Source organism: Corynebacterium sp. zg254, from assembly GCF_024701495.1.
In the GTDB taxonomy this organism is placed as follows: Bacteria; Actinomycetota; Actinomycetes; order Mycobacteriales; family Mycobacteriaceae; genus Corynebacterium; species Corynebacterium zhongnanshanii.
Genome location: NZ_WIAR01000002.1, coordinates 173,015 through 230,685 on the forward strand (window position 1 = coordinate 173,015; position 57,671 = coordinate 230,685).

A 57,671-nucleotide genomic window follows, 5' to 3' on the forward strand; every position below is an offset into this window, starting at 1 on the left:
AGCGACGCCGGCAAGAACTACAACGTGACCGCAGGCACCTTCAATTGGGATCTCCGTGACTCCTGGGTGCGGTACATCCATGGCCCCATCGCTCGTGGTCACTCCGCGGCCACCGGTGACATCACTACCAACGGTAGCGACCAGAGCTCTTCGTGGACCTTCAACTCCACCCGAGGTACGGTGAGCGGCCCGGACCAGGCAGAGTTTGCAGTGGATGGCACCCTGCACTTCCAGGGCCACCAGGACAAGAAGAGCGGCGACTACATCCTGGATAATAAATTCTCCAACTTCGTGCTGAAGGCCCACGGCACCACCCTGGAACTGGTCGCTGACGCAGATGCCCGCGAATACGTGGATACGCACACTGTTGGCAAGATGAACTCCACCAAGGCTGTGACATTGTCCACCTGGACACTCACGGAGCCGTTCACCGTGAGCGAAGGAACGGTAAACTTTGCCTCTGCTGGTAGAGGTCAATTTACGGAGGCGGGGCAGATTGCCTTCGGAGGCTTCTACAAAGACGACAATATTTACACGTCCCCTATCAGCGGCAGCTTCACTTTTGCCGCGGAGTGCCCGGCTCCTGCGGAACAGCCTGAGGAACCAAAGGTAGAGGAACCAAAGACCGAAGAGCCGAAGACTGAGGAAACCTCGAAGCCTGAGGAGCCAAAGACCGAGGAAACCTCGACGCCACAGGACCCAAAGGTCGAGGAGCCGAAGGTAGAGGAGACCAAGACGCCTGCGGATCCAAAGGTGGAGGATCCAAAGGTCGAGGAGCCTTCCAACCCGGAGCCTCCAAAGGTTGAGGAGCCCAAGACTCCTGCCGGCAGCGGAAACTTCTTCACCAGCCTGTTTGCCAAGTTCCACGGCGTGGCAGGAGTCCTGGTCGGTTTCCTGGGAACCTTGGGACTGATCGGACTGATCACCCATCTGCTGCTCCACACTCCGTGGCTCCACCGCTAATCACCCCCACCGCTCGTACGAGCAGCTAAAAGGGTTCAGCCCCGCTGGTCACCAGCGGGGCTGAACCCTTTCTTTGTGGGTGAAACGACACAGTGTGTGTCCTTTAACCGCAGATCCACTACTGGCAGTAAATCTTGCCCAGGTCCACGAACACCTTCTGGTTAAGGATGAAGGCAGTACCCGCGCTTGCTACCAGGGCGTCCTGTTCCTCGCCGCTCAAGATAGTCTGCAGTTTATCTAACGCCATGCGGTATGTGTCCTTGTAGGGCTTAAGCTTGCCGATGGCCGTGAAGTCATAGAAGCTCAAGGCCTCCTCGGGGATTCCCAGCAGGCTTTTCATCTTCGAGGCAACCACCTGTCCGCCCGACAGATCCCCGAGATACCGCACGTAGTGGTGTGCAATCATGGCGACCGTATCCCCACGCTCGGCAACCTCCTGCAGATGGGCAACGTATTCGGCGGTAGCGGGAAGCGGTTGTGCGTCAACGTTTCCCCCCAGCGCCGCCACGTCGTGGCGCAGGCGATCGGCGCGGTCCAAGCGCCGATCGGCCACATACTGCACGCAGGGGTCCTGGGTGAACGTGTCCAATGCGTGTTCCAGCGCCGTATAGAATTGCAGGCTCTGTTCCTGGAGGGCCACGAAAGCGTCCCTGTGCAGCTTTCCTTCCAACAAGTCCACGATGAACGTCGAGTTTTCTGCGCGAGTGTGGGCCTCAGCGGTTTCCTGCTTGAGCCGTTGAGCCAGCGAGCTGGTGTGTGATGTCTGTGTTGATTCCATATTTGCATCCTTCATGTGTTGTGTGTCTGTGCCGTATGTGAATGTCTTGGCGTGAACGTGTTGGCCGTGAACACGTAGTCCAAGCTGGCGCGATACGTGTGACGTGTGTGAGTCCTGTGGGCTGTGTGCGATGTCAGAACATGGGGCACGTACCCTGCGCCCGTTCCCGAGCCAACGCCAACGCCGCAGCCCGCGCGTCCTGGCTGCGTTGCCCGTGCGCCGCACGGATCCAGGGAACCCCATCGATGTAGGCCACATCAACCGGCCACCCGTACACGTCGCTGAGGTTCTCGGAGGTGCACACGTGCGCTGGCATGCCCTGGGCCACAACCTCCCCCTCCTTAAGGAGCACTACCCTATCGCAATGCCGCGCCGCGGTCTCCAGGTCATGGATCACCACCAGCACCGCTTTCCCGCTAGCCGCCATGTCGCGCACGTGCAGCATCGTTTTTTCACTGTGGCCAATGTCCATGGCCGCGGTGGGCTCGTCGAGAATCACCACATCCGAATCCTGAACAATGATCCGTGCCAGTGCCGCACGCGCACACTCACCACCGGACAGGGTGGTGATGTCACGGTCAGCGTGCTCTCCGAGCCCAACCTGCTCCAGAGCATGGGCCACACGCTGTTCATCATCTGAGTCTTTACCCCACGCGCTGCGCCCCATGGCGACCACGTCACGCACACTAAAGGAGAAGCTGACCTGGGTGTTTTGCATCATCACGGAGCGGATGCGAGCCGCCTCTTTATCGCTGTAGGACGAATACGCGCGCCCTTTGAGGAGGACACTTCCGGCGTCGGGTTCAATATCTCCCGAGAGCACCGACAACAGGGTGGATTTGCCGGCACCATTCGGCCCGATCAGCCCCACCACTTCGCCGGGCAGGACCTGCACGTCCACTCCCTTGAGCACCTCGTGCGTGCAGGCGCCGCCGACGGTCAGTCCCACGTTCGTGCAGCTGAGAATAGGTGTGATGGCCATTAGTGAGCACCTCCGTAACGCGCCAGGTTGCGGCGCAACAAGATGAAGAAGGTCGGTCCGCCCACCAGGGCCGTGAAGATCCCGATGGGCAGTTCTGCATAGGCGATGAGCGTGCGCGCCACGAGGTCAGACAGGGTGACCAGCACCGCGCCTCCCACCGCGGACAGCGGAACCAGCCACCGGTTCGAGGGGCCCAGAGCTTGGCGCAGGATGTGCGGCACAATCAAACCAACAAACCCGATGATGCCCGCGAAACTCACTGCCGCGGCCGCCAGCGCAGTGGACAAGCCCACCACCAGCGGGCGCATCACACCCACGCGAACGCCCGCATGCCGGGCGGCCTTCTCCCCAAGCGCCAGCACGTCGAGCCAGCGGGCAATCGCAATGGCGCCAGCAACGCATCCCACAATCGGGATGATGACGGTGGCGATGTGCTTCCACTGCGCACCGTTTAAGGAACCCATCTGCCAGAAGATGATCTCCTCACGGGCGCTAGTGGGGGCGAGGAAGACGAAGAAGCTGATGAGGGCGCCGGCAACAGCATTGACGGCGATGCCTGTGAGGATCAGCGTGAGGATGTGAACCTTGCCCTGCGATCGGGAGAGCCGGTACACCAGCAGCGTGGTGATGATTCCGGAGAGGAACGCGAAGAAGGGCACCGTCGCGGTTCCCAGGAAGGTCCAGCCGAAGACGATGGCTGCGGCCGCTCCCACGCCGGCGCCGCTGGTCACGCCGATCACTCCGGGTTCGGCCAAGGGGTTTCCCAGCAGGCCTTGCAGGATGGTGCCGGCAACGGCGAGCGCACTGCCCACCAGTAGGCCGAGGATCAGGCGCGGGACTCGGATGTTCCACAGCACGGAGTTGTGCGGCCCTGCCGAGTGTTCGTCATAGCTGCCTCCGGGGCCTGCGAGCACCTGCCTCCAGACCTCCCCTAGTGACATGGAAAATTGCCCGAGGGTGAGGTTGAGCACGATGGTTGCCACGCTGCCTAAGGCGAGCAGAGTGATGGTGATGATGCGCCGTTCGCGCAGGCGCTGCGCTGATGTTTTCTCCTGCCGTGTCTCCACTTAGGTAACACTACATTAGGATAGGCAAACTTTGGTAATGCGTGCTGTAGCTGCGTCCGTTCCTCTAGGCGAGCGCCGCCCGAATCGCCGCCGCAGTCGTCGCACAGGACGCCGAAATATCCTCATCTGGGTACGCGCGGCACACATCCGACCCATGCGCCATCACCATCAGCATCGCCGCGGACAGCTCCTCCGCGAACAGCTCTTCATCTTCCTCGCTGAATACGTTCGTCACCGCCGGAATGCTCACCCGATCCCGATCAACGGGCGCCGGACACGCCGACGCCGCAACCAACCGAACCACCGCCTGAGCCGCTATGCCCACCGTGTTGCGCTGCTCCATCAATTCATTAATCCGACGCCGGAACTGCAACATGGACGGCATCGTCACGTGATGCTCGCGCCAACGCGCGGTCGCGTGAGCGCGATCCAGCGCTGCCCCCAGCTGTTCCTGCTGCACGGCAATTGCCGCGTGGAATGCGTGCAGGCCCAGTTTGTCGCAGGCAGTGCCCAGCACTCGCAGGCCCTCCCAGTGCTGTTCAAGGTAGGCGGCGCGCCCGATGAACGGGAGCTGGTGCGCGATCATCCGCTGCCAGCATTGAGAACGCTGCAGCGCATCGGTGATAGTAGTGCGGGTGCTCTCCACCAACGGTGCCACATCAAGGTATGCGCGGTGGTCCTGATCCCAGTGATCCGCATTCATGGAACGTGTTCGCCTCCTTTTCTCAAGAAGTTAGCCTACCCTACCTTAAGGCGCTTGTGAAACTAATGCTCAAAATCAAGTCCCACGTCCTCGCCCCAGAACACTCGGTCCACCACCCGGCGCGCCTTACGGGTTGCCTTCAGGTAGCGATCCAGGAACTCCTGCGACTCCGTGGGTGACCACCCTGCGGCTGCAGCCACCGCGCGAAGATCATCACCGGCAGCGGGAAGTTGATCCTTCCGCTTGCCCTTCACCAGCACCAGCGCATTGCGGGCCTTCGTGGCCGTGATCCACGCCGTGCGCAGAATCTCCGCATCCGCCTGGGAGATAAACTCCGCATTCGCAAGCTCCGTCAACACCTCCAGCGTGGAGGTGTTGCGCAGAAGCTCGCACTCGGGGCCATGCATCATCGTGAGCAACTGGACCGTCCACTCCACATCGGTGAGGGCACCTCGCCCCAGCTTGGTGTGCATGTTCTTATCCGCACCCCGCGGCAAGCGCTCTGCATCCACGCGCGCCTTCATGCGGCGCACTTCCTGGACCGTCTTGTCTCCCACCCCGCCGGGCGGGTAGCGGAACTGGTCGATCATGTGCAGGAAGCGGATACCCAGATCCTTATCGCCCGCGATCCACGTGGCCCGCAGCAACGCCTGGTACTCCCAGACCTCACCCCACTCTTCGTAGTAGCGGCGATAGCTCTCCAACGTGCGCACCACCGCACCGCTGCGACCCTCGGGTCGCAGGTCCACGTCCACGTCCAACGGCGGATCCTGCGTTGGACGGCCCAAGCGCGTACGGACCTGGTCGACAATCCGGATGGCCCACCGGACGGCGTCGTTTTCCTCCACGCCCTCCACCGGCTCACACACAAACATCACATCGGCGTCGGAGCCATAGCCCAGCTCCGCACCACCCAGGCGGCCCATGCCGATCACGGAAATCCGGGCGGGCGCGTTCATGGCCTTGCGGTCCTCCCACGCCGTAATCTCCGCATGCAGGGCGGCCTCGAGCACTGCGTCCCACACCCAGGACAGGGACTGGCACACGCTCTCGATATCCATGAAGCCCAGCAGGTCGGCGATGGCAATGCGCGCCAGCTCCGCGCGGCGGAGGCTTCGCGCGCGCTCGATCGCCTTATCGGGATCGCTATAACGCCCCGCCGCCGCGACCAGGGAGTGCGTCACCACGGAAGGTTCACGGTCCATGAACTTCGGACCATTGGCACCATCGGAGAGCAGCTTGATGGAATCCAGGGAGTTCATCAACAAATCCGACGCATACGGCGACGTCCCCAGAATGTGCATGAGACGCTGGCCGACGATGCTCTCATCGCGCAGCAGCCGCAGGAACCACGGGCGGTCCTTCGCCTTTTCAGACAGCAGACGGTAGTTCAGCAAACCAGTATCCGGATCCACGGTTTCGGCCAACCAGCCGAGCAAGCTCGGCAGGATAATGACCTGGAGCTTCGCCTTGCGTGACGTGCCGGACGCCAGCGCAGTCAAGTGCTCGTAGGCACGATCCGGGTAGTAGAAGCCCAGCGCGTGGAACTGCCTGATCGCCGCGTCCTTCGACAAGCGCACCACATCCGCGTCCAATGCCGCCACCGAGGCCAGCAGCGGCCGATAGAACAGCTTCGTGTGCAGCTGCTTGACTTCGCGCGCCGTGCGGCGCACCTCCGCATCCAGCTGCTCCGCATGTGTGCGCTCCTGCTCCGGGCGACAGCCGGCGGTACGCGCCAACCACGTCCGTGTTGCCTCGTCATCCGCCGGCGGCAGCACATGCGTGCGCTTCAAGCGCTGCAGCTGCAGGCGGTGCTCCAGCAGGCGAAGGTATTCATAGTTCTTCACCAACGTCTGGCCGTCTTCACGGCCCACATAGCCACCATCCACCAGAGCCCGCAGGGCCTTCACTGTGGACAGAACACGCAGTTTCTCGTCCGTCCGTCCGTGCACCAGCTGCAGAAGCTGCACCGCGAACTCGACATCACGCAAGCCGCCCTGGCCCAGCTTCAACTCACGCTCACGCAGGTCCTCCGGCACGTTATCCAGCACACGCCGGCGCATCGCCTGCACGTCCGGAACGAAGTCTTCCCGTTCCGACGCCGTCCACACCTTCGGAGCCAACGCATCCACATAAGCCTGCCCCAGCTCCAGGTCCCCGGCCATCGGCCGGGCCTTCAGCTGCGCCTGGAACTCCCACGTGTGTGCCCACCGGTCGTAGTACTTCACGTGAGAATCCAGCGTGCGCACCAGGGCACCGGCCTTGCCCTCCGGGCGCAGGGCCGCATCCACCTCGAAAAACAGACGGCTGCCGATATTGATGAACTCTCCTGCCCAGCGAGTGGCCTTCGCGTCGGCAGGCTCTGCCACGAAGATCACGTCCACGTCGGAGATGTAATTCAACTCCTGCGCACCGCACTTGCCCATCGCGAGCACCGCCAGGTGCCCCGGAACCTCCTGCGTCTCCTCCGACCCGGCGCGGCCAAACACGGTCGCGCACGCCACCGCCAACGCGGCCGTCAGCGCGGCATCGGCCGCATCCGACAACAGACCAGAGACCACCTCAAACTCCAGAGGCTCAGAACTCTCCTGGCCGCGGTGCACCGTCGTGCTCGCCACATCCAAGGACGCAATGCGCGCCAACAGCGTGCGGTACTGCGTCCGCAGCGCTTCATCGGCCTCAGGCCCCACCACGCCGGCGCGGTACACCAGCTCTCCGGCTTCGGGAACGTGCTGGGCGTCCACAACCCCCAGCATCAGATCCATCATCTCATCGCGTGTAGGAAGATCCTTCGCCAAGCGAACCCACTGATCCGGATTCGCAACAATGTGATCTCCCAACATGGTGGAGGAACCAAACAACGCAAAGAGCCGAGCACGATACTCCGCATTCTCCACCAGCATCCGGTGCAGTGTGGCGAGTGTGGCGTCGGGGATCTCACCACACGCCTCACCTCCCGCGCCCTGACTGAGGTCCTCACCACGTGACTGCGCATCCTCCAGCGCGGCACACAAGCGGACCACGTTATTGAGGGTCAGGTCGGGGTCGCCCGTGGCGGCCAGCGCCCACAGGATCGGCACATGCTCTTCGTCAGTCCACCCCAGATCAATGAGGTCCTGCTGAGCATGCGCACCGCTGAGCCCCAGCACGCGGTGAGACGGAATTGTTGAGCGGGAGGAGCGTGGTCGAGTCATTAGAACGCCAAATTATTCCGAAGTTCCCAGGCAGTGATTTGAGTCTGGTAGTCGTTCCACTCACTCCACTTATTGCGCAAGAAGAACTCAAACACGTGCTCGCCCAATGCGTCGGCCACCAGTTCAGACTTTTCCATTTCCCGCAGGGCGTAATCCAAATCGGTTGGCAAATCTTTGAAACCGGACGCGATACGCTCGCGACGCGTCATCAGATTCACGTCCTCTTCCGCAGGATTCGGCAGCTCATAACCATCCCGGATGCCCTTCAATCCCGCGGCCATCAACACCGCGTAGGTCAAATACGGGTTGCATGCGGAATCCGGTGAACGGACCTCAATGCGGCGGGAGGCCGCCTTGCCCTTGTTGTACATCGGCACACGAATGAGCGCCGACCGGTTCGACGCACCCCACGCAGCCGACCGCGGAGCCTCATCTCCCGAGGTAATGCGCTTGTAGGAATTAACCCACTGGTTCGTGATCGCCGTCATCTCCGGGGCGTGGTGGAGAATACCCGCCATAAAGGACTTCGCCGTAGGAGACAGATCCAGCTCATCATCAGGATCGTGGAACGCATTATCGTCGCCCTCAAACAACGACATATGCGTATGCATCGCCGAACCCGCGTAATTCTTAAACGGCTTCGGCATAAACGTTGCACGCACCCCACCCTGACGCGCAACCTGCTTAATCAAATAACGGAAACTCATGATGTTGTCCGCCATCGTCAACGCATCGGCAAAACGAAGATCAATCTCCTGCTGGCCCGGCGCCGTCTCATGGTGAGAAAACTCCACCGAAATGCCCATCCGCTCCAGCGCAGAAATAGCATTCGCGCGGAAGCCCGGGGCCTCATCCGTCACGGCCTGATCGAAGTAGCCACCGAAGTCCGTCGGCACCGGCTCCTGGCCGTCCGTATCAATGCTGCGCACCAAGAAAAACTCAATCTCAGGATGCACATAACACGTGAACCCCTGATCTGCTGCCGCCTTCATCTGACGGCGCAACACCTGCCGCGGATCCGCCCACGACGGCTCACCATCCGGCGTGACAATGTCACAGAACATCCGCGCCGAAAGCTGCCCATCGGCAGCCTCCGAAAACGGCAAGATCTGGAACGTGGAAGGATCCGGCAACGCGATCGTGTCCGATTCCGCCACACGGGAAAAGCCCTCAATCGCAGAACCGTCGAAGCCAATGCCCTCCTCAAAAGCCCCCTCAAGCTCCGCGGGCACCAACGCCACAGACTTCAAATAACCCTGGATATCAGTAAACCAGAGGCGCACGAAACGAATGTCGCGTTCCTCCAACGTGCGAAGAACATATTCCTGTTGGCGATTCATGAACCCCATACTAGTGGAAAGGTCACACACCACGCGTGGCACAATGAACACTATGACTTCTGCCCACAACAGCTCCCAGACTTCATCGCACGACGTACCCCAGGGCTACATGGTCCCCACCAAGCAAATCCGCCTGTCAGACCTCCAAGCCCGCAAAGGCCCAGACAGCACCCCGTTTGCCATGGTCACGGCCTACGACTACTCCACCGCCGTAGCCTTCGCAGAAGCCGGAATTGAGATGATCCTGGTGGGCGACTCCGCCGCCAACGTAGTCTTTGGCTACACCGCCACCCAGCAAGTCTCTATGGACGAAATGTGCTACCTCGCCGCGGCGGTTGTCCGAGGAGCGGGCAACGCCTTCGTTGTTGTGGACCTTCCCTTCGGCACATACGAGGCCTCGGACGAGCAGGCTGTGGCGTCGGCAGCAGAAATCATGCGTCGCAGCGGCGGGCACTGCGTGAAGATCGAAGGTGGCGAGCGTATCGCCCCACGCATCAAGGCGCTGAAAAACGCCGGCATCCCCGTCTGCGCGCACATCGGGTTCACCCCGCAGTCCGTCAACGCACTCAGCGGATTCAAGGTTCAAGGGCGCGGCGCGGGAGCAGAACAGCTCAAGGCGGACATGCGCGCCGTTGCGGAAGCCGGTGCGGACTTCGTGGTCATGGAAATGGTGCCCGCCGCCATTGCCCAGGAGATCACGGAAGAATGCCCCGTCCCTACTATCGGCATCGGCGCCGGCCCACACTGCGACGGCCAAGTGCTGGTGTGGCACGACATGGTCGCATTCCCCGCCGGCGGACACCGCCCGAAGTTCGCCAAGCAATGGGGCAACGTGGGAGCCACAATGACCCAAGCCGCCGCCGACTACAAGCGCGAAGTGGCCGAGGGAACCTTCCCGGCGGAGGAGCACTGCTTCTAGCGCTGGGCTCTGTGAAGGCTAGTCTTCGTCGTCGTAGTCGTCGGCCTGCTCGTTGCGCTTGCGCGCGATCTCCAGCGCGTTCTGTGCTTCCTCCTTGGAGGAATACGGCCCCATGCGGTTTTCCCAACCGCTGGCCTTATCTTGGCTGACCTGTCCCGTTGCGCTATCAAACCACCATTGTTCAGACATGGTTGATAGTCTACGCGAACGCCGAAAAGCCTGGGGTGCTTCATCGGCCGAGGTGTGTAAGCGGCCGAGACAATCTGTGAGCCGGATTCTGTCATACGCCGCCACCACGAATGGCCCGTGCGGCGCGAGGTGATCATCCATCTGGACCAACCATCGCTGGTGGCCTCAAGCGGTCTACCTGGTTCTTCAATCAGACGGGCCGCCCTAGAACCGGGCAGCACTGCCGCACACTGCTTCAGTGGCAGATATGGGGTAATGCTGCCTCTTGACCTTGCTCCCAGTGGGGTTTACCGAGCCATCCCAGTCACCTGGAATGCTGGTGCGCTCTTACCGCACCTTTTCACCCTTACCAGTATCACTGGCGGTACTTTTCTGTGGCACTAGCCCGCAGGTCGCCCTGGGTTGCTGTTAGCAACCACCGTGCCCTATGGAGTCCGGACTTTCCTCCGCGCGCGGCGTGTGCAATGACTTGCCCGTTCCGCGCGCCGCGATCACCCGATTGTCTCAGCCGATCTACACCCTACCGCAGATGATGAACATCGTTGAGACGGCGAAGCATAGGGGTAGTGTCCTTCCCCCGCATCCACTCCGCGATGGACAAGGAACCATCATCCAGATAGATGCGCGAACTGGCAGTGCGGACCGATCCCAGCACCCACCCGATCAGCCGGGCCAAGGCATCCGGGTGTCCTATTAATGCGATGGTCTTGCCGGGCAGCTTCTCCTCGATGCTTCCCATCGCCGCCTCGATCTTTGCGCTGGACTTCCGCTCCAAGTCCGCGCACTCCTTCAGCTGAGGAGCTTCGCTGCGGAGGCTAGAGTGCTGCGCGAACCGCCCCATCTGATCCGTCATCTCCTGCGCAGCATTCCTGGCAGACTTCCCCACCGGATACACCGCATCCACTCCCCCACGGGAAGCCAGATACTCCACGGAACGCTGCGCACGAGGCGTCAAACCACCCGCAGGTGGCTCCTTGGTAGTCGTGCCGCAGGCTACGAACACAAACCGGGTACGGGACACGGGCGTGGCCTGAACGTCTCGTTCGTCTCGTGATGTTTCCTGCGATGTAACTTCTGTGTTCTGCGGTGCGGTCTCGGCATCATGCCGCTCTGTCTTTGAGGCCTGTGGTTGAGCATCTGCACCCTGCTCAGACACCACATCCTGGCTGAACCACTGCCCGGACTCCCCATCATCCATCGCCCGATTCGCCAACTCATCAGCCCGCTTATTTTGCGCGCGTGGAACCCACGTAAAACTCACCGACGCCAACTGCCCCTGCAGCTTCTTCGCCTCAGCCGCCAACGGCTTCATGTCCGGGTGCTTGATCTTCCACCGGCCGTTCATCTGCTCCACAATCAACTTGGAATCCATGAACACATCCACGGCCACATCGGCGGGCGCAACTCCCCGGCGCTCGCCGACCTCCTTGGCGAGCTCCAAGCCGTTAATCAGACCCCGATACTCCGCCACATTGTTGGTCGCCGACGCAATAAACTCCCAACGCGCCGCAATTTCTTCGCCAGCACCGCGAATGACCGCGCCGACGTCGGATAAGGTCGACCCAGCCCCGGCACGACCAGGATTTCCGCGGGACCCGCCATCGCACTGCAGGCGCAAATGGATCGATTCGGTGGCGGGGGTTGGCATACTACGGCTCCTTATCAGGTTCGGGTGGCGAGGTTGTGAGCGGCGGGGTTGGGGTTCGCTTCAGCGGCTACGGCTGGTGAATGGTCCACGGATCGGTGCACAGGCCAATCACACGCGCCTGCGCGCCGGTGCCCTTCGCGACCACGTCCGCGGCCTGCTCACACCAGGGAAACTCGCTGGCCCAGTGAGCGGTATCAATAACGGGGCAACCACCCATGCGCAGGTGCTCATCCACCGGGTGATGGCGCAGATCGGACGTCACAAAACAATCCACGTCCATCCCCGCGACCTGCTGCAGGAAACTATCGCCTGCGCCGCTGGCCACGGCTACGGTGCGGATCATCGCCTCGGGATCGCCCGCGGCGCGAATACCCCACTGAGTCTTCGGCAGGCGCTGCTCCACCCGGCGGGCAAACTCCGCCAAGGTCATCGGCGTATCCAGCTCGCCCACGCGACCAATCCCCAGATCCTCGCCCGACGCGCTGCGCTCCCCCTCGATCGGACGCAGCGCAGGCCCCGGAGTTACGCCCAAAAGCTCCGCCAGGCGGTCATTCACGCCAGGCCGGGCGGAATCCGCGTTCGTGTGCGCGGCGAACAGCGCGATCTTGTGGCGAATGAGCTTGTGGATGATCCGCCCCTTCGGGGAATCAGCGGGGACAGCCGTCACGCCGCGCAGCAGCAAGGGGTGGTGGACGACGAGCATGGTCGCTTCGGAGTCGATCGCCTCATCCACGACAGCATCTGTGCAGTCCAAGGCGAAGGCAACCTTGTCCGCGGGCTCTTTCGGGTCGCCGCAAATCAGGCCCACGGCGTCCCAGCTTTCGGCCAGTCGCGGCGGGTAGGCTTCCTCCAGCACAGACACAACATCGGCAACGGTGACCACGGCTATGACCCTCCACAATGGTTTTGGTTCTTTTGTACGGTGTTGCGACCAGCCTACTCGAACGCAGTCTGCTGTTTTCAGGCACACTGGGTCAAGTTTCAGGCACACTGGGAGTCATGGCTACCAACACAATCATTACTGTCGTGTGCACGGGCAACATTTGCCGCTCCCCCATGGGAGAAATCATGCTGCGTGATTATCTAGCCGAGCATGGAATTGAGGGAATCACCGTTAATTCCTGTGGCATGGCGAATTATCACGTAGGAGACGGCGCGGATCCGCGCGCTATTAAGCAATTGGACGCGGAAGGCCACGATGGCACGCAACATGTTGCCAGCCAATTCGGCGCAGACTATGCGGGTTCCGATGCGCTCTTGGCGATGGATGAGGGTCATGCTCGCGGGCTCATTCGCGCTGGTGTGGACCCGAAACGCGTGTTCCTGCACCGCGCGTTCGACCCCGAATCCTGGACAGGAGACCTCAATTCCCTGGACGCCCCAGAAACCGAGGACCCCTATTATGGCAACCAATCGGACTTTGCCCGCGTTGCCCAGGAAATAAAGGCCGCGCTGCCGGGAATTGCTGAGCACTTTCAGCGTTAGTTAAAAACGCTCGCCGTTGTTGTTCCTGCGATTGGCGCGTGAACTTCGCGATTTACCGTAGCGATTCCGCATTTTCTGTTCCACGGAATCTTCGGCGATGGGTGCGGGTTGCGTGTCCTTTTTTTCATTGTCCGACGCCAGCTTCTCCTCCCCTACAGTTCCCTCCGACGCCTGAAGCTCAACGCGCTCCTCACGCTCCCTGCGGCGTTCTTTCAGCTCGGACCACACAAACCAGCCCAGGATGATGGGGGCAATGATGCCGAAGGCGATCCACTGGATTCCATAGGACAAGTATGGGCCAGAAGTCAGCTGCGGCAGCGGGATGGGGCGCAGGCCTTTGTCTACGGACTGCTCATCAGCTTGGACATAACCTTTGATCAAGTGCGTGCCGGTGGCCTGTTCATTCAGGGAGGCGCTGATGGTGTTGACAACCTTGTGGCCATCCGCGGTGGCTACCGAGGACTCGCCAGGGTCTTCATCCAGTTTGAGGAATCCAGAGATGCTCGTGGGGCCGGTGGGGCTGGGAGGAATGTCCGGAATGGTTCCGCCGGCGCCGGGGGCGATGAAGCCACGGTTGACCATGATGGTGTGTGGTGCGGATGGGGCGGCGGGCTTGGATGTGGGCTTTGATTCGGCCGCGGATCCGGGGGCTTCCGAGAGCTCAAAAGGCGTGAGAATCTGGAACACCACCGCCCCATCGACCGCACGGTTACGCAGGACAACGTCCTGACCAGGCACATAACTCCCATCTAGGGTCACATGGGTCCAGTCATCGTCTTCGCGAACCTGGTCCTGACCGGGCTTCATGACGCTGGTCAGAGGCACCGGGTCTTGGTGGAACGCCTGCTCCAGGCGCTGATTGTTGGCGGAGTTGCGTTCGTTTTTTCCCAGTTGCCACGGGGCGAGGGTGGTGAAGGCCACGTAGCTGAACGCTATGACTAGGACGAGGGCCAGTGCCCACCCGGGCGACAGGAAGGACTTCCATCCCTGGGGCTTGCTGCGCTGCGGCTTGCTGCGCTGCGGCTTGCTGCGCTGCGGCTCGGTGCGCTGAGTCCTCTGGCTTCCCGGGGCGTGCTGGGAGCGGGTGTTCTCTGGCCTGGGAGGTTGAGTAGTCACAGTGTTAATGTAGCAGCCTTGTGCGGCCGGCTGTGCCCTGCCCACAGGCACACCCCCTACAAATTGTTCGACGAAAACGCCAGATTTGGGGCCAAATCTGGCGTTTTCGTCGAACATTTTGTGAGTGAAGGATCCAAGTGACCCACCAACAGCAAAACTCCGGACGCTCATCGCGTCCGGAGTTTTCATTCAGTGCGCCCTGACGGGTTCGAACCGCCGACCTGCTGGGTGTAAACCAGCTGCTCTTCCAGCTGAGCTAAAGGCGCGCGCTTGGTGCGTGGATAACAATAGCACGGCACCCTATGCCCTCAACAAATCCCCAGTATGAGAGTTATTTTTAGCGTTTGTAGCCTCGCCCGACGAGGCACGCACCCTGCCAATCTCCCAGACGCTCGGACTTAGTCTGCACAAGCCCCGCCAATTGCGCGGATTCTGCAATCACGCCTGGCTCGATAGCTCCCTCGCGTCCGGCTGGCGGGGTGAGCAACCAGATTCGGCTTTCCTCTCCCAGATTGCGGATGGCGTCTACCAGTCCATCGACCAAGTCTCCGTCTTCAGCGCGCCACCACAACAGCACAAGATCCACTACTTCGTCGGTATCTTCTTCCAACAAAGGTTCACCAGTTACTTCTTCCAGTGCTTCGCTGATGGAGGAGTCACAATCCTCGTCCCATCCGATCTCTTGGATCACATCATCAGCAGAAACGGAAAGTAATGCAGCCCAGTCAGCATCCGTTGCCGTGGCCTTTGGCGTTCCAGTTGTCTGTGGTTGTCCCACTGTTTGTTTAAGCCTTTCGAAGAAGTCGTCCGTTATTTCTTAAGCAACGATCCGTTCGTGAAGAACGTTCCTTACAGAAAACCTAACACAGATACCGTGCTGGAGAACCTCCAAATGCTCGAACTTGCTTGATGTTTTCCCGTTTTCGCGCCACAACACGCCCGCGCTTCGTCGATCATCTCCACAAACCCCACGAACCTCCACTAAGAACTCTGCGCCAGCACCCGCCCAATCGCCTCGTTCACGGCCTCGGGGCATTCAACTGGCAGCATGTGCCCAGAGTCCGGGAACTCCACAACTTCGGCCCCAGGCCACAGCGCGCCAATCTTTCGAGTTTGTTCCGCTGGGGTGACGTCGTCGCATGCGCCGACCATCACCACTCCGGGGATCCCTGCCAACAGTGGCGCGGCCGCGGTCTCGTCGTGTGTGGCGAGGTCGTCCAGGTATCCCAGGATGGTTCCCATGGAGGTACTGTCGATTTCGTCGGCGTGGAAGTCCACGATGTCGAACTTGTCCGAGTCACCTTCCTCCAGTGCACCGTGGTACACGAATCCAGCGATGACGGGTTTGATGATCCATTCCATTCCGTCTTTCGCCAGGTGCGCCGGCGCGGGCAGTGTTTTCCCGATTTTCCTGAGCACGCGCACGGGCGGCGAATCCAGGATTTGGGTGATGCCGTCGGAGGCGAAGCGGTCGATGGCTCCGTTGATGAGGATCACGCCGGTCACTCGCGATCGCAGTTGCGGTTGCATCAGTCTCAGTGCCCCGAGCACGGTCATCACGCCCATGGAGTGCCCCACCAGCACCAGGTTTTTGTCAGCGGTCACCAGGTGGTCGAGGATTTCCAGCAGGTCTTTGGATGTCTCTGCCACGCCAAGCTGCGCGGGTTCGGGTCGCCCGCCGCCACTGTTAATGAGCACGGAGCTGTCCCCGTGGCCGCGAAGATCAGGCAGGAGCAGGCGAACGTCCGGGTGCTCTGTGCGCAGATATTTTGCTTGGAAGAACCAGGAGTTGGAGGTGAGGGTAAATCCGTGGGCGAAGAGCATTACGGTGGATGCGTCTTCGGGCCCGAGGTCGTTGACCTTGAGTTTTATCCCGTCGCGGGATTCGATGTGGTGCACGCGATCGACATCGGGCAGTCCGGGAAGGTCTGGTTTGTGGTTGCGCAGGCGCCGGACGAATCGCTTGGATAGCTGGCGGGCGGATCGCCCTACTCGGGTTTGGCTTAGAATTGACACAATAGATTTATCCAACCATATTTCGGACTCTGAGAAGGGGTTTACGTGTCTAATTCTTCTGAAGGTGCGCTCTCGCAAGATGCGAAGGCTAAGTTGGCTGCTGCGTTGGGTTCTTCGTCCCAGCACGCTGAGCAGGCTGACCAGGGTGATTCGCAGGATACTTATGCGGGTGTTGTGCGGATTGTGGATCAGGCGACGGGTATTGAGGCTCAGGAGCTTACCCGTGATGCTCGGATTCATGAGGATTTGAATATTGATTCTTTGTCCATTGTGGATATTGCCGTGCGCGTGGAGGATGCGTTCGGGGTGCGCGTGGAGGAATCCGATATTCATGATGCGGAGACGCTGGGTGATCTGGTGGACCTGATTGATGAATTGATTGCGGCGCAGTAATGCCTTTGTCATATTCGACGCCCAGCGCGCGCTTCCCCGCCCTGCATGACCTTGAGGGCTGGCCTGTGGAGAGTGTGTCTGCGGCCGTGGTGGAGGCGTCCGTACCTGATGGCTCGTCGGCGACGGGTTCTGGGTCACCGTCACCGAGGGTGACGACCTGGGGTGATACGTCGCAGGTGTACAGCCTGGCTTCGGTGAGTAAGTTGCTCACCGCCTATGCGGTGCTGATCGCTGTGGAGGAGGGTGCCTTCGAACTGGATGACCCCGTACCTAGCTCGGTGGCTGCTGATTGGAAGTCGCCGCCTACTGTCCGGGAGCTGTTGGCTCACGCCAGCGGCGTGGGTTTTCGGGAGCGTTCGCCTGAAAAACCTGCGCAGACGCGACGGATATATTCTTCTGCGGGATATGACATGTTGGCCGATACCATCGCGGACACCACGGGTATTTCTTTTGAGGATTATGCCTCGGAAGCACTGAATATGCCGTTGGGAATGTCGATTGATTTTAGCGGTTCGGCGGGTCATGGGTTCCGCGCGAGCGTGGACGATATGAGCACATTCGCGGCGGAAGTGCTCCAGCCTCGGTTGCTGTCTCCGTCAACGCTGCGGGAGGCGTTCACCGTCCAGTATCCAGATCTGGATGGTGTGGTTCCAGGCTATGGGATGCAGAAGCCGTGTCCTTGGGGCTTGGGCTTTGAGGTTCATGGGGAGAAGACGCCTCATTGGTTGGGCGCGTCCATGCCGGAGGATGTGTGCGGGCATTTTGGCCAGTCCGGGACGTTCCTGTGGGTGCATCCGGACAGCGGCGCCGCCGCCGTAGTCCTCACGGATGAGGACTTCGGCGACTGGGCGAAGGAGCGCTGGGATTCTTTCAATGACTCCCTGTGGGAGCAGCTGCACTAGTGCTCTATTCGAAGGTAGTGCGCAGGTCCTTGTGACCTTCCGCATGCCAGTCCACGTTCACATTGTCCTTCGTTTCCAGGCCCTGTTCCTTTTGCTGCGGAACCTTGGCCACAATGTTGCGGCGCGCACGGCCGGAACGAAGCTGGCGCTCGATGCGTTCGGCAAGCGACGCCAGGCCCATGTTGATCAGAATCATGATCACGGCCACTAGCACCAGTGCCGGGATCATCGCACCGTAGTATTCGCCCAGCTGACGGCCCGAGCGCACGACCTCCACGAAACCAATCATGTAACCCAGGGCGGAGTCCTTCAGTGCGATCACCATCTGGGAGATGATGGCCGGGAGCATGGCAGCCACGGCCTGCGGCAGCAGAATCAGGTACATGGATTGGCGGTGGCGCATACCCAACGCAATGGCCGCCTCACGCTGCCCACGGGGCAGGGACTCGATACCGGAGCGCAAGGTTTCCGCAATAACGGAGCCGTTGTACATGGTCAAGCCAAAGACCACGGCCGAGAAGCCCAGCCAGCTGGACGGAACCAACTGGAGGGAAGAGAAGGCGGAGTAGGCAAACAGCATGAGCACCAGCACGGGGATGGAGCGGAAGAACTCCACGATCACCCCACAGACGGTGCGCACGAAACGGTAAGGAGACAAGCGTCCTACACCCAGCAAGGTTCCAATCACCATAGCCAGGATGATGGAGGCCACTGCCGCTCCGATGGTACTGAACAGGCCGGGAAGAATATACGTTGTCCAGGTAGTACTGTCTGCAAAGAAGGACCACTTAGCGGACTCAAATTGGCCCTTGCTGTTCAGCTTGAGACCCACCAGGGCCAGGATGCCGAGGACCACCACGATCGTGACAACCGTGAATATCTTGTTGAGCCGCTCCCCCTTCGGACCGGGGGTATCGTAGAGCACTGTTGCGCGTGTAGACATTATCGCTTCACCGCCCATCGCTTACCAGCCCAGCCGAAGAACAAGCCTGTGGGCAGGGTCAGAATGATAAAGCCCACAGCAATCACTCCGAAGATCACCAGAATGTCGCTGGCGTAGTCCTCCGTCAGAGCCTTCATCAACAGGGATGCTTCGGCCACACCAATCACGGAGGCGATGGTGGTGTTCTTCGTCAGCGCGATCAGAGTATTTCCCAGGGGGACGATCGCACCGCGCAGAGCTTGAGGGAAAATCACGTGGCGGAAATTCTGGGAGAAACTTAAGCCCAGCGATCGGGCGGCTTCTGCCTGGCCGAACGGCACGGTGTTGATTCCGGAGCGCAGAGATTCAGCGACGAAGCAGGAGGTGTAGGCCACAAAAGCGAGCACCGCCAGTCGGAAGTTCTGCTTTTCAATGAACGTGTCATTCTCGACGGCCAACAGCAGGCCCAGGTTGTAGTACAGGCCCATGGAGGCGAGCAGAATGATGAGCGTCAGCGGCGTATTACGGACAATGTTGATGTACCACGCTGACAGGGTGCGCAAAATGCCGACGGGGCTCACGCGCATCGCGGTGAGGATCGTGCCTACAATCATCGATCCCACGGCGGAATAAAACGTCAACTTGATGGTCACCCAGAATGCGGGAAGCAATTCGGGCTTCATCTCGGACCATAGTTCGGGGTTCATAGGTGCGTCCCTCCTTCCTATTTCTTATCGACGAATGAGAGGTCGCCAATCTTCGGCTTTCCACCGAGGTCAACGTTATCTCCCAGGTTTTTGGCGACGATCTTCGCGAACGCGCCGGAATCGTGCATGTCATTCAACGCTTCGTTGACCTCGTTGCGGGCTGTTCCATCACCCTTCGGCAAGCCGATGCCGTAGTACTCATCGGTCCAGAACGAGCCGTCGTCGTTTTTCAACTGAACAACGCTATATTTCTCACCGAAACGTTCCTGGTAACGCTGCGTGAAGCCAGCCAAGATGGTGGCGTCGGTAGTCGTGGCATCCACCACGTCTTGTTTCAGACCCTCAGCGCAGGCGGCATACGTATCGAACTCCTGGAGCTGCACCTCCGGCAGCGCAGATTTCACCTTCTGCGCTGGCGTGGAACCAGACACAGAGCACAGGCGAGTTCCGGGTGCGATGTCCTGCAAGCCGGCAATTCCGGATTCTTCGCGGACCAACAGCGCTTGGTGCGTGACCAGGTATGGCCCGCCAAAGTCCACGGCCTTCAGACGGCCCTTATTGATGGAATACGTAGCGGCAATCATGTTGACTTCACCATTGTTAATCAACGCTTCGCGCTGCGCGGATGGCGTTTCGCGCCATTCCATCTCGGGGATTGACCAGCCGTGTTTCTTGGCGATGTACTCCACAACATAGCGGGAGACGTCGGTATCGAGCCCTTCGAAGTTTTTCTCCGGGGTGCGCTCGCCCAAGTTGGGTTGGTCGTATTTCGTTCCGAGAACCACGTGGCCTGCTTCAATATCAGCCAGCAGGTCCCGTGGCCCTCCTGAGCCACACGCGGCTAGGGTGACCACGGTGGTCGCCGCGATTACCGCTGCGGCGGTACGTTTCAGTGCGTTACGTATGGTCAGCATCAGTATCCTCCTTCCCTCATGCTCAGTGGCGTTCTAGTGGTTCACGATCTTGTCCAGGAAATCCTGCGCACGATCGGTCTCGGGGTTGGTGAAGAAGGTCTCTGGATCCGTGTCCTCGATGATCGCACCGTCGGCCATGAAGAGAATGCGGTCGGCCACTCGGCGCGCGAAGCTCATTTCGTGGGTAACCACCACCATGGTCATGCCGCCTTTGGCGAGGTCTGTCATCACGTCCAAAACCTCGTTGATCATTTCTGGGTCCAGGGCGGAGGTGGGCTCGTCAAACAGCATCACCTTCGGGTCCATGGCCAGGGCGCGGGCAATTGCCACGCGCTGCTGCTGACCGCCGGAAAGCTGGGCAGGGTACTTATCGGCCTGGGCTGCGATCCCTACGCGATCGAGTAGCTCCTCGGCGCGTTTACGGGCGGCATCCTTGGAGGTTTTGCGCACCTTGATGGGAGCCAGCGTGACGTTGTCACGGATGGTCATGTGGCTGAAGAGGTTGAATTGCTGGAAGACCATGCCGACTTCAGCGCGGAGTTTCGCGAGGTCTTTGCCTTCTTCTGGCAGGGTCTTACCATCGATCCGGATCTCACCTGAGTCGATGGTCTCGAGCCGATTGATGGTGCGGCAGAGCGTGGATTTACCGGAGCCGGACGGGCCGAGGATAACGACTACTTGTCCAGCAGGGACGCTGAGATTGATGTCTCTCAGAGCGTGGTAGTCACCGAAGTGCTTGTTCACGTCCGTGAGCTCAATCATCGTTGAAGAATCAGTGGGTGTTGACATGCTCATATCTTAAGTGCCTGCCCCTACAGTCGATGGTGGTTTTGCCATTTTTGCCCTACTAAGCGCCGAACGAGGGCCTTCCAAGGGACTGGCGATGCCCACACTGGCCTGAACATGGCCTAGGAGGACGAACTGGTTAAAACTGGTCAGAGCGACCCCAAGGGCGTTCTGATGGTGCCCCAATTCAGAATCCCCTGTCAGGTGTGGTTGAATGTATAGCGCTGGGGCTATAGCTCAGTCGGTTAGAGCCGCGGACTCATAATCCGCTGGTCGCGGGTTCGAGCCCCGCTGGCCCCACCACCTTAGTCTCGTATGTTTCCATCACCCATCGGCGACGCACCACGAGCCACCTCACCGAATGCCCCGGGCGGACATTCCGACGATGAGAATCATGCGCCGTGCCATCTAAACCGCAATCACAAATGCATGGACACATCGCCGTGCAACTATCACCGCAGGTAAACAACACAGACAGACACCACGACGCTACAGCTTAGTCATGCAGCGCAAAGCCCCTTGAGAACACGAGCCACTGAAAGCGACCTCACGCCATAGCCTCACAATCGATTCGATTACCATCACCAGCAAGAATCCCTAGACAGCAGACAGATTGACGCAAAACCCTGCGAAGCGGTTCTTCTTGTGATTAGGTTAAGGATAGCGGCCGTGCTATCGATAAGAAAGGTAGGGTTCAGTGTGATTTTGAAATGGTTAGGCATCACCAAAACCGAAGAAGACAAAACTGAGGTTAGCAAGGCTTCGCTGATCATTCCGCCGTTAATTTTCATAATATCTCTCATCCTCACGACCCGCATTTTTCACTCCATCTCACCAGCGACTATTAGAAATGATGAACTCGGAAGATGGCTTCCACTCATGTGCGGATCCTTCACCGCATTAGCAATAAGCTCCTCAGTTAGATTCATCATACTCAGATCTACAAAGGCGAATAAATAACGCACTATACCTAGATTTCAAGGCATGACCCTAGCTCATTCTCAACCACTTTCACATAATCATTGGAAGCCGTCTCAAGAGCATGAGAATGCCGCCGACATGAGAAACGTAATATTTGGTCACGGCCGCCCCTAAGCGCTCATGCGAATACAGCGAAAAGTCGAACACATACTGGTCAGAAATTGAAATCTCTGAACATTGCGAGCTCAGCAGACTTACGGACGTCCGGGGCGGTTCGCATACGGACACGTCGCCGCATGCGGGCGATGTCCGCCCTGCACACCCCTCAGCACCACGCGTAGAGTGTCTGCCATGAGCACATCTGACTTCATTCGACACCGCCATTCCCCTCGCGCATTCCTGCCTGACCCCATCCCCAACGACGTCCTGAAAAATATTTTGCTCGACGCCCAGTCTGCGCCCTCTAACTCCAATACCCAACCATGGCATGTCCATGTGGTAAGCGGTCAGCGGTTGCGCGATCTGAGTGCCGCACTGATCGAGGAGTTCGATACGAACGGCCTCAATCCTGACTTCACCACAGATTATGGTCAGGGTGTACACCCTCGGCGTTCCCAGGAGTTGGCTGCCAAGGTGTACGGGTTAAAGGGCATCGCGCGCGAAGACAAGGAAGGGCGCACCGAGTTTTTACGGGAGAACCTTCGTTTCTTCGGTGCACCGTATTCCGCAATGTTGTTCATCCCTCCGATGGGTGACCGCATCCGCGCAGCCTTTGACCAGGGCACGTACGCAGAGAACTTTCTTCTGTCCTTGGAGGCACACGGCTACCATGGCATTCCGCAGGGGATGATCTCGCTCTTAGCGCCAACAGTCCGTGAGTTCCTTGGTGTGGACGAGGACTACAAGCTAGTCACAGCGTTGACGTTTGGCCGAGGTGATGAGTCCAGTCCAATGTTCCGGACGGAACCTGGCCGCGTTCCCCTGTCTGAGACAGTGACAGCCCATGGCATCGAGGGCCTAGAACTGTAAGACCGGCGAGATACTTCATCTCTCATCACCCCAGACTGAGACGTTCTCGGCCATGCTGGCAGTACGAGCGCCGGCACGACCATAGGAGTTTGTCGCAGTCCTTACGCATTTCCCCAGGACAGAATCTCGAAAGAGCGAAATAATCCTATGGTTGTGCCAGGGCGCCTCCCAACACGACCGCGACACGCCGACAGCGGACACACTTTTTGTCGCATAACCCCATATCCCAACCCCCATCCCTCCCCCGAACAGAAATAAACCCCCACACCGTAGAGGTGTGGGGGTTTAACGTGCTCCGCCAACTGGGCTCGAACCAGTGACCCTTCGATTAACAGTCGAATGCTCTGCCAACTGAGCTATGGCGGAATGTGTACTACTCAGGCGCCCTCAGAGAGTCTTAATTTCTCTCGAAGTGTTACCCTCGCTTGCAACGGTGACTACTTTATACCGCAAGCACAGCACACACAAATCAGCAGGTCAGCCTTGAAAATGAAAGCTTAGTAACCGCGCTCGATGTACTCATCGATCCGTGCGGCCTCTGCACCGATCGTCGTGGCATCACCGTGGCCCGGCAACACCGTCATGCTGTGTGGAAGCTCGAAGACCACATTCTTCAAGGACTCGATAATCGTCTCGAAGCTGGAGTATTTACGCCCAGTGGCACCAGGGCCGCCGTTAAACAGCGTATCGCCGGACAGCAGCACATTTGTGGCTTCGCCGTCCGCATTGTCCGCATCCAGTACCTCAATCACCACACAACCCGGCGTGTGCCCCGGCGTGTGGTGGAGCATCAACGACCACTGCGCCCATAGCGGATCCTCCACATCAATGGGAACATACGGCGCCTCCCCGTTGGATTCCTTCCACAGCACATCATCGTCTGGGTGAAGATACACATCCACGCCCCAGTGCTTCGCCAACTCCGGAGCCAGATCGCAGTGATCGTTGTGAGCATGCGTGAGCACAATCGCACGCACACTCCGGTCCCCTACCTTCGCCGTGATGGTGTCCGGCTCATGCGCTGGGTCAATCACTATCACGGAGTTGGATGCCTCATCGGCGATGAGATAGACATTGTTGTCCACCTCCCACTCCCCACCATCAAGGCGGAACGTGCCAGAGGTTACGAACTGTTCAACAACCGGGCTCGTCACCGGCGGAAAATCACGTGCCATGATTACAGTTCCACCACGCTTCGCAACACCGTGCCCTGCTTCATCGTCTCGAAGGCCTCGTCAACCTGATCCAGCCCAATGCGCTCGTCCACAAACTTGTCCAGCGGGAAACGGCCCTGACGATAGAGATCCACATACATTGGGAAATCGCGCTCCGGCAAGCAATCCCCGTACCAGGAAGACTTCAGGGAACCTCCGCGGCCAAAGACATCAAGCAACGGCAGCTCCAGATTCATCTCTGGGGTAGGAACTCCCACCAGCACCACACGGCCAGCAAGATCGCGAAGGTAAAATGCCTGCTTATACGTCTCTGGACGCCCCACGGCGTCTACCACAACATCCACGCCGAAGCCGCCGGTCAAGTCCTGAACCTTCTGCGTCAATTCCTCGTCAGAAAGCCCCGAGGAATTGATGGTGTGGGTGGCTCCAAATTCTTCCTTCGCACGAGCAAGCTTGGCGTCGGATATATCAATGGCAATGATCGGTGTAGCGCCAGCCAAGGCGGCACCGGCTACGGCGCTCATGCCCACGCCTCCCACGCCGATCACGGCGATGGACTCGCCGCGCTTCACCTCACCTGTGTTCACCGCGGCGCCCAGGCCTGCCATCACGCCACAGCCCAGCAGGCCAGCAACGGCGGGATCAGCCTCCGGATCCACCTTGGTGCACTGCCCCTCATGCACCAACGTCTTTTCGATGAACGACCCGATTCCCAGAGCGGCCTCCAGCTCGGTGCCGTCCTCCAACGTCATAGGCTTCGAGGCATTGTGGGTATTGAAGCAGTACTTCGGCTCGCCCTTCTTGCAGGCACGGCACTCGCCGCACACGGCACGCCAGTTCAGCACCACAAAGTCACCCGGCTCAACATGGGTGACCTGCTCGCCTACCTCTTCGACAATTCCTGCGGCCTCATGGCCAAGAAGGAAAGGGTAATTATCGGAAATGCCGCCATCGCGATATGCCAAATCCGTGTGGCATACTCCACACGCCTGAATCTTCACAATCACGTCATTATCGCCCGGCGCGGGAACCACAACGTTGACCGTTTCCACCGGTGCATTCTTTTCCCGTGCGATAACGCCCTTGACGGTTTGTGCAGAAGCCATGAATCTCCTTATGAGTCTTTCGTGGTGAATCTCTTTGTGGGTTGTCTCTTCGCGGAAAAACGCACAGGGTCACGGTCACGACCGCCACGCCCCCATGCGCATTTTCAATAAGTGTTCAACCACAGTCCGTTGTACACGAAAAATCGGCTCTCAGTGTCCGCACAGCAGCTACCCGGCGCCCACGTGGCCGATGGTCCCGACGCGCGCTGCGCAAATCCCCGTCCGTCACGTATGCTCGTAGGTTAGACCCGAAAACCCGAAGGAGAACCGATGATCCAGTTAGTAGTAGGCGCAGCAGCCGGCTATGTATTGGGTACCAAGGCAGGCCGCCGCCGCTATGAGCAAATCCGCCGCGGATACCACAGCGCTGTGAACTCGGACGTCACCAAAGCCGCCGTGCGGGCCGGCCGGAAGGCCATCGCTAACCGCCTGGATCCCGAACCGCGGATGCATGAGGTGCGCGACCTTAATTCCTCCACCCGCCAGTCCCTCGGGGAGGGCTACAGCATCGTCGAGTCCGACGAGGCGCACCCCAACGATCGTGTGGACGACCTCACCCACGGCTCGCGCACGTCCGGTGGGGACAAGAAGAAACCCTTCAACCCGTTCAAAAAGTAGTTGCTACGAGGCTAAACAAGCCTAACCGGCCTAGCCAGCCGAACCGTATACAATCGTATACACGGGACTAGCCACCCGACCCGTCGTTAATATCGAACACTCCGTACTCCGCTGCCCTCTCCTGCAGCGAACGACGGTACTTCTCCAAGGCCATGAGGTCCGCAAACAAGGCCTTATACTCCTCCTGCTGCAAATCCGGCCGCATGCGCTGCATCTGCGCCTTCATCTCCGCGATCTCGTTACCCACCCATCGCTCCTGCATGTGAGACATGATCGCGTCGGCATAAAACGGCAGCCGCTCGGCCGGGCAATGGATATCCTCCACGGTCAGCTCCGCCACCACGGCCTTGCCCATGGCGTCATCCACATGACCACCCACCCGGTCCACCCAGGCAGCTCCGGGCTGCGCGTTCGCCGCCCCGCCGGCTTTCTCCATCGCCTCGGCAATGGCGATATATGTGGCGTGAATAAAACTCTCAGGCGGCATGAGATCAAAGATCTCCCCGGCCAGTTGTGGCTCCTGCAGCGCCAGCTTGAGTACCTCGCGCGGGCCGTGCAGCATGTCGTCTGCTGGATCCGGGCGATCCATCAGGTCGTCGGAATCCACCGCGTGGAGATTCGCCCCACGGCCGCGCTCCGGTGACGCGCCGCGAGCCTGATCCGCCACTTGCTGCACGGCTCCGCGTTTCAGCTCGAACGCGGGCTTGTCACGCTGTGGCTTCCGTGCTTCCTCCCGCACCTGTGCGACGACCTCGGAGGGATTTTCCCACCCTAACCAACCCGACGCCTGGCGCGCGTACTCATCGCGTAACGCCTCATCACGGATGCCCGCGAGGACCGGCACGATGCGTCGCAGTGCCTGGACACGCCCGTCCACACTGGCAGTGTCATAGCCCTGCAGGAGGGTACGAATCACGAACTCAAACATGGGGATGCGGGTGGCAACCAGCTCCCGGACGGCAGCGTCCCCTCGCTCCATGCGGATGTCACACGGGTCCTGGCCGCCGGGGGCTACGGTCACATAGCTTCGGCCGGTGAACTCCTGATTGCCATCGAAGGCACGCATGGCAGCCTTCTGGCCGGCCTCGTCGCCGTCGAAGATGTAGATAATTTCCCCGCGGAAGAACTTATCGTCCAACATAAAGCGGCGCAGCATCTGCAGGTGCTCAATACCGAACGCGGTGCCACAGGCCGCTACTGCGGTGGTGACACCCGCGGCGTGCATGGCCATCACATCGGTGTAGCCCTCCACAACCACTGCCTGGTGCGTGGAGGCGATGGCTTTCTTGGCGTGATCGATGCCGAACAGAACCTTGGACTTTTTGTACAGCAAGGTTTCCGGGGTGTTGATGTACTTGCCCAGCTTGTCATCGTCAAAGAGCTTGCGGGCTCCGAAGCCGATGACGTCGTTGGCCACGGAACGGATGGGCCATAACAGCCTACGGTGGAAGCGATCAATGGGGCCCTTGGTGCCCATGCGGGACAGCCCTGCCGCCTCCAGTTCCTTGAAATTAAAGCCCTTCTGCAGCAAGTGCTTCGTGAGCTTATCCCACCCGGCCGGGGCGAAACCGCAGCCGAAGTGATCCGCATCCTCCATGGTGAAACCCCGGTTGAGCAGAAAATCCCGGGCCACGTCGGCCCCCTGCTCGTCAGAGTGCAGCATCTGCTGGTAGTACTCCGCCGCGGCTTTATTCGCCGCCACCAGGCGCTGGCGCGTTCCCGCCTCCTCACGTCGGCCAGGGGTTCCGCCTTCATAGGTGATCTGGTAGCCGATCCGCTCGGCACACTGCTCCACGGCCTCCGGGAAGGTGATGTGTTCCATCTTCATGAGGAAGCTGAACACGTCACCGCCCTCCCCGGTGGAAAAGCAGTGGAAGTATCCCCTGTTGGGGCGGACATGGAACGACGGGGTCTTCTCATCCTTGAACGGGCTGAGCCCCTTCATGGAGTCGTATCCCGCGGGCTTCAACTGGACATACTCCCCCACCACTTCCTCAATGGGAGTGCGTTCGCGAATTTCTGCGATGTCCCGTTCCGAGATCCGTCCTTGAGCCATGCTCCTCATGCTAGCCCCTGGCAGCGACACAGCACCACACCCCAGCTACGGACGTGCCCTCACTCCGTCTGCCTCAGTGCCCTCCACCACCACTTTTATATTTTCCTCCAGTAATTCATACAATTTTGCTACGAAACCAAGGCTCGGGTCCTATCGTAAAAAGCATGACGAACACTGCACACTCAGCACACAACAGCATTCACTATGACGTTCTGGTGATCGGCTCCGGATTCGGAGGCTCCGTCACCGCCCTCAGGTTGACTGAAAAGGGATATAAGGTTGGCGTCATCGAGGCTGGGCGTCGATTTGAAGATAAAGAATTCGCCAAGAACTCGTGGCACCTCAAGGACTTCCTGTGGGCGCCACAGATCGGCTGCTTCGGAATCCAGCGCGTCCACCTGCTCAACGACGTCATGATCCTCGCAGGATCCGGCGTGGGCGGCGGCTCCCTCAACTACGCCAACACCCTTTACAAGCCCTCCTCCACCTACTTCCAGGACAAGCAGTGGGCCCACATCACCGACTGGGAAGACGAGCTGACTCCCTACTACGAACAAGCCCAGAAGATGCTCGGCGTGGTGGAAAACCCCACCATGACCAACTCCGATAAGCGCATCAAGGAAGTGGCAGAGGAAATGGGTGTGCCGGAAACGTTCCGCATGGCACCCGTGGGCGTGTTCTTCGGCGAAAAGACCGGACTCAACGGCAAGCCGCGCGAAACCGTGGCGGACCCCTATTTCGGCGGCGTGGGCCCCGACCGCACCGCCTGCCACGAATGTGGTGAATGCATGACGGGCTGCCGCCACGGCGCGAAGAATACTCTGCTGAAAAACTACCTCTACCTGGCCGAAAAGGGTGGCACGGTGGTTCACGACATGTCCACCGTCACCGATATCACCCACGACGGTTCCACCTGGACGGTCACCACCACGCGCACCGGCACTGTGGCCACCTCCTTGGCGAAGAAGCTGAGCGCGCGCAAGAAGAATTCCTCCACCACCACCTTCACCGCCGACTACGTGGTCATGGCAGCCGGCACGTGGGGCACGCAAAACCTCCTGCACCGCCAGAAGGACAACGGAAACCTGCCTAACCTCCCAGATTCCCTGGGCTACCTCACCCGCACAAACTCCGAGGCTCTGCTGGGTGCGGCGGAAGCGAAATACCACCCGGATACGGATTATTCCGAAGGCGTGGCCATCACCAGTTCCTTCTTCCCTGCCCCCGATACGCATATCGAACCGGTGCGTTATGGAAAGGGCTCCAACGCCATGGGTCTGCTGCAGACCTTGATGACGGATGGCGACAAGCTTCAACCACGTTTCCTGGAGTTCATCAAGCAGGTCTGCCTGAACTACACGCGCATTCCTATGCTGTTTAACCTGAGCAAGTGGTCTCAGCGCACCGTCATCAATTTGGTGATGCAGACCAAGGACAATTCCCTGCAAACATTCCTGAAAAAGGTGGGTCCTTTTAATATCCTGCGTTCCCGCCAGGGCACCGGCGAGCCTAATCCGTCCTGGATTCCCGAGGGAAATGCCGCCACCCGGATTATGGCCCGGAATATGAAAAACGCCATCGCCGGTGGTGTATGGTCCGAGGTCTTCAATGTGCCTCTCACCGCCCACTTCCTGGGTGGATGCGTGATCGCCGATTCGCCGGAGACGGGCGTGGTGGACCCCTACAACCGTGTGTGGGGCTACCCAACGATGTTCGTCACCGATGGTTCCGCCATCACCGCCAACCCGGGTGTGAACCCGTCGCTGTCCATCACCGCCAATGCGGAACGTGCGGCCGCGCTGTGGCCGAATAAGGGCGACGCCGACCCCCGCCCGGCACAAAGCGAGGGCTACGTGCGGATCTCCCCCACCGAGCCGAAAAAGCCGATGGTTCCGGCGAGCGCACCCGCTGCACTGCGCCTGCCGCTGACCGTGATCTAACCCTGGCAGTGGTCTAATAGAGGGCATGTCTCAGCCACGCTCCACGAACAAAGGAATGTGGGCTGGTGGGTCTGTGGCCGCTGTCTTGCTCGCAGGGGCCACCGCCTACCTTGGCCTGTCCGATTCCCCCAGCGATACCAACAGCGCTACCAGCTCCGTATCCGAGTCCTCCCAGCACTGTTCCTTGCACTCGCTTCCGCCGGAGGCCGCGCAGCAGGTGGAGGACATCCTGGTGGATGCCCCGCCCGACGACGGCCCGGCGGACGGTAAACACTTCGGCAACTACGAGGGCCTGCTGCCGAAGCAGCATTCCACTTATTACCGGGAGTACACGGTGAAGACCCCGGGGCTGAACCACCGGGGCGAGCGGCGCCTGGTGGTCGGCGGTGGCACGAAGACCGATCCCGATGTGTGGTACTACACCGACGACCATTTCAAGAGCTTCTGCGAAATCCCCGACGCCGAAGACTAAGCCCAGCTGGCGCTGAAAGAAAATGCCTGCCGATCCAGGCGCTCCAGCCTGGATTCCGTCAGGGACGCCACCTGGTCAATCACCACGCGAAAAGCGGCCTGGTCGTCCGCCGCCTGGGTAAACCACTGCCTAAAGTGCGGATCCAGCGCGCCTTCCCCGCCCTTCCACAGGTAATCCGTCACCCGGAAGATGCGGTCGCGCTGGCGCTCCTGCTGCGCCAGGTGCTCCTGCTCATCCATCACGTACAGCACCGCGATGGATTTCAGCAGGGTCACCTCCGCCTCCACGTCCTTCGGAATCACCAGCTGAGCCTTATAGCGGCCCAGGGCAGCGCCGTAGCGTTCGCGGGTGGCGGTCACGCACGCCGTGACGAACCGGGACACCAGCTCCGACGTCATCGCCTTGAGCGCCGCCAGGTCGCTCAGCGAGGCATGGAAGTCCGCTGCCCGGGAAATCAGGCGCATCTCCCGCAATCGCCCCGCGGCCTCCACAAGCTCCTCGGGGGTTCCGCCGAACACCCGGGCGCCCTTTTCCGCTAGCGCTGCCAGTTCCACCAGGTCCCACAGCACGTCGAGGTTGATGCGCCCGGACACGATCCCGTCTTCCACGTCGTGGACGGAATAGGCGACGTCGTCGGACCAATCCATGATCTGCGCCTCCAGGCACTTCTTCGTGCCGTCCGCGCCCTGCCTGGCCCATGCGAGTACGTCGAGGTCGTCCTCGTAGCATGAATATTTTTTCCGACGCCGGCCGTCGTCCGCCACCGGCCCCCACGGGTACTTGCACGCTGCGTCCACGCTGGCCCGAGTGAGGTTGAGTCCATAGGAGTGCCCGTCCTCGCCCAGAACTTTGGGCTCCAGGCGGGTCAGAATGCGTAGTGTTTGCGCGTTGCCCTCGAAACCGGATTGGACTTTGCCGAGTTCACGGGCGGCGTCGTCCAGAGCGCGTTCGCCATTGTGGCCGTAGGGCGGATGGCCGATGTCGTGGCTCAACCCAGCGAGTTCGCATAGGTCAGGGTCTGCACCCAGGGTTTTGCCAATACCCCTGGCGATCTGCCCTACCTCGAGGGAGTGCGTCAGGCGTGTTCTGGGGGTGTCCCCACTGCCAGGGCCCACGACCTGCGTCTTATCAGCCAGGCGGCGCAGTGCTGCGGAATGTAGCACGCGGGCGCGATCCCGGTCGAAGTCGTCGCGCCCATCGGGCAGGGCTCCGGGGATACCCAGCTCCTTCGGCGTGGTGGCAAACACACGCTCCAAGTCAGCCTCGCTGTAGACATAGGCCTCAGGCATGGCCCCATCCCTTCGCCGGGCCATCCGCTCGACGCTCCCACACCTCGTAATACAACAGTCCCCCCGTTTCCCGAACGATGGACTGGACCTGCTCGGTGCGGGTGCCGTAGCTCGGCCCGGTCCGTGTGGGCGAGCTCCAGGCGTCGAATCCCTCATCCTCCACCATGCGCAACGCACGCAGGGAATGGTTCGAGTCCGTCACCACCACGCTGGACACCCATCCGCGGGGCTGCGCCTCTTCCTTAAACGCCTGGGCGCTGGTCAGCGTGTCCGATCCACGTTCGATCGCCACAATGGCCTGAGGCGGCACGCCCTGGTGCTCCACCAGGTACTCTCGTCCGCTGGCAGCCTCGGTGAAGCGATCCCCCGGCTGGTTTCCTCCCACGGTCACGATGGTCGGAGCAACGCCCTGACGATACAGCTCCGCCGCGTGATCCAGGCGGCTTTGGAACCACTTCGACGGCACACCGTCGTACTGGGCGGCACCCAGCACAAAAATGGTGTCTGCGCCGGTGCGGTCATCCGCCCGCGCGTGCGCCCACACCTGGAAGGCCGTGCCTGCGGAGATGATCGCCGCGCACAGCACTGCACCAAAAATCACGTAAAAAACAGACAGCAGCACGCCGAAGAAAGTGCCGCTCACTGCTCGTCCCGCGCGTTGCAAAAATGGCATGCCTAAGACCATAGTCCGCTCGGCCCAGATTGTCCGTTAAGGTCGCCGGGTTTTCGGTTAAGGTAGGCATCATGAACGCCAACAACTCCACCACCTTTTTCTTCGCCAGTGCTCTACGCCGTGCCGCGGCTGTCGCCGCGGCGGGGTGTGTGGGCGCCGGGGCTTTCCTCGGCATAGGCGTCGCCACCACGCTGGCAGCCCAAGCAGTGGCAGCCACCCCGGCTGCGATCGGCACCACCGCCACCGCGACCGACGTGGCCCTCACCGAACAGGTGGTGGACGCTGCCGGTGTACTCTCCGGTTCCGATAAGGCGGCCATCGAGGAGACCCTCAAGAAAGGCATTGAGCACAGTAACGTCAAGCTGTACATGGTGTTCGTAGACTCCATTCCGGAGTCCGATCCACAAAGCTACGCCGCTCACCTTCGTGAGCAGGACCCCACCAACAACACCATGGTGCTAGTCACCGATGTCACCAAGCACAACGCTGGCCTGGACTACGGCGCGTCCGTATCCAAGAGCACGGCGCAGGACGTGATCAGCGCCGTGAAAAAGCACTTCACCAACGAAGACTGGGCCGGCGGCGCCCAGGCAGCCGCCGACGAGCTGGCAGGAACCGTCTCCACCTCCTCCAAGATCTGGATGGGAGGAGCCGCCGTGGCTCTGCTCGGCGGAGGCGCCGGGGCCTTCGTCTGGAGCCGACGCAACCGCAAGAACACCGAAGCCCGCCAACTCAACACGGCCCGCTCCATCCAGCCCGAGGCAACCAGCGACCTCATGCAGCAGCCCCTGTCCGTCCTCCAGACCCTCGCCGCCGAAGAGCTGCACAGCACCGATGAGTCCATCCGCAAGGGCGAAGAAGAGCTCACCATCGCCCGCACCGAGTTTGGTGAGGAACGCACCCGCGAACTCCAGCGCGCCCTCACCCGCTCCCAGCAGACCCTCCACAAGGCCTACGGCATGCACCAGCGCATCAAGGGCGGGCTCGTCACCGCGGAGCAGGAACAGCGCGCGCTGCTCACCGAGATTATCTCCAGCTGCGGCACCGCCGATAAGAACCTCAATGGAAAGGCCGCGGAGTTCGCCGAGCTGCGGCAACAGCTCATCCATGCACCAGAGACTCTGGACACGCTCACCCAGGCGTCGATTTCTCTGCGCAGCCGCATCCCCGGCGCCCGGGCAATCATGGAGGACCTCACCACGCGCATCGACCCCCAGCTGCTGGTGAGCATCACCCATAACCCAGACATCGCCGAGGCCGAGATCAACCAGGTGGATCACGCGATCGAGCAAGCACGCGCACTCACGACCAAGCCCGCGGGACAACAGGGCGAGCTCATCGACATCATCGACGGAGCACGCATGGCCATTCGCCAGGCCGATTCGCAACTGCAGGCGGTGGAGAACGCCGAATCCCAGCTGCGGGTGGCTCAGGACAACCTCTCCGCGCTCATCACGGAAGTGGAAGAGGAAATTGCCGAGGCACACGAGCTGGCGCGCAGTCACGCCCCGTTTAACAAGGACGCGCTAGCAGAGGCGGTGGACGCCGCTCACCAGGCCTTGGACACGGCGCGACGCAACCAGAGCAACGATCCTTTAGGAAGCTACTCCCAGCTGCTCGACGCCGATGGTCAGCTGGACATCCAACTGGATGAGGCCCGCGGGGCGGACAATGATTTCCGGCGCACGCTCGACATGGTCGACAGGACCATCGCGGATGCCAACCAGAACCTCGTGGCCGTGGAGGAAACCATCCGCAACCGGCGAAACATCATCGGTGTGGATGCCCGCTCCACGGCTCACGCCGCCCGCGAGGTGCTGGAGCAGGCCAAAGCCCTGCGGGAGCAGGACACCAAGCGCGCATATCTGCTGGCGCAGCAGGCATCGCAGCTAACCCGGAAGGCCTCCGCGCAGGCGCGCGAGGACATTGACCGCTTTAACCGTCGTAATAATTACTACGGCGGCGGTGGCGGCAACGGCCTGATGACCGGTGTAATTCTCGGTTCTCTGCTCTCCAACAGCGGTGGCTTCGGCGGCGGCTTTGGAGGGGGCGGCGGTGGCGGCTTCGGCGGCGGAGACTTCGGTGGTGGCGGGGACTCGTTCTCCTTCTAAGCCGGTGGCGGCGGTCCCGTTTCGCCGCGCCCCGGCCCCCGCTTAACCCCGGCGAGCCGGGGCTAGGGGTCACGAGCCACGACCCCTTAAATCGCACCAATCCAGTAGGCCACGATAACCGGGATGCACAGCAGCAGCGCGATCAACAGCGCTTTGGTGGAGTTCAGGGTGCGCACTTCCATGATCCTGCGAGCTACCCAGGAAATGAACACCTGAACGTCCAGCGGGAGTTTCTCCCCGGGACCTTCAAACTCCACGTGAAGGTTTCGCAGACCACGGTTCTCCGAGGTGAACTGTCCCGCCTTTTCGCCGTCGATGTCCAAGACAAAGTGGGACTTGGACTCAGCGATGATCGTCACCGTGTGCCGATCAGCGTGGAGAACATACTGCTTGGATTTCGCGAACGTCTCCGCATCCCCAGTAGCCGTCCACGTGCCCGAACCAGTCACGACAGAGGCCTTCGGCCCGTTGTCGGCAGACAGCTCCCAGGTATCGCCGCCGAAGCGGATGTTGGTCACTCCCCGCTCGTCGGCGAACTCGGCAATGCGGTCCATGTCCTGTGCGGGCCCGGCGTAAATCGGAAAGGTATGTCCGTCACTGGGGACGGTCCAGCGAATGTCGGTGTTCACGCTTAGCAGCCCGCCAAACGCTCAGCCAGGTACGCCTGCAGGTCCTCGATGTTGATGCGCTCCTGCTCCATGGTGTCCCGCTCGCGGACGGTCACGGCGTTGTCCTCCAAGGTGTCAAAGTCAACGGTGACACAGAATGGGGTTCCGATTTCATCCTGGCGGCGGTAGCGGCGGCCGATGGCTCCGGAGGTGTCGTAATCGACGTTCCAGAAGCCGCGCAGCTGGTTTGCCAGCTTCTCCGCCACAGGGGTCAGCGTGTCCTTCTTGGACAGCGGAAGCACAGCCACCTTCACCGGAGCGAGACGACGATCCAGCTTCAGCACGGTGCGGGTATCGGTGCCGCCCTTGGAGTTGGGCACCTCTTCTTCGTCGTAGGCGTCCACCAGGAAGGCCATCATGGCGCGGCCCAGGCCGGCCGCTGGCTCAATGGTGTACGGGATCCAGCGCTCGTTGCTCTCCTGGTCGAAGAAGGACAGGTCCTCACCGGAGCCTTCGGAGTGAACCCGCAGGTCGTAGTCGGTGCGGTTGGCAACGCCCTCCAGCTCGCCCCACTTGGAGCCCTTGAAGTTGAAGGCGTACTCCACGTCCACGGTGCGCTTGGAGTAGTGGGAGAGTTTTTCCTGTGGGTGTTCGTACAGGCGCAGGTTCTCCGGGTCGATGCCCAGGTCGATGTACCACTGGTGCCGGTTATCGATCCAGTACTGGTGCCACGTCTCGTCCTCGCCAGGCTTAACGAAGAACTCCATCTCCATCTGCTCAAACTCGCGGGTGCGGAAGATGAAGTTTCCTGGGGTGATCTCGTTGCGGAAGGACTTACCCACCTGGGCGATGCCGAATGGTGGCTTCTGGCGGGAGGTGGTCTGAACGTTCTTGAAGTTCGTGAAGATACCCTGGGCGGTTTCCGGGCGCAGGTAGTGGAGGCCTTCTTCGTCGGCCACGGGACCCAGGAAGGTCTTCATGAGGCCGGAGAACTCCTTCGGCTCCGTCCAGGCACCAGGCTGGCCGGTTTCTGGGTCGTTGATGTCCGCCAGGCCGTTTGCTGGTGGGTGGCCGTGCTTTTCCTCATAAGCTTCCAACAGGTGGTCAGCGCGGTAGCGCTTGTGCGTGTGCAGGGACTCCACCAGCGGGTCAGTAAACACGTCGACGTGGCCGGATACTTCCCACACACGGCGTGGCAGGATGACGGAGGAATCCAAGCCCACCACGTCCGGGCGGGCGGTCACCATGTGGCGCCACCACTGGCGCTTGATGTTTTCCTTCAGCTCCACACCGAGTGGGCCGTAGTCCCATGCGGATCGGGTGCCACCGTAGATCTCTCCACAGGGGTAGACGAGTCCCCTACGCTTCGCGAGGTTTACAACAGCGTCAATGGTTCCGGCCATGGTTAGTGATGTCTCCTTGGGTCCTTAGGCGATATCTTCGTTATATCTTCTCTACATCCTAGCCATCCGCGTGGCCAGATGCGCCCCCACCCCACCGAGGCTTGTCAGGATGCCACCCCTGCCACGCTGGCCTTGTTCAATAGGGCTCCTTGTTGAAAATGGATCAAGACTGCGATTAGACTGAAAAAGCCTGTCGTCAAGCTCGATACCCGCAGCTTGGCCCACCGACAGTAGATCGCAGGAAGAGTGAAAATACATGTCCAACCCATCCGCGGAGTCCACACACCAGGAGGCACCGCTGCGCACCCGTGGCCCGAAAATTGGCCAAAGGAACACCCGGCAGCGCCGTGCCGTGGTGGAAGTGCTGGACACCCTCACCACGTTCTGCTCAGCTCAGGATATTCACCAGCAGCTCACCGATAGGGGCCACCGGGTAGGCCTCACAACCGTGTACCGTACCCTGCAGCAGCTGGCGAGCATGGGCGCCATCGATACCCTGCATGACAAGTCCGGTGAAACACTCTACCGCTCCTGCATCACCGAGGATCATCACCACCACCTGGTGTGCACGAACTGCCGCACGACCGTAGAGATCGACGGTGGCCCCGTGGAGGCCTGGGCCGAAGATACCGCGTCTCGTTTCGGTTTCCAGAAATCCGGCCACACCGCCGAAATCTTCGGTCTGTGCAGCAACTGCCGCACCGATCGCAACGCCTAGCTCACGGACACATCAAACAGCGATCCCAGCAGGTACGTCACCGCCGCCGCACCGAAGCCGATCGCGAGCTGGCGCAGCGCCCGCCGCAGCGGCGACGTTCCGGACAGCACGCCCACGATCCCGCCGGTCACCATCAGCGCAATTCCCACCAGCACGCACGCCACCACCGCAGCCGTGGATCCGGTCAGCCCCAAGATGTACGGCACCACGGGAATCAACGCCCCCAGGCTGAACAAGAAGAAGCTAGAGATCGCCGCGGAGATAGGCGATCCTCCTTGTTCCTCCTCGCTGCGGGTCATCCCCATTTCAAACGACGCCTGCGGGTCCTCGCCCTCCCCAGCCTCCAGGGCATCGAACACTTCGAGAGCCTTGCGCCTGGCCTCTGCCGCGTTCATGCCGCGCGCACGATAGACCAGCTCCAGCTCGTTTTCCTGGACGTCCAGCTCCATCACGGACTTGCCTGCGGTGGGGCTGGGCGAGCTCGCCTTCATCAACTCTTGCTGGGAACTCACCGAGATGTACTCTCCTGCCGCCATGGACAGCGCGCCCGCAAGCAAACCCGCCAGGCCGGTGACCAACGCCACCTGCGAGGAAGCGCCCGTGCCGACCATGCCCAGCACCAGAGCCGTGTTGGACACCAACCCGTCATTCGCGCCGAAGATCGCTGCCCGAAAATCCCCGGACATCTGTGCGCGGCCACGCGCGGCCAGGCCGCGAATCACCTCCGCGTGGATCGCCTCATCGGCGGCCATCTGCTCGGTGGCGTCCTCATCCTTCACGTAGCCGTTGCGCGACTCTGCGGACTGCATCATCGCCAGCACAAACACCGTGCCGAAACGCCGCGCCATCCACGCCATCATTCGGGTGCCCCAGCTGGCACTGCGCGGCAGGCCCACGTGATCGCCCAGCCGTTGGCGCCAGTACTCCTCGTGGCGCTCCTCAGCCTCGGCAATGCCTAAGAGGATCTCGCGCTCCTCCCCCTGCTTCTTCCTGGCGAGCTCGCGATACACCGCCCCCTCGGCGCGCTCGTTGGCGAGATACTGGCGCCAGCGATTGATCTGCTTCCGACTTGGCTGGGGAGCCTCCGCCGGGTTCTGTGCGCTCTCCCGAGACTTTTCCTTGCTCATCCCACATATAGTAAGCCGTGACGCGCAGCACGTCATGTCCACAACCACGGCACATGCAAGTTCAGACCGATGAACTTTTAGCTCTTCACGCCACCGAAACGCCGGTCGCGCTGGGCGTACTCCAGCACGGCCGCCCGCAGGTCATTCGGCGTGTAGTCCGGAAACAGCACATCCTGGTACACCATCTCCGCATAGGTGGACTGCCACGGGAGGAAGTTCGAGGTGCGCATCTCCCCGGAAGGCCTTAGGAACATATCCACATCGGGCATATCGGGCTCGTCCAAGTACTGGGCAAAGACCTTCTCGTTAATGGAGGAGGGCTTGAGGGCCCCGCGCTGGGCGTCGGTCGCTATGGCTCGGGCAGCATCGACCAACTCCGCGCGACCACCGTAATTGACGCACATGGCCAGCGTCATCCGCGTATTATCCTTCGTCAGCTCCTCGGCCTTCTCCAGCTCGGAAATCACCGAGCGCCACAGGCGTGGTCGGCGTCCCGCCCAGCGCACCCGCACGCCCAGCGAGTTGAGGTAATCCCGTTGCCGACGCAGCACGTCCCGGTTGAAGCCCATGAGGAACCGAACCTCGTCGGTAGATCGACGCCAGTTCTCCGTGGAAAAAGCGTACGCCGACAGATAATCCACCCCTAGCTCCAGGCATTCCTCAACCAGTGAGATCAGCACCTTTTCGCCACGACGGTGTCCCTCCGTGCGGGGCATTCCGCGCTCCTGAGCCCACCGGCCATTACCATCCATCACCAGCGCAATGTGGCGCGGAATCAACTCGTGGGGAATATCGGATCGCTCTACTGGGGAAGTCACGCCTCACAGTCTACAGTGCGGACAAGGCTGGCAGTCCCTCGTCCACGTGACTGCGGATATGCCCCAGCAACAAACTATGGGCCACGCGCGCAATGGAATGCGTGCTATCGCCCTGCGCGACCTCCGCGGCCACCTCATCGCGGTGCTGCTGGAGGAGCCACAGGTAGCGCACGGCCTCGGGCGGAGGGGTTGCGGATCCCGGCGGGCGGCAGGTCACGCACACGGCACCCCCGGCCTGGGCGTGGAAGGCTCGGTGAGGACCCGGGCGCCCGCATTGGGCGCAGTCCACCAGGCTGGGTGACCATCCGGCGACCTGGATGGCGTCGAGGGAAAATTGGTCGGCCACGGACATGGCAGGCAGGCGTGGGAACTCGGCGGGTGCGGGTGCAGCCTCGGCGGGCAGCGTAGACAGGGTGCACAGGGCAGAATCCACGAGGGGGAACAGGGCCCGGGCGATGTCGGGTTCCTGGGACAGCGCCAACGCCACCTCCAGCACCGCCGACGCCGCATAGTAGGCCTCGGTGTTTGCAATAATCCCGGGGGCGTAATTTTCTACGGATACCGCGTCCGTGATCTTGCCCAAGCCCACGCCCGAGCCCGTCGACAGTCCGCGCGTGGCGCGCAGGGCCGAACGGCGGCTGGGATAGATGTGCACGTTGACGCGGCAGAAGCGATCCAGGTGCGCGCCGAAGCGGGACTTTGTTTTGCGCACGCCCTGCGCGACCGCCCGCACCACCCCGTGCTCGCGGGTCAGCAGGACGAAGATCATGTCCGCCTCTCCCAACTTATAGCTGCGGACTATGAATGCTTCATCGCGATAATTAGGTCTAGTCGCCACGCACTCGCCTCTACGACACGCTAGAAGCCCAGGCGCCCCAGTTGCTTGGGGTCCGACTGCCAGTTCTTGGCCACCTTCAGGCGCACATCCAGGTAGATGTTGGTGCCGAGCATCTCGATGATCTGAAGGCGCGCGTCGTGCACGGTCTTGGACAGGCGGCGGCCGCCCTTGCCCCGCAGAATCGCTTTCTGGCCTTCGCGCTCCACATAAATCACCGCATGGACATTGAGCACGCCTTCCCGTGTGGGGTGCGGAACAACCTCGTCGATCTGGACAGCCACGGAGTGCGGAAGCTCGTCGTGCAGACCGGCCAGGGCAGCCTCGCGGATGAGTTCAGCCATGCGGGTATCGCGGTCGTCATCGGTGACGTGGTCGTCGGGGTAGAACTTCGGCCCCTCGGGCAGGTGCTCCACCAGCACGTCCAGCAGAACATTGAGCTGGATGTCCTTCGTGGAAGACACGGGCACCACCTCTGCCCCATCCAGCAGCTCGTGCAAGGCGATGAGCTGCTCGCCCACGCGGTCCTTGCCCACCTTATCCACCTTGGTCACAATGCCGATCAGCGTGACCCGAGGTGCCACGGCGCGCACGGCCTCGACGATCCACCGATCGCCGGGGCCGATCTTCTCATCGGCGGGCACACACAGCGCGATCACATCGACGTCCTGGTACGTCTCCTTCACCATTTCGTTGAGACGCTCGCCCAGCAGCGTTCGTGGGCGGTGCAGCCCTGGGGTATCCACCACCACAACCTGCGCATCGTCGCGGTGAATGATGCCGCGGATGGGATGGCGCGTGGTCTCGGGCTGATCTGCGGTAATGGCGATCTTCTGCCCCACCAGCGCGTTGGTCAGCGTGGACTTTCCGGTGTTCGGCCGGCCGACGAAGCTCACGAAGCCGGAGCGAAAACCCTCGGGCACGTCATAGCCGGTCGTGCCAGCAGCGCCGCCGGGCGCACCAGCTGCGTCATCGATGGGGGCTAGGGCGTCCTCGGGAAGGTCAGGGAAATCTGCCATATCAGTCACAGCTCCATCATGCCTGTAATCACCGGGTAAGTGTTAACCATGTGCGCGGTCGGCGCTGCGCGAACATCACAGCGCACGTCACTCGCCGTCGGCATGCTCCGGCCGTGACGCGGGCGAATCCGGCGCGTCCTCCGTTGGCTGTTCCAACTCAGTCTCCTGCGCCGGCACAGACTCCTCTGGCTCCTCCCGGTGATCCGGTTCCTCCCGACGATCCGGCTCCACCCGAGTCACAATCGCCGAGCGCACCTTCACCCGGCCACGTCGATCCCGCGCCCCCTCGTACGCCACATGGATTCCAGCTGTCGTGATCTCCGCCCCGGGGATCGGCACGCGGCCCAGCTCGAACGCCCCAAGACCCGCAATGGTATCCACCTGCTCGTGCTGCTCCTCAGAGAAGTGAATCTCCGGATCGCCCTCGCCGCGGGTCTCCTCCAGGAGCTCTTCCAACTCCTCGAGGGACAGCCGCGCCACCACGCGATAGGAGCCGTCCTCCAGGTCCTCGATGGGCGCGATCTCCGTGCTGTCGTACTCGTCGGTAATTTCGCCGACGATCTCCTCCAAAATATCCTCGATGGAAATCAACCCGGCGATGGCACCGTACTCGTCCACCAGCATCGCGATGTGGATCTGATCGCGCTGCATGTCCTCTAGAAGATCATCCAGGCCACGCGAGTCCGGGATGAACATCGCGCTGCGCATCACGTCGGACACGGGCACAGATCGCCCGTTGTCGTCCGTGTGATACGTGCGCGCCACCAGGTCCTTCAAATATACGACGCCCACGATGTCATCCACGTCCTCACCAATCACGGGAAGTCGGGATAGTCCCGTGCGGACGCACAGGCTGGTGGCCTGGCCGGCGGACTTCGTGCTTTCGATCCACACCATCTCCGGCCGCGGGACCATCACGCTGCGGGCTGTGGTGGAGCCCAGGTCGAAGACGGATTGGATCATCTTGCGCTCGTCGGATTCCACGATGCCGCGTTCGCTGGCGATGTCCACCATCTCTCGGAGTTCAATTTCCGTGGCGAAGGGGCCGTCGCGGAAGCCTTTACCTGGCGTGACGATGTTTCCGGCGCGCACCAGCAGTCCGGCGAAGGGACCCAGGGCCCAGGACACGGCCAGCAGGATCGGTGCCGCGGCAATGGAGATGGAGTACGGGTTCTGCCGTCCCATGGTCCGGGAAAGCACACCAATGATCGTGAAGGTGGTGACGGTCACCACGGCGATGGCCACGAAGATCGCCCAGTTCCGGCTGTCAATGAGGGACACTGCCAGGGCCGTTCCGAAGACCGCGCCGGAGACCTCACAGATGGTGCGCAACAGTACCAGCAGGTTGATGTGGGTGGCGCGCCGGCTGAGCAGCCGCTGCACGCGCAGCGCTCCGGGTTTCTCCTCCTTGGCGAGGCTGTCCACGCGCGCCGGGGAGATTGCGGAGACGGCGGTTTCCACCACGGACAGGACGGATCCCAACAGCAGGGCGATCAGTACGGCCGCGAGGCCGAAAAAGTCACTAGCGTCCACTATTGTCCCTGGGTATCGTCGCGGTCAGCCGCGGAGGGGAATGCCGCTGCCCCGGACGGCTTCGGCCCGAAGGTCACACCGCGTTCTTCCTGGGAGTCATACCAATTGGCCAGGATCTCATTTTGCAGGGAGAACATCTTCTGCTCGTCCTCCGGGGTGACGTGATCGAAGCCCAGCAGGTGCAGCACGCCGTGGACGGTGAGCAGGTCCAGCTCGTGGGCCAGGGAATGCCCGGCGCGATCGGCCTGGCCTTGCGCGAAGTCTGGGCACAGCATGATGTCACCCAGCATCGCCGGCGAGGTGGGCGGGCCGTCTTTGCGTCCCCATCCGGGAGAGAGCTCATCCATCGGGAAGCTCATCACGTCCGTGGGGCCGGGCAGGTCCATCCAGCGCACGTGAAGATCCTCGATGGTTGCCAGATCGACGATGTGGATGCACAGCTCTGCCGAGAGGTGGACGTCTAAGGTCCACAGAGCATAGCGGGCAACGTCGATCAATTCCTCTTCGTTGATCTCTCCGCGCCCGGATTCGTTGAATACCTCGATGCTCACAGGCAAGCCTTTCTGTTGATGCTGTTAGGGCCGTTAGTGTTAGTAGCGATGTCTGTGCAGTCCGTGCACTGCGTGCTCGTCACTTAGCGCACGTCCTCGTCATCCTGCCACTGCTCCGCCTCATAGGAGTCGTACGCCTCCACGATGCGGGATACCAGTCGGTGGCGAACCACGTCGTCGGAATCAAATTGGGAGACATACACCCCGGGCACGGAGCGCAGGATCGACTGGGCGACCTTCAGCCCGGATTCCTGCCGGTGCGGCAGATCCACCTGGGTCATGTCACCGGTGATGACCATCTTGGTGTTGAAGCCCAAGCGCGTGAGGAACATCTTCATCTGCGCCGGGGTGGTGTTCTGCGCCTCGTCCAGGATCACGAAGGAATCGTTCAGGGTACGCCCGCGCATGTAGGCCAGGGGAGCGACCTCGATGATTCCCGCCTCCATCATCCGTGGGATGGTCTCTGGATCCACCATCTCACGCAGGGCGTCATGCAGGGGGCGCAGGTAGGGATCGATCTTGTCGTTGAGGGTTCCCGGCAAAAAGCCCAGCTTCTCTCCGGCCTCCACCGCGGGGCGCGTAAGAATGATCCGGCTGACGTCCTTTCGCATCAGCGCTTGCACGGCCTTCGCCATCGCCAGATACGTCTTTCCTGTTCCCGCGGGCCCCACGCCAAACACCACGGTGCATTCGTCAATCGCCGTGATGTACTGCTGCTGCCCCATTGTCTTGGGACGCACGGACTTACCCCGGTACGTCACAATCGTCTCTGGCGCCTCCGTGGTCATCGCCCCGGGACGTTCGGCGTCCTCCACCGATCGCATGATACGACGCGTGGCGTCCGCATCCACGGTGTTCCCCCGCTCCACCAGGGACACCATCTCCTCCAGCGCGCGACGCGCATGGGACACCTCCCGAGCTTCGCCGCGGATGGTGATGCAGTTTCCCCGCGCCAGAAGATCCGCGTCTGTGGAGTTTTCCACCACTCGGAGATTCTCATCGTTGCGTCCGAGCACGGACACGATGATCGCCGGGTCAATTTCGATGGTTGAGCTCGCCACGCGTGGATGTGCGTTGGAAGAAGGCCTCATGATCCTCAATTCTAAACGTAAACGTTACTACCCGCTCCAGCGCTGGGTCAGCACCCCAAGCGCCCCCAACGCCACGGTGGCGGCCGCCGCCGTCCTTAAGACCTCAGGCCCCATGACCACCCGCTGGGCACCGAGGGCGTCCAGAGCCTCCAGTTCCTCGGGGGCGATGCTGCCTTCCGGCCCCACCACCAGGAAAATCTCATCCACGTCAAAGTCCTGCTCGGCGATCGGGGTACTGGCCTGCTCATGCAGCACCACGATGCGGCTAGTGCCCTGGGCGTAGTGGCGCAGATCCTCGATGTTCCTCAGCAGATCCTCAACGGGTGGGACGGTCAGGCGTCGGGATTGTTTCGCCGCAGCGCGCGCCGCATTTTCCCACTTCGCCTTCGCCTTAGCTTCCTTTCCATCCCAGCGGGACACGCAGCGCGCCGCAGCCCACGGGATCACGCGATCGGCGCCGGCTTGGACCATCAGGTCCACGGCCAATTCCGAACGCTCGGACTTAGGGATCGCCTGCACCACCGTCACGCGTGGGCGTGGTGCGGGGATAGGAAGAAACTCGCGAATCTCCACCTCGCCGCTGCTCCAGGACGCGGCGACGGCGCGGGAGACCCCATCGCTCACCACGAGGGACTCGCCCTCGCGCATGCGCTTAACTTCGGTGTGCCGGGCTTCCGCACCCGTGAGCTGGAAGCGGCTGCCGACCGTGGCATCCGCGGGAATCGGGTGAATGAATACGGGATCGGTCACGAGGACCGTCCGAACTTGTGGCGGAGGCGGGAGAACAATCCCCGATCAGAATCGTGCTTCGTGCCCACCGTGGCGCTGTCCTTAGCCTGCTCGCGAACCTTCTGATACAGGTCGCGCTCGTGGGAGGACAAGGAGGTGGGAATCACCACATCCACGTGGGCAATCAGGTTTCCATGGCCGCCCTTGGGGTTGCGCATCCGTGGCATGCCACGGCCACTCAGCCGAACAACAGCCTCCGGCTGGGTGCCCGCCTCGATCTCGACCGTGGCCATGGAGCCGTCCAGCATAGGGACCTCCACCGAAGTACCCAAGGTGGCATCCACCGCAGGAACCTGCAGGGTCACGTGCAGGTCGTCGCCCTCACGCAGGAAGTGGGAGTGCTCTGGGGTGTGGATCTCCACGTACAGGTCGCCGGCAGGTCCGCCTCCGGGGCCTACCTCGCCCTTGCCTGCCATGCGGATGCGCATGCCGTCGGAGATGCCCGCGGGGATGTTCACCGTGATGTTCTTGCGTTGGCGCACGCGGCCATCGCCGGTGCAGTTCTCGCATGGATCTTCGATGATCTCGCCCGTTCCGCTACACCGAGAACACGGGCGGGCAACCTGCACGCGCCCCAGCACGGAGTTCTGGATCTCCATCACTTCACCCATGCCACGGCAGGTGGGGCAGGTCACCGGCGCGGACTTGGACTTCGAGCCGGTGCCGTCGCACACGTCGCACAACACGGCGGTATCCACGGTGATCTCTCGCTCCACGCCGGAGAACTGCTCCTCCAGTGTGACCTCGGTGCGCACCAGGCCATCATTACCCGGACGGACACGCGAGACGCGAGGACCACGCTGGCCTCCCCCGCCGCCGAAGAATGCATCGAAAATATCGCCCAGGCCGCCGCCGGAGAATCCTCCGAAGCCGCCACCGAAACCGCCTGCGCCGCCGCCGAAGCCTTGTTCCTCCGGGTCCCCACCGGCGTCCACAATCTGGCGTTTCTGCGGGTCGGTCAGTACCTCCTGAGCCAGAGAGATCTCCCGGAACTTCTCCGCTGCTTCCTCAGACGGGTTCACATCCGGGTGGTACTTACGCGCCAGGCGGCGATAAGCCTTCTTAATCTCCGCGTCAGATGCGCCACGTTCCAAGCCAAGAATGCCGTAATAATCTCGAGCCACGGTGAAATCTAGTCCTTATATCTGCTTACTATCTGCTTATCGGGTTCACAATTCGGGACATGCAACGCATCGCATGGCCCGTCATACGCTTCACGCGAAACAACTGTGCCATTCTACTCCGCACGCAGCGTTTCGCGAGTGTGTGATCTGGTCACTTCTCTCCTGCCACGATGCGGGAGACATAGTGTGCAACAGCAGTCACGCTGGAAATAGTCCCAGTGTAATCCAGATGCGTCGGGCCAATCACACCCAGGCCACCCACAGCCCCCTCCGAGGTGCCGTAGCCCGTCGTCACCACAGACGCCCGATGCAAGGCATCGTCCTCATTCTCCTCACCGATGGACACTTGCACCTGCAGATCCCGGGCGCTGGACAGGAGCTTGAGGACCACCACTTGTTCCTCCAGTGCCTCCAGCACCGCAGTAAGCTCACCCGTGCGCACCAAATTAGGTGTGCCCGCCAAGATCAACTTGTCAGTCGGTCGGTCCAGCAGCGTTTCCACAAGCACGGTGGCCACGGCGAGAACCGGGCGTCGTAATTCACGTGGCATCTCCTGGCCCTTCGCCTCCCTGGCGACGGCGGCGATGGCGGCGCAGGCGTCGTCCAACGTCTTGCCCACCATGGAAGCATTGACGATATCGCGAAGGTGGGGAACGTCCTCGTCAGGCAACGGATCCATGAGGTCCACATTGCGCTGATCCACACGCCCCGTATCCGTGATGAGCACCAACAGCACGCGGTGGGAGCCGAGCTTCACCACCTCGCAGTGCTTCACGCGCCCGCGATGCAAGTCCGGCATCTGGACCACCGCCACCTGCCGGGTCAGCTGAGCCAGTAGCTGGGCCGAGCGGCGCAGCACATCCTCCAGGTCCACCCCATTGTTGAGGAAGTCCAGGATCGCCTTGCGCTCGGGCCTGCTCAGCGGCTTGATGTCATGGATCCCATCGACGAAGCGGCGATACCCCTTCGCGGTGGGGATGCGACCGGAGGAGGCATGCTGCTGCGTGATGTAGCCCTCGGTCTCCAGCGCGGCCATATCGTTGCGGATCGTTGCGCTGGACACGTTGAGCTTGTGGCGATCCACCAGCATCTTCGACCCCACGGGTTCATGCGACGCGATGAAATCGGTCACGATGGCCCGCAGGACCTCGTTTCGACGTTGCTCAGTTCCCGAAGACATGTCCCTATTCTTACACCTCATCATCCATGGCGAGAAGCAGGTCAGTCACAATGCCATCGGCAAGGTACTTGCCCTGGTCCGTCACGCCCAAGCGAGCATCGTTGCGCCACAGCAGGCCCAGGTCCTGGTATTTCGCGATGACCTCCTCTACGGCGAAGCTCAGGGTGCCGGGCGAGGCGGCTTGTGGTGAGCCGGCGCGTGCATCACCGTGCGCGCCGCCCTGTGCCACCACCTCCACAGGGATTCCCTCTCGCAGGCGCAGCCCCAGCATCACGCGCTCCGTCGCCAGGTCCTTAGGCGATAGCTCCTCCACGTGGGAGACGCTGCCGGGCAGCATGGGAAAGTCCTGGTGCTGACTGGATGTCCGGCCCCCCAGCAGGCCGTCCCAGTAGGTCGCGGGGCGTTTCGCATTCACCAGGCGCGTCACCCCTGGGTGCTCTTTAAGCTGTACACAACCATGCGCGCCCGGCCCCGCGCCCCACCACTGGCCTGAGTTCCAGTACAGGAGGTTGTGCCGGCACTCGCCGCCGGGGCGCGCCCAGTTGGACACCTCGTACCAGTCCATGCCCGCATCCTTCAGAAAGGAATCGATCATGGCGTAGCGATCCGCCAGCACGTCCTCATCCGGCGCGGGCAGTTGCCCTTTTCGGACCTTACGTGCCAACGCGGTTCCGTCCTCCACGATCAGGGAGTAGGCGCTCACGTGGTCCACCCCGGCGCTTAAGACCGCCTCCAGCGAGGCGCGAAGATCCGCATCCGTCTCCGTGGGCGTGCCATAAATCAAATCCAGGTTGACGTGCTCGAAGCCCGCCTCGCGTGCCTCCTGCGCCGCCGCGACCGGCCGGCCAGGTGTATGCCGGCGGTCCAGCACTTTCAGCACGTGCCCCGCCACAGATTGCATGCCCAACGAGATGCGCGTAAAGCCTTCAGCACGCAGGGCGTGGAAGAACTCAGGGCTGGTGGATTCCGGGTTGGATTCCGTGGTGACCTCTGCATCCGGCGCCAGACCCACCGTCCGTTTCACCGCGCGCAGGGCCCGGGTAAGCCCTTCGTGGCCCAGCATCGAGGGTGTGCCACCACCGAAAAACACGGTGCTGACGCCATCTGTCCCGGCTGTCTCGCGCGAGGCGTCGTCGGATTCATGACGATCCCACACGCTAGCCGCGACCTCGAGTTCGCGCTCCAGCGCGTCCAGGTATCCGTCGATCGTGTTGCCCGCGTTCGCACTGTGCTTGCCCACCTGCAATTCCTGGGGCGTGTAGGTGTTGAAATCGCAATAGCCACAGCGGGTGGTGCAGAAGGGAACGTGGATATACAGGCCGAAATGGTCAGACATTAGACAGCAGCATTGCTCGTTTCGCCCGCGCGCTTCGCACGCGCCAGCTTCGCGACAATCTCATCCACCCGTGCACGCTCCTCCAGGAACGCCGGTGGGTTCTCCCCTCGCATGTCCGCCGCCAGCGTGGGCTGGAGGTTCACCATGTGCTTCCACTGTTCCACGATGGTGGCCACGCTCCGCTCCGCCTGCGAGAAGGATTGCTGCAGCAGCACGGACTGGCTCTCTAGCGCCCGCTGCGTTTGCTCCACGATCCACTCTTCCAGGTCATAAAGCTCGGAGGTGCAGCGCTCATTACGTTGCCGCATCCACATGCGCCAAGCCGCGGTGGAGGCCATGGATTGGTTCGCGGGTCCCTCATCCTGGCCGGGTGCCGCGCTGCCGTCGTTGGACGCGTGCGCTCCGTGGGCCTCGGCGACGGCCTGGGCGTAGCGCTGGCTAAACGGTGCGTGCAGGAACGTGAGGGTGCGGCCGGGGTGATCGAACGTCATCGACGCCGAAGGGTTCGACATTTGCCCGGCGCGAATACCGGAGATGAATGCTTGGCGAAGGCCGTTGAGCTCCACGAGGCCCGGGCGCACTTCGGCACGCCCCTCGGCGATGATCTCGTGCAGTTCCTCCAGGCAATCGTCCACCAGTTCCACGTCCCAGTCGTTCATGGCTTGGGTGACATTATTGATGTACTGGGCGATTTCGTCGCCAATGTCGTAGATATTTTGAGTGAGTTCGCGGACGCGTAGGGTTGCGTTGTAGTGCACGCGCCCACTCCTCTCCTCGTCACTGTGGGGTTCCTTACTGAAGGAACATTCAAAGCTCTGGCCGCCCAGAGCTTGTATGCACAAACAATAAAGCACCTCCACCGTCAAGCCGGGGAGGCTTGGCCGATGGAGGTGAATTTTATGCGGTCTAGGGGTATTGCCTAGCCGTTGTAGATGCGAGCAATATCGTCGGCGAAGTTTTCCGAAATAGCGAAGCGCTTCAGCTTCATGGATGGGGTCACTTCGCCCTTTTCCTCGGAGAAGTCGCGGGCAACAATGCGGAACTTCTTAATACCCTCGGTGTGGGACACGCTCAGGTTTGCTTTGTTCACGGCGTCCTGAATCTCGGAACGCAGGTTGGAGTTCTTCGCCAGCTCGCGGATGCTGGTGTGCTCTGGGATGTTGTGCTCGCTCTTCCACGCCTTGACAGCGTCCTCGTCCAGGGAGATCAGCGCACCCACGAACTTCTGGTCGTCTCCCACAACCATTGCCTGGGAGATCAATGGAGCGGCGCGCAGGATGTCCTCCATAGGTCCTGGGGAGACGTTCTTACCACCGGCGGTGACGATGATCTCCTTCTTGCGGCCGGTGATCTTGAGGTGGCCGGACGGCAGCAGCTCGCCCAAGTCTCCGGTGCGGTAGAAGCCGTCCTCGGTGAATGCTTCCTTGGTTGCTTCGTCGTTGTTCCAGTAGCCATCAAAGATCACAGAACCCTTGAGCTCGATCTCTCCATCCTCGGCGATGCGGATGGTGTTGCCACCCACGGGGCGGCCGACGGTGCCGATGATGTTGTTCGGCTCAAAGTTCACGGCCACCGCAGCAGTGGATTCGGTCAGGCCGTAGCCCTCGTAGATGTACACGCCAGCGCCGCGGAAGAAGTGCATCAGTTCTGCGTTCAGAGCGGAACCACCGGAGATGCAGTAGGCCAGTTCGCCACCGAGGGCAGCGCGGATCTTGCCGTACACCAGCTTGTCAAACACAGCCTTGCGTGCCTTCAGACCCAGGCTTGGGCCCTTGTCCGTATCGAGAGCGCGGGAGTATTCGATGGCGGTTTCCTCGGCGCGCAGGAAGATCTTCGCCTTCGGGCCGCCGCCGTCGGTGGCCTTGTGCTTCACGCCGGCGTGCACCTTCTCGAAGATGCGCGGCACGGCCAAGATGACGTTCGGCTCGGAGCGTTGGAACTCGTTGACGATGGTTCCCATGTCCGACCAGTGGGTCTGCTGTGCGCCAGCCACGATGAAGAGGTTGGATACGGCGCGAGCCAGCACGTGTGCCAGCGGCAGGAAGGTCAAGGAGGTCACTCCCGGCTCCAGCGCAGCACCAATGGGGTGAGTGTGCAGGCCGCGCACCTCGGACAGCAGGTTGGAGTTGGTCAGGCGGCAACCCTTGGGGCGGCCGGTGGTTCCCGAGGTGTACACGATGGTTGCCACGTCAGAGGACTTAGTGGCGGCGATGCGCTCCTCGACCTGGTCCTGGGTGATGCCCGCTTCCTTACCCTTGGCGATCACGTCGTCAATTCCACCGGCGTTGATGTTGAAGACGTGCTCCAGGGAGGCGTTGTTGTCGACGCGCTCGCCCTTATCCAGGAAGGTATTCAGGCGGCCGCAGTATTCGTCATTTTCACCGAAGGCGATACGGGATCCAGAGTTACCAACGATCCACTCGCACTGGGAGGTGGAGGAGGAGGAGTAGATGGGCACGGAGATGGCGCCGGCGGCCGCCACGGCGTAATCCACCAGGGTCCACTCGTAGCGAGTTTCGGACATGATGACCACGCGGTCACCCTTCTCGATCCCCAGGGCGATCAGGCCACGGGCAACGGAGTACACCTCGTCCAAGAACTGGGAGATGCTGACATCTTCCCAGTCGTAGCCCACTGGACGGGAGAACAGGGTGTCCGAACCAAACTCGTCCACCCGGTCACGGACGGCGGTGAGGCAGGACTCTGCGTCTCCAACGGTGTACAGCGCATCAGTGGTGTACGTCGACATATTTCTCCTTATCGTGTGCGGCTTTATCTATATGCCCGAGTCTTTACAGTTCACCCTGGGGTGTTCTGAGGTGAAGCATACCGGGTTTTACTGTGAATTGCGACACAGCTTACAGAACACAGTACTTATTCTTTACACACACTTTAGTTTTAAAACCTATACATTGCGAGCGTAAATATTTAGTATTTAGCACCTATTTCATAGGGTTTTATATTTTGGTACACATCAGAAGAAATTACTCGCAACCCACGCAACCAGCAGAATAACGATCAACAGCACAAGTGCTTGACGCACCTTGGAATTATGCTTCATCTGGGTGACCCTCCTTTCTCGATACAGACTCCCCTGCGGAGACTAGCTCTTCTCCCGAGGCAGACTTGGTTCCAGAACCCGCCTCCACATACCTCCGCTCATCCTCATCCACGGGCAACACCAGACGAGCCACACGGCACAGGACCACCGCCACCCCCGTACACAGGGGCAGCATCACTGCCAAGACCAACGGCGTTTGAATCCACACGGGGGCGTTAATGAGCCAGTTGAAGAAAGTTTCCATCACATGTCCTACACCACGCCGGACAGACCGCGGCGTTGCAGCAGAGGCTCCACGCTCTTTTGCTGGCCGCGGAACATCCAGAAGGCATCGTTGAAGTCGATGGTAGCTCCCCTGGACAGGATCATGCGGCGGAAGCGTTCACCGGCGAAGGCCACGTCATCCGCGTCAATTTCTCCGGCGCTCAGTGGATTGTCTCCCCGGGCCGCACCCGTGTCCACAAACGCCTGAAAACCATCGGCGTCCAGCACCTCCGCCCACAGGTAGGACCAGTAGTCTGCCGAGTAGCCTCCGGAGAAGATGTGATTGAAGTACTGGGAGCGATAGCGGGAGGCCACCAGCCCGTCCATCGCCACACCGGCAGCCTCCAGCGCCTCAGCCTCGAAAGTCTCAACGTCGGTGATCACATCCGCTTCCTCGACGGACAGGCTGTGCCAGGCCAGGTCTAGCCAGCACGCGGCCAGGTATTCAGTGGCCGCAAAGCCTTGAGCCCACTGGGATTGGGCGCGCACCGTAGCCAACCACTCGGACGGAAGCGACTCCCCGGTCTCCACGTGGCGGGCGTAGTTGGCCAGCACCTCCGGCTCCAGCGCCCAGTTTTCATTGATCTGGCTGGGGAACTCCACGAAGTCTCGAGGCACGCTGGTCCCCGACAGGCTGGGGTAGCGCACGTCGGACAGCAGTCCGTGCAAGGCGTGGCCGAACTCGTGGAACACGGTCGCCACCTCATCCATGGTCAGCAGCGCCGGCTGGCCGTCGCTGGGCTTGTCGATATTGAGGACGTTAACCACCACGGGGGCCTGCCCAATCAGGTTGGATTGATCGACGAAGCTGCTCATCCACGCGCCACCCCGCTTGGTGGATCGTGCGTACATGTCGGTCAGCAGCAATCCGATACCTGCGTGCTCCTGTCCCTTCGCGCCCGCCACGGCGTTGTCGATAATCTCCCACACCTGGACGTCCTCGTGGTAGCCCTTCAGATCCGGCCGCGGCACCACGGAAATGTTGTACAGGCGCTCGGCAGCAAAGAACGCGCCGTCCACCAGCACCCGCTCCAGCGGGAAGTACTTCTTCACCTCCTCTTCATCCACGTCCAACTGTTCCGCGCGCAGCTTCCCGGACCAGTACGGCCAATCCGCAGCGCGGATAGTCCCCTCTTCCCCACTGACAGCCGCGAGGTCCTGCACGTGCTTGTATTCACTGTGCGCATTGGCCACCGCAGCGGGGGTCACCTGATCCAGAAGCGTCCGCACCGCATCCACCTCGCCGGCCGTCTCTTCCTCCACCACGAACGCTGCATGATGGTCATACCCCAGCAAACGAGCCCGGCGCGCCCGCAGCCGCACGATCTCCAACACGATACTGTCCGTGGTGCCCGCCGCGCGGTTCAGGGATGCCTGGTGCACCAGCTCACGTGCCTCGGGATTATCCAAACGCTCAAGAATCGGCTGCACACTGGGCAGGCCCAGCCGGATCAGCCATCCGGCCTCGCCTTCGGCAATCGCCCCTTCCTCAATGGCCAGGTGGTGCAGGCTGGCCTTCTCTGACTCGCTGAGCCCTGCGGTGTGGGCGTCGTCGGTCAACAGCACCGCAGCCTGGCGCGTGGCCTGCTGCAGCTGGTTGCCGAAGCGGGTGCTTAAGCTTGCCAAGCGGGAGTCGATGTCCTGCAGTTCTCGTCGCTGTTGGGCGTCCAGTTCGGCCCCGCCGCGGATAAAACGGCGTGTCCAGTGTTTCTGCAGGGCCGCTTCCTCGCTGCCGTCCGGCTGCTGCGGGATGGCCTGGATGCGCGCCCACAGCTCCTCGTGTAAGTACAACTGCGAGTAATGCTCTGCAACCAGCGGCGAGACCTCCTCCTCCAGGGCCACGACCTTATCGGTGGCCATCGTGCCAGAGTAGTTGTAGACGATCGCCAGGACTCGACCCAGCATCTGCCCAGATGCTTCGAGCGCTTCGAACGTGTTCTCCCACGTGGGTGCGTCCGGATTGTCCACGATCGCGGCAATTTCCGCCGCATGGTCATCTAACGCCGTGCGCAGGGCTGGAACAATCGCGTCCTGTTCTACAAGGGTCTCGATCACGGCGAAGTCCGGTAGCTCATAATCGAGTTCTGAGGGGGTGGCGAAGTAATCCAGTGTGTCCATGGTTGTCCACTGTAATTGACGGCGAATGCTTCTGAGCATTTCGTCTGTGGGCGTTGCTCGCACTGGTTAGGATGAAACGCATGAATAATCCCCGCTGTATCCCGTCCCCGTCCTTGGATGTGCGCACGACCTCCGGAGTGGCGCGGGGGTGGCGCGGCCCGGTCGCGGCGCATTGGTCCTGCATTCCTTATGCTCGGCAGCCGGAGACGATGCGGGATCGTTTCAGCGATCCTGTGCCCTATGTGTCTGATGAATTATTCGACGCCTGCCTCCCGAACCCCATTCCTCTCCATGAGGAGAAAAACCACACGGACCTCACACTGTCTGTGTGTGCGCCTGCCGAGCGCGCCGAGGGATGTCCCGTGGTGGTGTATCTCCACGGTGGTCGCTTCGAGCATGGTCACGCGGACGAGCCGATCTATCGCGGGGATTCCTTCGCCAGGGATGGTGTGGTGTACGTGACGATGAACTACCGGAAGCGTTTTGACGGCTTCCTTCCATCGCAGATTCCTGACACAGCAGCGGAGGCGGATCCCAAGTATGCACCCGAGTTTCGGGGCGTGCAGGACGTGCTGTGTGCGTTGCGGTGGGTGCAGAAGAACATTGCGGCGTTTGGTGGGGATCCCACGAAGGTGTTGGCCATGGGCCAGTCGGCCGGTGGTGGGCTGCTCAGTATGGTGCTGACCCGGCCGGAGGTGACGGAGGAGTCCCTTATTCATCGGGCCATGATCATGTCTCCCGGTTTGCCTCGATCTGGATGGGCTAAGCGTGGGCCGGTGGCTGAGAAAATGTTGCGCTCGGCGTCGAATAATAAAAATAAAAAGGAAGAATTGAGCGAGGAGGAGTTGACGGAGGCGTATCGGACTTTCGCTCGTCGCTATTCCAGGGATATTGCCGCCGGCCCGTATCCGCTTCACGCTCGCAGAATGGCCGATATCCCGCTGCTCGTCACCGGGCTGGAGGCGGAGTTTGATCAATTCCCTTTGGCAAAATGGGCGGATCAGAAGGCACAAGAGGGTTCTGTGGGCCAGCGCTTGATGGCCAAAGGCGTGAAGCTGGTGGCGGCAAAAGCTGTGGGCGCGCCGTTAAAGGCTGTCGATCCTGAGCATTCTGCGGGACGCGCTATCGGCAATTCCACGATTCTGCGTTTCATGTCCCAGATTCTGGAGCGCAGGCGTGATGCGCAGGCGGCAGGTGCTCAGGCACCGCAGTGGGCGCTGCTCTATCGCAGTGGTGAGGTGGATCCGGGTAGTGATTTTGTTCCCGTTGCGGGGCACTGTGCGGATATTCCCCTGGTTTTTGATGCCCTGAAGTCCAATCCAGGTTTTTCCACGATGTTTTGTGGGAAGAATTCGGTGGAGGGGCTTCAGCCTGTCGCTGATGAGCTTCATCGACTGGTGGTGGGATTTGCCCGCGGCAATGATTTACCGTGGGAGCCGTATGAGCGCCAGGGGACGCGGACGGTGCGTGAGGTGTTTTTGTCCGATAGGCATAGCGAGGATGCTCGGGATTCTTTGCGTTTTATCCGCGAGCACTATCCCCCTATTCCTGCTGATGAGCAGGCGTAGGCACGCTCTCGTGTGGCACAGATCGCACACAAACTAGACAGCATGGTCTATAGTGGTGGGCATGTCTACTCCAGCAGGTAACCCAGACGCACAGATCACCTTCCCCACCCTGGACCAGCTCCGCGCCCGAGGGACAATGAAGTGGTCCCGGTACCCACAGGACGCGCTGCCCCTGTGGGTCGCCGAGTCCGATTTCGAAACCTGCCCCGCGGTGTCCAAGGCCATTAACCAGGCCGTGGACCGGGAGTATTTCGGCTATCACGCCGAAGAAGCCGAGGTCCCGCCAGCCCTGGCCGGCTTCCTTCAGCGCCGCTTCCAGTGGGAAGTAGACCCTTCCTGGATCCGGGTGGTTCCCGACGTGGTGAAAGGCGTGGCCGTGGCTATCGACGAACTCACGCCGGAAGGCAGCGACATCATCAATTGCGTGCCGTCCTACTACCCGTTCTTCGACATCCCGACGGCCACCAACCGCCCGTCGGTCCTGGTTGAGATGGTGCAGCGGCCGAAGCCCGGCGCAAGTGACCCTGAGGACGTGGAGTGGGGCTTTGACTACGACGCCCTGGAGGAAGCCTTCGCCTCCACCAAGAACCCCCACGGCGTGGGCTCGATGATTCTGTGCAACCCTTACAACCCACTGGGCCGCTCTTTCCGCCCCGAGGAGCTGGAGCGCCTGGTGGAGCTGGCCGATAAGTACAACGTACGGCTGATCAGCGATGAGATTCACGCACCCGTGGTGTACTCCCCTGCCCAGCACACCCCCACCGCTTCCATAAGCGAGACGGCGGCACGCGTGACCGTGACGGTCATCGCCTCCTCCAAGGGATGGAACACCGCAGGCCTGCGCTGCGCGCAGATGATCTTCACCAACGAGGAGGACCGGCGGACGATGGCTCAAGTGCACAACCTGCGCACGGGCGAGGCATCCACCCTGGGCATGATCGCCACAGCTGCGGCCTACAACGAGGGTGAGGAATGGCTGGATAACGAGCTGGAATACCTCTCCAGCAATCTGGACCTGATCGAGCGCCGGCTGCCCGAGGTGTTGCCGGGTGCGCGAATCATTCGTCCGGAGGCTAGCTTCCTGCTGTGGGTGGACCTTCGGAAGGTAGCGGGCCTGGCTGACAAACCTGCGGCGAAGATCCTGGAGAAGGCCCGCGTGGTCGTGAGCGAAGGCACAACGTTTAGCCCCACGTTGGGTCAGGGACACATCCGTGTTAATTTTGCTACTTCCCAAGAAATTTTGAACGAGGCCTTCGATCGGATCGCGGCTGCAGACTTCAGCCAGGAGGCCAACAGCCAGTAGGCCAAGCCCACCTGCCGAAACGATCGTGTGCCTCGAAGACTTCACAAAGAAACTCGTGTCATGCTTTCAGTTTTCGGCCGTATTTTCCGCACCACGAAGGAGCTGTGGCCCTTCTATCTGATCGTCACGCTGGCTGCCGTCAGCGTGTCTCTGCTTCAGCTCACCACTCCTTTTTTGGTGAAACAGGCCACGGACACCATCGTGGGGCATTTTTCTGGCGACAGCACTCTTGATGAAGCCTCCTCCGTTGTGTTGTGGCTTGCTCTCACGCTGTTGGCGGTGGAGCTATCTCACACGGTGATTCAGAATATCGGAGGCTGGTTTGGCGATGTGATGGCCATGCGGATGCGCCAGATTCTTTCTAATCGCTATTTCGCCAAATTGCTGTCCTTGCCACAGTCCTACTATGACAAGCAAGTAACGGGCACGATTATTTCCCGTTTGGATCGCTCAATCCTCGGCTTGTCTGACTTTGTGAAGTCGTTCGCCAACAACTTCATCTCGATGATGTTCACGATCACCTTGGTTCTGATCATTACGGCTATCTACTACTGGCCTTTGGCGATTCTGTTGGCTGTTATCTTCCCGATGTATCTGTATCTGACGATGCTGACCTCCAAGAAGTGGATGGTGTGGGAGAAGGACAAAAACGAACACATTGATACCGCGCAGGGCCGTTTCGCCGAGGTGATTGGCCAGATGAAGGTGGTGAAGTCCTTTGTAACGGAGCTGCGCGAATTGCGTTTATTCCAATCTCATTTCGCCGAGACAATCAGCCTCACGAAGGCTCAATCGCGATGGTGGCATTTCA

Annotated in this window: 52 protein-coding genes, 3 tRNA genes and 1 other RNA gene (2 of these 56 running past the window's edge); 15 read left to right on the forward strand and 41 right to left on the reverse strand. The window is 61.1% G+C overall.

Features of this window, described 5'->3' with window-relative positions; translation table 11 throughout:
• Window positions 1-963, forward strand: partial view of an HtaA domain-containing protein gene (locus tag GC425_RS06410; protein ID WP_151844415.1) — the 3' portion only. The gene continues 138 nt to the left of window position 1, outside the view; the window shows 963 of its 1,101 coding nt (coding positions 139-1,101); its start codon lies off the left edge, out of view; it ends in the stop codon at window positions 961-963.
• Between the two features lie 118 nt (window positions 964-1,081).
• On the opposite strand, the gene GC425_RS06415 is transcribed toward GC425_RS06410, so the two are convergent.
• The 6 genes from GC425_RS06415 to glnA all read right to left on the reverse strand — a co-directional run bounded on the left by GC425_RS06415 (window position 1,082) and on the right by glnA (window position 9,027).
• Window positions 1,082-1,756, reverse strand: coding sequence for a heme oxygenase (biliverdin-producing) (locus GC425_RS06415; protein ID WP_231699754.1), 675 nt, complete (start codon window positions 1,754-1,756; stop codon window positions 1,082-1,084).
• Between the two features lie 118 nt (window positions 1,757-1,874).
• Entirely contained in the window at window positions 1,875-2,723 is an 849-nt protein-coding gene (locus GC425_RS06420) for a heme ABC transporter ATP-binding protein (protein WP_151844416.1), read from the reverse strand.
• Window positions 2,723-3,790: an iron ABC transporter permease gene (locus GC425_RS06425; protein WP_151844417.1), complete on the reverse strand. Its 1,068-nt coding sequence runs from the start codon at window positions 3,788-3,790 to the stop codon at window positions 2,723-2,725. Before GC425_RS06425 ends, GC425_RS06420 begins: the two co-directional genes overlap by 1 nt.
• A gap of 64 nt (window positions 3,791-3,854) precedes the next feature.
• Complete coding sequence (locus GC425_RS06430) at window positions 3,855-4,493, reverse strand: hypothetical protein (protein WP_151844418.1); 639 nt, start codon at window positions 4,491-4,493, stop codon at window positions 3,855-3,857.
• A gap of 62 nt (window positions 4,494-4,555) precedes the next feature.
• Window positions 4,556-7,687 (reverse strand): bifunctional [glutamine synthetase] adenylyltransferase/[glutamine synthetase]-adenylyl-L-tyrosine phosphorylase, encoded by a 3,132-nt coding sequence (locus tag GC425_RS06435; protein WP_151844419.1) that lies wholly within the window; start codon window positions 7,685-7,687, stop codon window positions 4,556-4,558.
• Window positions 7,687-9,027 carry a type I glutamate--ammonia ligase gene (gene glnA / locus GC425_RS06440; protein WP_151843026.1) on the reverse strand — a complete coding sequence of 447 codons (1,341 nt, stop codon included), beginning with the start codon at window positions 9,025-9,027 and terminating at the stop codon, window positions 7,687-7,689. The genes GC425_RS06435 and glnA overlap by 1 nt, the downstream gene beginning before the upstream one ends.
• Window positions 9,028-9,070: 43 nt before the next feature.
• Here glnA and panB point away from each other — a divergent pair, with 43 nt between their 5' ends.
• A complete protein-coding gene (gene panB, locus GC425_RS06445; RefSeq protein ID WP_151844420.1) occupies window positions 9,071-9,946 on the forward strand; it encodes a 3-methyl-2-oxobutanoate hydroxymethyltransferase in 876 nt (291 codons plus the stop codon).
• Between the two features lie 18 nt (window positions 9,947-9,964).
• On the opposite strand, the gene GC425_RS06450 is transcribed toward panB, so the two are convergent.
• The 4 genes from GC425_RS06450 to GC425_RS06465 all read right to left on the reverse strand — a co-directional run bounded on the left by GC425_RS06450 (window position 9,965) and on the right by GC425_RS06465 (window position 12,666).
• The gene (locus GC425_RS06450) at window positions 9,965-10,135 is read right to left on the reverse strand and encodes a hypothetical protein (protein WP_192930403.1); all 171 of its coding nucleotides are present in this window, start codon (window positions 10,133-10,135) and stop codon (window positions 9,965-9,967) included.
• A gap of 61 nt (window positions 10,136-10,196) precedes the next feature.
• Window positions 10,197-10,642, reverse strand: an RNA gene (gene rnpB / locus GC425_RS06455) — RNase P RNA component class A.
• A 13-nt stretch (window positions 10,643-10,655) separates the two neighbouring features.
• Complete coding sequence (locus GC425_RS06460; protein ID WP_231699755.1) at window positions 10,656-11,783, reverse strand: reverse transcriptase-like protein; 1,128 nt, start codon at window positions 11,781-11,783, stop codon at window positions 10,656-10,658.
• Between the two features lie 67 nt (window positions 11,784-11,850).
• On the reverse strand, window positions 11,851-12,666 hold the full coding sequence (locus GC425_RS06465; RefSeq protein ID WP_151844421.1) for a Nif3-like dinuclear metal center hexameric protein: 816 nt from the start codon (window positions 12,664-12,666) through the stop codon (window positions 11,851-11,853).
• A 116-nt stretch (window positions 12,667-12,782) separates the two neighbouring features.
• On the opposite strand from GC425_RS06465, the gene GC425_RS06470 reads away from it, so the two are divergent.
• Window positions 12,783-13,268, forward strand: a complete 486-nt coding sequence (locus tag GC425_RS06470; RefSeq protein WP_257822601.1) for a low molecular weight protein-tyrosine-phosphatase — start codon at window positions 12,783-12,785, stop codon at window positions 13,266-13,268.
• On the opposite strand, the gene GC425_RS06475 is transcribed toward GC425_RS06470, so the two are convergent.
• From GC425_RS06475 to GC425_RS06490, 4 genes are all read right to left on the reverse strand, one after another.
• Entirely contained in the window at window positions 13,269-14,384 is a 1,116-nt protein-coding gene (locus GC425_RS06475) for an SURF1 family protein (RefSeq protein WP_192930404.1), read from the reverse strand. It abuts the gene before it with no gap.
• Between the two features lie 193 nt (window positions 14,385-14,577).
• Window positions 14,578-14,650: transfer RNA gene (locus tag GC425_RS06480), tRNA-Val, on the reverse strand.
• A gap of 71 nt (window positions 14,651-14,721) precedes the next feature.
• Window positions 14,722-15,162, reverse strand: coding sequence for a DUF3052 domain-containing protein (locus GC425_RS06485; protein WP_151844424.1), 441 nt, complete (start codon window positions 15,160-15,162; stop codon window positions 14,722-14,724).
• Window positions 15,163-15,365: 203 nt separating this feature from the next.
• Window positions 15,366-16,400: an alpha/beta fold hydrolase gene (locus GC425_RS06490; RefSeq protein WP_192930405.1), complete on the reverse strand. Its 1,035-nt coding sequence runs from the start codon at window positions 16,398-16,400 to the stop codon at window positions 15,366-15,368.
• A gap of 45 nt (window positions 16,401-16,445) precedes the next feature.
• On the opposite strand from GC425_RS06490, the gene GC425_RS06495 reads away from it, so the two are divergent.
• Both GC425_RS06495 and GC425_RS06500 read left to right on the forward strand, forming a co-directional pair.
• Window positions 16,446-16,793 carry an acyl carrier protein gene (locus GC425_RS06495; RefSeq protein WP_151844426.1) on the forward strand — a complete coding sequence of 116 codons (348 nt, stop codon included), beginning with the start codon at window positions 16,446-16,448 and terminating at the stop codon, window positions 16,791-16,793.
• On the forward strand, window positions 16,793-17,695 hold the full coding sequence (locus tag GC425_RS06500) for a serine hydrolase (protein ID WP_151844427.1): 903 nt from the start codon (window positions 16,793-16,795) through the stop codon (window positions 17,693-17,695). Before GC425_RS06495 ends, GC425_RS06500 begins: the two co-directional genes overlap by 1 nt.
• Before the next feature lie 4 nt (window positions 17,696-17,699).
• Here the strand turns inward: GC425_RS06500 and GC425_RS06505 are convergent, their stop codons facing one another.
• The 4 genes from GC425_RS06505 to GC425_RS06520 are packed head-to-tail and all read right to left on the reverse strand — an operon-like array spanning window position 17,700 to window position 21,000.
• The gene (locus GC425_RS06505) at window positions 17,700-18,638 is read right to left on the reverse strand and encodes an amino acid ABC transporter permease (RefSeq protein ID WP_151843017.1); all 939 of its coding nucleotides are present in this window, start codon (window positions 18,636-18,638) and stop codon (window positions 17,700-17,702) included.
• Window positions 18,638-19,324, reverse strand: coding sequence for an amino acid ABC transporter permease (locus GC425_RS06510; RefSeq protein WP_151843016.1), 687 nt, complete (start codon window positions 19,322-19,324; stop codon window positions 18,638-18,640). Before GC425_RS06510 ends, GC425_RS06505 begins: the two co-directional genes overlap by 1 nt.
• Window positions 19,325-19,341: 17 nt before the next feature.
• Entirely contained in the window at window positions 19,342-20,238 is an 897-nt protein-coding gene (locus tag GC425_RS06515; protein WP_151844428.1) for a transporter substrate-binding domain-containing protein, read from the reverse strand.
• A 33-nt stretch (window positions 20,239-20,271) separates the two neighbouring features.
• Window positions 20,272-21,000, reverse strand: coding sequence for an amino acid ABC transporter ATP-binding protein (locus GC425_RS06520; RefSeq protein ID WP_151843171.1), 729 nt, complete (start codon window positions 20,998-21,000; stop codon window positions 20,272-20,274).
• A gap of 250 nt (window positions 21,001-21,250) precedes the next feature.
• Here GC425_RS06520 and GC425_RS06525 point away from each other — a divergent pair.
• A tRNA-Ile gene (locus GC425_RS06525) sits at window positions 21,251-21,327 on the forward strand.
• Between the two features lie 969 nt (window positions 21,328-22,296).
• Window positions 22,297-22,974 carry a nitroreductase gene (locus tag GC425_RS06530; RefSeq protein ID WP_151843014.1) on the forward strand — a complete coding sequence of 226 codons (678 nt, stop codon included), beginning with the start codon at window positions 22,297-22,299 and terminating at the stop codon, window positions 22,972-22,974.
• Between the two features lie 293 nt (window positions 22,975-23,267).
• Here GC425_RS06530 and GC425_RS06535 read toward each other — a convergent pair.
• The 3 genes from GC425_RS06535 to GC425_RS06545 all read right to left on the reverse strand — a co-directional run bounded on the left by GC425_RS06535 (window position 23,268) and on the right by GC425_RS06545 (window position 25,255).
• Window positions 23,268-23,340 (reverse strand) — tRNA-Asn (locus tag GC425_RS06535).
• A gap of 131 nt (window positions 23,341-23,471) precedes the next feature.
• Window positions 23,472-24,149 carry an MBL fold metallo-hydrolase gene (locus tag GC425_RS06540; protein ID WP_151844429.1) on the reverse strand — a complete coding sequence of 226 codons (678 nt, stop codon included), beginning with the start codon at window positions 24,147-24,149 and terminating at the stop codon, window positions 23,472-23,474.
• 2 nt (window positions 24,150-24,151) lie between these two features.
• Window positions 24,152-25,255 (reverse strand): S-(hydroxymethyl)mycothiol dehydrogenase, encoded by a 1,104-nt coding sequence (locus GC425_RS06545; protein WP_151844430.1) that lies wholly within the window; start codon window positions 25,253-25,255, stop codon window positions 24,152-24,154.
• Between the two features lie 270 nt (window positions 25,256-25,525).
• Between GC425_RS06545 and GC425_RS06550 the strand changes: the two genes are divergently transcribed.
• Window positions 25,526-25,873 carry a hypothetical protein gene (locus GC425_RS06550; RefSeq protein WP_225723582.1) on the forward strand — a complete coding sequence of 116 codons (348 nt, stop codon included), beginning with the start codon at window positions 25,526-25,528 and terminating at the stop codon, window positions 25,871-25,873.
• Window positions 25,874-25,940: 67 nt separating this feature from the next.
• Here GC425_RS06550 and dnaG read toward each other — a convergent pair whose 3' ends face one another.
• Window positions 25,941-27,938, reverse strand: coding sequence for a DNA primase (dnaG, locus tag GC425_RS06555; protein ID WP_151843532.1), 1,998 nt, complete (start codon window positions 27,936-27,938; stop codon window positions 25,941-25,943).
• A 155-nt stretch (window positions 27,939-28,093) separates the two neighbouring features.
• Between dnaG and GC425_RS06560 the strand changes: the two genes are divergently transcribed.
• Window positions 28,094-29,869, forward strand: a complete 1,776-nt coding sequence (locus GC425_RS06560) for a GMC oxidoreductase (protein WP_151844431.1) — start codon at window positions 28,094-28,096, stop codon at window positions 29,867-29,869.
• Window positions 29,870-29,894: 25 nt separating this feature from the next.
• On the forward strand, window positions 29,895-30,341 hold the full coding sequence (locus GC425_RS06565) for a ribonuclease domain-containing protein (protein ID WP_151844432.1): 447 nt from the start codon (window positions 29,895-29,897) through the stop codon (window positions 30,339-30,341).
• Here GC425_RS06565 and GC425_RS06570 read toward each other — a convergent pair.
• Together GC425_RS06570 and GC425_RS06575 are read right to left on the reverse strand one after the other, a co-directional pair.
• Complete coding sequence (locus GC425_RS06570; RefSeq protein WP_151844433.1) at window positions 30,338-31,630, reverse strand: deoxyguanosinetriphosphate triphosphohydrolase; 1,293 nt, start codon at window positions 31,628-31,630, stop codon at window positions 30,338-30,340. The two genes, GC425_RS06565 and GC425_RS06570, sit on opposite strands and share 4 nt — an antisense overlap.
• Window positions 31,623-32,303 (reverse strand): YdcF family protein, encoded by a 681-nt coding sequence (locus GC425_RS06575; protein WP_151844434.1) that lies wholly within the window; start codon window positions 32,301-32,303, stop codon window positions 31,623-31,625. Before GC425_RS06575 ends, GC425_RS06570 begins: the two co-directional genes overlap by 8 nt.
• Before the next feature lie 71 nt (window positions 32,304-32,374).
• Between GC425_RS06575 and GC425_RS06580 the strand changes: the two genes are divergently transcribed.
• Window positions 32,375-34,414 carry a TPM domain-containing protein gene (locus tag GC425_RS06580; protein ID WP_151844435.1) on the forward strand — a complete coding sequence of 680 codons (2,040 nt, stop codon included), beginning with the start codon at window positions 32,375-32,377 and terminating at the stop codon, window positions 34,412-34,414.
• Between the two features lie 86 nt (window positions 34,415-34,500).
• On the opposite strand, the gene GC425_RS06585 is transcribed toward GC425_RS06580, so the two are convergent.
• Together GC425_RS06585 and GC425_RS06590 are read right to left on the reverse strand one after the other, a co-directional pair.
• On the reverse strand, window positions 34,501-35,043 hold the full coding sequence (locus tag GC425_RS06585) for a hypothetical protein (protein WP_151844436.1): 543 nt from the start codon (window positions 35,041-35,043) through the stop codon (window positions 34,501-34,503).
• 2 nt (window positions 35,044-35,045) lie between these two features.
• Window positions 35,046-36,425 carry a glycine--tRNA ligase gene (locus GC425_RS06590; protein ID WP_151843004.1) on the reverse strand — a complete coding sequence of 460 codons (1,380 nt, stop codon included), beginning with the start codon at window positions 36,423-36,425 and terminating at the stop codon, window positions 35,046-35,048.
• A 256-nt stretch (window positions 36,426-36,681) separates the two neighbouring features.
• On the opposite strand from GC425_RS06590, the gene GC425_RS06595 reads away from it, so the two are divergent.
• On the forward strand, window positions 36,682-37,143 hold the full coding sequence (locus GC425_RS06595) for a Fur family transcriptional regulator (protein ID WP_151843003.1): 462 nt from the start codon (window positions 36,682-36,684) through the stop codon (window positions 37,141-37,143).
• Here the strand turns inward: GC425_RS06595 and GC425_RS06600 are convergent.
• The 15 genes from GC425_RS06600 to GC425_RS06670 form a co-directional block, all read right to left on the reverse strand.
• Entirely contained in the window at window positions 37,140-38,270 is a 1,131-nt protein-coding gene (locus tag GC425_RS06600) for a VIT1/CCC1 transporter family protein (protein WP_151844437.1), read from the reverse strand. The genes GC425_RS06595 and GC425_RS06600 overlap by 4 nt on opposite strands.
• Before the next feature lie 77 nt (window positions 38,271-38,347).
• Window positions 38,348-39,088: an isoprenyl transferase gene (locus GC425_RS06605; RefSeq protein WP_151843001.1), complete on the reverse strand. Its 741-nt coding sequence runs from the start codon at window positions 39,086-39,088 to the stop codon at window positions 38,348-38,350.
• A 10-nt stretch (window positions 39,089-39,098) separates the two neighbouring features.
• On the reverse strand, window positions 39,099-39,926 hold the full coding sequence (recO, locus tag GC425_RS06610) for a DNA repair protein RecO (RefSeq protein ID WP_151844438.1): 828 nt from the start codon (window positions 39,924-39,926) through the stop codon (window positions 39,099-39,101).
• Between the two features lie 20 nt (window positions 39,927-39,946).
• On the reverse strand, window positions 39,947-40,942 hold the full coding sequence (gene era / locus GC425_RS06615) for a GTPase Era (protein WP_151844439.1): 996 nt from the start codon (window positions 40,940-40,942) through the stop codon (window positions 39,947-39,949).
• Between the two features lie 87 nt (window positions 40,943-41,029).
• Entirely contained in the window at window positions 41,030-42,475 is a 1,446-nt protein-coding gene (locus tag GC425_RS06620; protein WP_151844440.1) for a hemolysin family protein, read from the reverse strand.
• Window positions 42,475-43,026: an rRNA maturation RNase YbeY gene (ybeY, locus tag GC425_RS06625; protein WP_151842997.1), complete on the reverse strand. Its 552-nt coding sequence runs from the start codon at window positions 43,024-43,026 to the stop codon at window positions 42,475-42,477. Before ybeY ends, GC425_RS06620 begins: the two co-directional genes overlap by 1 nt.
• An 83-nt stretch (window positions 43,027-43,109) precedes the next feature.
• Complete coding sequence (locus tag GC425_RS06630; RefSeq protein ID WP_151842996.1) at window positions 43,110-44,117, reverse strand: PhoH family protein; 1,008 nt, start codon at window positions 44,115-44,117, stop codon at window positions 43,110-43,112.
• Window positions 44,118-44,144: 27 nt separating this feature from the next.
• A complete protein-coding gene (locus tag GC425_RS06635; protein ID WP_151844441.1) occupies window positions 44,145-44,867 on the reverse strand; it encodes a 16S rRNA (uracil(1498)-N(3))-methyltransferase in 723 nt (240 codons plus the stop codon).
• The gene (gene dnaJ / locus GC425_RS06640; RefSeq protein WP_151842994.1) at window positions 44,864-46,030 is read right to left on the reverse strand and encodes a molecular chaperone DnaJ; all 1,167 of its coding nucleotides are present in this window, start codon (window positions 46,028-46,030) and stop codon (window positions 44,864-44,866) included. The genes GC425_RS06635 and dnaJ overlap by 4 nt, the downstream gene beginning before the upstream one ends.
• Window positions 46,031-46,181: 151 nt before the next feature.
• Window positions 46,182-47,210: a heat-inducible transcriptional repressor HrcA gene (hrcA, locus tag GC425_RS06645; RefSeq protein WP_151842993.1), complete on the reverse strand. Its 1,029-nt coding sequence runs from the start codon at window positions 47,208-47,210 to the stop codon at window positions 46,182-46,184.
• A 10-nt stretch (window positions 47,211-47,220) separates the two neighbouring features.
• A complete protein-coding gene (gene hemW, locus GC425_RS06650) occupies window positions 47,221-48,546 on the reverse strand; it encodes a radical SAM family heme chaperone HemW (protein WP_151844442.1) in 1,326 nt (441 codons plus the stop codon).
• On the reverse strand, window positions 48,546-49,304 hold the full coding sequence (locus GC425_RS06655; RefSeq protein WP_151844443.1) for a hypothetical protein: 759 nt from the start codon (window positions 49,302-49,304) through the stop codon (window positions 48,546-48,548). Before GC425_RS06655 ends, hemW begins: the two co-directional genes overlap by 1 nt.
• 161 nt (window positions 49,305-49,465) lie before the next feature.
• Window positions 49,466-51,295, reverse strand: a complete 1,830-nt coding sequence (locus GC425_RS06660; protein WP_151844444.1) for a long-chain fatty acid--CoA ligase — start codon at window positions 51,293-51,295, stop codon at window positions 49,466-49,468.
• A 301-nt stretch (window positions 51,296-51,596) separates the two neighbouring features.
• A complete protein-coding gene (locus GC425_RS06665) occupies window positions 51,597-51,851 on the reverse strand; it encodes a hypothetical protein (RefSeq protein ID WP_151844445.1) in 255 nt (84 codons plus the stop codon).
• Between the two features lie 8 nt (window positions 51,852-51,859).
• Window positions 51,860-53,989, reverse strand: a complete 2,130-nt coding sequence (locus tag GC425_RS06670; protein ID WP_151844446.1) for a M3 family metallopeptidase — start codon at window positions 53,987-53,989, stop codon at window positions 51,860-51,862.
• An 80-nt stretch (window positions 53,990-54,069) separates the two neighbouring features.
• Between GC425_RS06670 and GC425_RS06675 the strand changes: the two genes are divergently transcribed.
• The 3 genes from GC425_RS06675 to GC425_RS06685 all read left to right on the forward strand — a co-directional run.
• Entirely contained in the window at window positions 54,070-55,557 is a 1,488-nt protein-coding gene (locus GC425_RS06675) for a carboxylesterase family protein (RefSeq protein WP_192930406.1), read from the forward strand.
• 61 nt (window positions 55,558-55,618) lie between these two features.
• The gene (locus GC425_RS06680; RefSeq protein ID WP_151842986.1) at window positions 55,619-56,860 is read left to right on the forward strand and encodes a MalY/PatB family protein; all 1,242 of its coding nucleotides are present in this window, start codon (window positions 55,619-55,621) and stop codon (window positions 56,858-56,860) included.
• A gap of 60 nt (window positions 56,861-56,920) precedes the next feature.
• Window positions 56,921-57,671, forward strand: partial view of an ABC transporter ATP-binding protein gene (locus GC425_RS06685; RefSeq protein ID WP_151844448.1) — the 5' portion only. Its footprint extends 1,145 nt past the window's final position; only the first 751 of its 1,896 coding nucleotides appear in the window; it begins with the start codon at window positions 56,921-56,923; its stop codon lies off the right edge, out of view.

What these genes read in the sequence shown, in the direction of transcription:
- GC425_RS06415 (WP_231699754.1), bottom strand. Translation starts at nt 1,756, where the DNA reads ATGAAGGATGCAAATATGGAATCAACACAGACATCACACACCAGCTCG.
- GC425_RS06420 (WP_151844416.1), bottom strand. Translation starts at nt 2,723, where the DNA reads ATGGCCATCACACCTATTCTCAGCTGCACGAACGTGGGACTGACCGTC.
- GC425_RS06430 (WP_151844418.1), bottom strand. Translation starts at nt 4,493, where the DNA reads ATGAATGCGGATCACTGGGATCAGGACCACCGCGCATACCTTGATGTG.
- GC425_RS06435 (WP_151844419.1), bottom strand. Translation starts at nt 7,687, where the DNA reads ATGACTCGACCACGCTCCTCCCGCTCAACAATTCCGTCTCACCGCGTG.
- glnA (WP_151843026.1), bottom strand. Translation starts at nt 9,027, where the DNA reads ATGAATCGCCAACAGGAATATGTTCTTCGCACGTTGGAGGAACGCGAC.
- panB (WP_151844420.1), top strand. Translation starts at nt 9,071, where the DNA reads ATGAACACTATGACTTCTGCCCACAACAGCTCCCAGACTTCATCGCAC.
- GC425_RS06450 (WP_192930403.1), bottom strand. Translation starts at nt 10,135, where the DNA reads ATGTCTGAACAATGGTGGTTTGATAGCGCAACGGGACAGGTCAGCCAA.
- GC425_RS06460 (WP_231699755.1), bottom strand. Translation starts at nt 11,783, where the DNA reads ATGCCAACCCCCGCCACCGAATCGATCCATTTGCGCCTGCAGTGCGAT.
- GC425_RS06470 (WP_257822601.1), top strand. Translation starts at nt 12,783, where the DNA reads ATGGCTACCAACACAATCATTACTGTCGTGTGCACGGGCAACATTTGC.
- GC425_RS06500 (WP_151844427.1), top strand. Translation starts at nt 16,793, where the DNA reads ATGCCTTTGTCATATTCGACGCCCAGCGCGCGCTTCCCCGCCCTGCAT.
- GC425_RS06505 (WP_151843017.1), bottom strand. Translation starts at nt 18,638, where the DNA reads ATGTCTACACGCGCAACAGTGCTCTACGATACCCCCGGTCCGAAGGGG.
- GC425_RS06510 (WP_151843016.1), bottom strand. Translation starts at nt 19,324, where the DNA reads ATGAACCCCGAACTATGGTCCGAGATGAAGCCCGAATTGCTTCCCGCA.
- GC425_RS06515 (WP_151844428.1), bottom strand. Translation starts at nt 20,238, where the DNA reads ATGCTGACCATACGTAACGCACTGAAACGTACCGCCGCAGCGGTAATC.
- GC425_RS06520 (WP_151843171.1), bottom strand. Translation starts at nt 21,000, where the DNA reads ATGATTGAGCTCACGGACGTGAACAAGCACTTCGGTGACTACCACGCT.
- GC425_RS06530 (WP_151843014.1), top strand. Translation starts at nt 22,297, where the DNA reads ATGAGCACATCTGACTTCATTCGACACCGCCATTCCCCTCGCGCATTC.
- GC425_RS06540 (WP_151844429.1), bottom strand. Translation starts at nt 24,149, where the DNA reads ATGGCACGTGATTTTCCGCCGGTGACGAGCCCGGTTGTTGAACAGTTC.
- GC425_RS06545 (WP_151844430.1), bottom strand. Translation starts at nt 25,255, where the DNA reads ATGGCTTCTGCACAAACCGTCAAGGGCGTTATCGCACGGGAAAAGAAT.
- GC425_RS06550 (WP_225723582.1), top strand. Translation starts at nt 25,526, where the DNA reads ATGATCCAGTTAGTAGTAGGCGCAGCAGCCGGCTATGTATTGGGTACC.
- dnaG (WP_151843532.1), bottom strand. Translation starts at nt 27,938, where the DNA reads ATGAGGAGCATGGCTCAAGGACGGATCTCGGAACGGGACATCGCAGAA.
- GC425_RS06560 (WP_151844431.1), top strand. Translation starts at nt 28,094, where the DNA reads ATGACGAACACTGCACACTCAGCACACAACAGCATTCACTATGACGTT.
- GC425_RS06565 (WP_151844432.1), top strand. Translation starts at nt 29,895, where the DNA reads ATGTCTCAGCCACGCTCCACGAACAAAGGAATGTGGGCTGGTGGGTCT.
- GC425_RS06570 (WP_151844433.1), bottom strand. Translation starts at nt 31,630, where the DNA reads ATGCCTGAGGCCTATGTCTACAGCGAGGCTGACTTGGAGCGTGTGTTT.
- GC425_RS06575 (WP_151844434.1), bottom strand. Translation starts at nt 32,303, where the DNA reads ATGCCATTTTTGCAACGCGCGGGACGAGCAGTGAGCGGCACTTTCTTC.
- GC425_RS06580 (WP_151844435.1), top strand. Translation starts at nt 32,375, where the DNA reads ATGAACGCCAACAACTCCACCACCTTTTTCTTCGCCAGTGCTCTACGC.
- GC425_RS06590 (WP_151843004.1), bottom strand. Translation starts at nt 36,425, where the DNA reads ATGGCCGGAACCATTGACGCTGTTGTAAACCTCGCGAAGCGTAGGGGA.
- GC425_RS06595 (WP_151843003.1), top strand. Translation starts at nt 36,682, where the DNA reads ATGTCCAACCCATCCGCGGAGTCCACACACCAGGAGGCACCGCTGCGC.
- GC425_RS06600 (WP_151844437.1), bottom strand. Translation starts at nt 38,270, where the DNA reads ATGAGCAAGGAAAAGTCTCGGGAGAGCGCACAGAACCCGGCGGAGGCT.
- era (WP_151844439.1), bottom strand. Translation starts at nt 40,942, where the DNA reads ATGGCAGATTTCCCTGACCTTCCCGAGGACGCCCTAGCCCCCATCGAT.
- GC425_RS06630 (WP_151842996.1), bottom strand. Translation starts at nt 44,117, where the DNA reads ATGAGGCCTTCTTCCAACGCACATCCACGCGTGGCGAGCTCAACCATC.
- hrcA (WP_151842993.1), bottom strand. Translation starts at nt 47,210, where the DNA reads ATGTCTTCGGGAACTGAGCAACGTCGAAACGAGGTCCTGCGGGCCATC.
- hemW (WP_151844442.1), bottom strand. Translation starts at nt 48,546, where the DNA reads ATGTCTGACCATTTCGGCCTGTATATCCACGTTCCCTTCTGCACCACC.
- GC425_RS06660 (WP_151844444.1), bottom strand. Translation starts at nt 51,295, where the DNA reads ATGTCGACGTACACCACTGATGCGCTGTACACCGTTGGAGACGCAGAG.
- GC425_RS06665 (WP_151844445.1), bottom strand. Translation starts at nt 51,851, where the DNA reads ATGGAAACTTTCTTCAACTGGCTCATTAACGCCCCCGTGTGGATTCAA.
- GC425_RS06670 (WP_151844446.1), bottom strand. Translation starts at nt 53,989, where the DNA reads ATGGACACACTGGATTACTTCGCCACCCCCTCAGAACTCGATTATGAG.
- GC425_RS06675 (WP_192930406.1), top strand. Translation starts at nt 54,070, where the DNA reads ATGAATAATCCCCGCTGTATCCCGTCCCCGTCCTTGGATGTGCGCACG.
- GC425_RS06680 (WP_151842986.1), top strand. Translation starts at nt 55,619, where the DNA reads ATGTCTACTCCAGCAGGTAACCCAGACGCACAGATCACCTTCCCCACC.